Source organism: Rhizobium sp. GN54 (genome assembly GCF_021026345.1).
Lineage (GTDB): Bacteria > Pseudomonadota > Alphaproteobacteria > Rhizobiales > Rhizobiaceae > Mycoplana.
The window spans coordinates 1-55,163 of the sequence record NZ_JAJNCZ010000014.1 but is presented as its reverse complement, the minus strand read 5'-3'; the positions used below and the strand labels follow the sequence as shown (position 1 = coordinate 55,163).

Sequence of the window (55,163 nt, the reverse complement as noted above, 5' to 3'; positions counted from 1 at the left end):
GCATCCCTGTCTCCGTGCTCCGGCTCGCCGGCATCTACGGGCCCGGGCGCAACGCGCTTCGCAACGTCGCCGAAGGCACCGCGCGGCGGCTCGTCAAGAAGGACCAGGTGTTCAATCGCATCCGCGTCGAGGATATCGGCGCGGCCGCCCTCTTCCTGGCCGGAAAAGGGCATGGCGGGGTGTTCAACATCACCGATCACGAGCCGGGGCCGCCGCAGGACGTGGTCGCCGAGGCTGCCCGGCTGATGGGGGCCGAAATGCCGCCGGAGATCCCCTTCGAGACGGCCGAACTCTCTGCCATGGCGCGCTCCTTCTACGGCGAAAACAAGCGCGTCTCGAACGCCAGAATCCGCTCCCTCGGCTTTGCCTTTCGCTACCCCGACTACCGCATGTCGCTGGCACAAATGTGGGCGGACGACGACTGGCGGGGCTGACAGGGCCGGAGTGGTTAACGAGAGGTTACCCGAAGAGGCTGATACTCGCCAAAGTTTCGTCAATTTTCCGCGATCTATGCGCGAAATCACCTCGCGACAAATGGGCTTTGGCGTAGTCTTTTCGGTCTAGACGCAACTTTTTTTCAGCTTTTTCGCTGTCCGCGACCGAAAATTCCACGCCTGTCAAGTTTTCAAGACAAGCACTGATTCCAAAGGCGTTTTCCGGACGCGCCTGCGATTTCATCAATATAGACAGCATTCTATGTAAACTCATTCGAATACCTTTGCGAAATATTCGGGGCTGGACATGGCCCTTTTTCGCCATCTTTCGTCCCAATAGACAGACCTGTCGGAAGAAACTGGACATCAGCACTGAGGGGTCACCATGTCTATCAAGTCCTCTACTGCGGCTCTCGCCGCACTCATCATCGCTGCGCCCGTTGCCTTCGCATCCAGCGCCGAAGCTGCCGGCTGCGGCGGGGCATCGTGGTACGCGCTCACATCGAAAACCGCTTCGGGCGAGCGCATGAACCCGGCCAAGCTGACGGCCGCACACAAGACGTTGCGCTTCGGCACCAAGATCAAGGTCACCAACTCCCGCAACGGCAAGAGCGTCATCGTGCGCATCAATGATCGCGGCCCGTTCATCCGTGGCAGGGTGCTGGACCTATCCAAGGCGGCCGCCTCGGAGATCGGCATGATCCGTTCGGGCCACGCCAAGGTCTGTTACCAGATCCTCGCCAGCTGAAACCGCGCCAGCCTATTTGACGCCCGCCCGCTTGCTCTTGCCGCCCATCGCCGCTACCACGGCGGAAACTGGAGTTGAGCAATGCGATTGGGTGGACGGCTCGCGGGAGCCATCGAGGTTCTGGCTGACATAGAGACGCGCAAGCGCCCCGTCGCCGATGCGCTCAAGGACTGGGGCCTCGCCCACCGCTTTGCCGGATCCGGCGACCGCGCGGCGATCGGCAACATCGTCTACGACGCGCTGCGGATGAAGCTGTCGCATGCCTATCTGATGGACGACGACAGCCCGGCCTCGCTCGGGCTCGGCGTGATGCTGCGCCAATGGGGCTTTACGCCCGAGAGCCTGGAAAAGGAACTTGCGGACGACAAGTTCGCCCCGCCGCTGCCCACCGATCGGCTGAAAGCCTATTCCTCCCGCCGCCTCGAAGACGCGCCCCTGCACGTGCAGGGCGATATCCCCGAATGGGTGCAGGCTTCCTTCGAAGAAAATTTCTCCGACGACTGGCTGGCCGAGGCCAAGGCGCTGACCGGGCGGCCAACGCTGGACCTGCGCGCCAACACATTGAAGGCATCGCGCGCGAAAGTGCTGAAGGCGCTCGAGCGCGGCGGCGCCGAACCGGCGAAGATCGCCCGCAACGGCATCCGCATCCCCGCCGGCGAAGGCCCGTCGCGGCTGCCGAACGTCACAGCCGAGCTTTCCTTCCAGAAGGGCTGGTTCGAGGTGCAGGACGAGGGCTCCCAGATCGTCGCCGACCTCGTCTTCGCCCAGGAAGGCGAGCAGGTGCTCGACTTCTGCGCCGGCGGCGGCGGCAAGACGCTCGCCATGTCCGCCGCCATGAACAACAAGGGCCAGGTGCACGCCTACGACGCCGACCGCAAGCGGCTGGCGCCGATCATCGAGCGCCTGAAGCGCGCCGGCACCCGCAACGTGCAGGTTCATGACGACCTTTCCTCGCTTTCGCCGTTTGCCGGCCGGTTCGACCGGGTGCTGGTCGACGCGCCCTGCACCGGCACCGGCACCTGGCGGCGGCGGCCGGACACCAAGTGGCGGCTGACGGACAAGAACCTCGAGGAACGCCTGGCGCAGCAGGAAGAGGCGCTGGCGAGCGCTGCCACCTTCGTCCGTCCCGGCGGCTACCTCCTGTACGTCACCTGTTCAGTGCTGCCGGAGGAAAACGAGAACCAAGTCTACAGCTTCTGCGAGGACAATTCCGAATTCGAGATCCTGTCGGCGGCGGAAGCCTGGGAAGAGCTTTTCGGCACCGACAAGCCGCAGCCCTGGTCGGCCGACATGAAGACGGTGACGCTGACGCCGGCCTCGACCGGGACGGACGGCTTCTTCTTCTGCGCGATGGAGCGCAAGGCCTAAAGCCCGCGACGGATCTGACAGCCACGTCCGCCGCAGCGGCCGCAGTTGCAAGTATCGAACAGTTCTAAACTATACGCTTTGACACCAGTTTGTTTTTGCGCGAAGAGAATCCCGCCTGAATACTTCCATCGCCCGGCTTCGGGCGACGTCCCGGCCAATCATTCGCCCGACAGGAGAGGGGCACCGGGAAGGTTATGAACTCTAGTGGGACCCCAGGAGACAACATGAAGACCTCCTTCCTTCGCGCGGCCGTGCTGGCACTCTCGACCGCGACCTGCGCGCTCGCCGTCCAGCCGGCGCTCGCCGCCACCGACGAGGCAGCCGTCGTCAAGCACTATGTCGATGTCGCCCATGCCAAGTTTTCCGACTCGCTTGCGACCGCCAGGGAGCTTTCCGCCGCCGTCGACGCGCTGATCGCCAGCCCGACCGACGAGACGCTGGCGGCCGCCCGCGCCGCCTGGATTAAGGCCCGCGTGCCCTATCAGCAGACCGAGGTCTACCGCTTCGGCAACGCCGCCGTCGACGAGTGGGAAGGCAAGGTCAACGCCTGGCCGCTGGACGAGGGCCTGATCGACTATGTCGACGCCGGCTACGGCACCGAGAGCGACGAGAATTCGCTGTTCGTCGCCAATGTGATCGCCAACCCCGCGATCAAGATCGACGGCAAGGACATCGACGCGAGCAACATCACGCCGGACTTCCTGGCAGGCACCCTGCAGGAGGCCGGCGGCGTCGAGGCAAACGTGGCGACCGGCTACCACGCGATCGAATTCCTGCTGTGGGGCCAGGACCTGAACGGCACCGGCAAGGGCGCCGGCAACCGCCCGGCGACGGACTTCGACACCAAGAACTGCACGGGCGGCAATTGCGACCGCCGCGTCGCCTATCTGAAGGCCGCGACCGACCTGCTCGTGACCGACCTGGAGGAGATGGTCGCCGAGTGGGCGCCCGAGGGCGGCGCCGCCAAGACCGTCAGCGCCGACACGAAGGCCGGCATCTCGGCGATCCTGACCGGCATGGGCTCGCTCTCCTATGGCGAACTGGCCGGCGAGCGCATGAAGCTCGGCCTGCTGCTGCACGATCCGGAAGAGGAGCACGACTGCTTCTCCGACAACACCTACAATTCGCACTATTACGACGCGCTGGGCATCCAGAGCGCCTATACCGGCGAATATATCCGCCCCGACGGCACCAAGCTGACCGGCCCGTCGCTTTCCGAACTGGTCGCCGCCAAGGATGCGGCGCTGGACAGCGAAGTGAAGGGCAAGCTCGACACGACGATCGCCGCCATGCAGGCCATGGTGAAGCGTGGCGAGACGATCGAGGCCTACGACCAGATGATCGGCGAAGGCAATGCGGAGGGCAATGCCGTCGTGCAGGCGGCGATCGACGGGCTCGTGGCCCAGACCAAGTCCTTCGAGCGCGTGATCTCGGCACTGGAACTCGGCAAGATCGAGCTTGAAGGTTCCGACAGCCTGGATAATCCTAACGCGGTCTTCCAGTAAGAATGCAAAGGCGGGCCGCGCTCCCTCGAACGCGGCCCGGTCCCGACATGAAGAGAGCGCGTTCCAAAAGCCTGCTGCCCGCGCTCGGGGGCGTGCTGCTGTTGCTTGCCGCGGGCGCTGCCGGAAGCGAGCCCCTGCCGGGTAGCGAAGGCCGCGCCGACCTTTCCGACAAGGACAGGGCGCGGGTGGAAGCGGTGACCCGGCCCACGACGGAATTCTCCAGGGCGGAACAGTATGAGGCGATGTCCGGCGGTGCGGCGACCTCGACGGCCGCCGTCAACGCCGACAGCTTCTCGCATTTCTCCGAAAATCTGACCTTCCAGCAGGAAGAGGGCTTCAAGCTCGGCAACGCGCTGTTTCGCAAGGTATGGGTCTCCTCGCCCTCCTCCACCCAGGCTTCCGACGGGCTGGGGCCGCTGTTCAATTCGCGCGCCTGCCAGAACTGCCACCTGAAGGACGGGCGCGGGCATCCGCCGCAAGCCAGCGACGACACCAGCACCACCTTCCTGCGCCTCGCCCGCCCGCCGGCGAACGCGGCGGAACAGGGAAGGCTCGACGCGCTGGACGTGCCGAACTTCCCCGACCCCGTCTATGGCGGCCAGTTGCAGGACTTCGCCGTCCCCGGCCTTGCCGCCGAGGGCCGGATGCGGGTCGAGTGGTCGGAGGAGCCCGTGCGGCTTGCGGGTGGCGAGACGGTCTTCCTGCGCCGGCCGCGCTACAGCGTCGGCGAACTTGCCTATGGCGCAATGGACCCGGGAACGACGATCTCGCCGCGGATGACGCCGCCGATGATCGGTCTCGGGCTGGTCGAGGCGATCCACGAGGCCGATATCATGGCACTGGCCGACCCGGAGGATGCGGACGGCGACGGCATCAGCGGCAAGGCGGCGTTGGTGCGCGATCCCGAAACCGGCCAACTGGCGCTCGGCCGCTTCGGCTGGAAGGCGCAGAACGCCACCGTGCGCCGGCAGACGGCCGAGGCCTTTGCCAACGACATCGGCATTTCCAATCCGCTCGCCCCGGCAAGCCACGGCGACTGCACGGCGGCACAGACGGCCTGCCTCGCCATGCCGGACGGGGTGCAGAAACGTCTTGGCGACACCGAGGCACCCGATCCGGTGCTCGACCTCGTCACCTTCTACGCCGAGAACCTCGCCGTTCCCGCCAGGCGCAAGGCGAGCTTCGAGGAGACGCTGGCCGGCAAGAAGCTGTTCTACGAGGCCGGCTGCACCGCCTGCCACACGCCGAAGTTCGTCACCCGCCGCGATGCCCGCGACAAGGCACAATCCTTCCAGCTTATCTGGCCCTATTCCGATTTCCTGCTGCACGACATGGGCGAGGGGCTGGCCGACGGGCAGAAGGTGGGGCTCGCCGACGGACGGGAGTGGCGCACGCCGCCGCTCTGGGGTATCGGGCTGACCGAGACTGTCAGCGGCCACACCTTCTTCCTGCATGACGGGCGCGCGCGCAACCTGACCGAAGCCATCCTCTGGCACGGCGGCGAGGCGCAGGCCGCGCGGGACCGATTTGCCGACCTGGAAGCCGCTGACCGGGCCGCGCTTCTGACTTTCCTGGAGTCCCTATGATGCTTTCCCTGCTGCGTTCCAGACTTCGCTCCGCCCTTTTCGGCCTGACGCTTCTTCCCGCGGTGACGATCGGGGCCGTACCGGGATCGGCACAGGATGCCAATCCGCTGCCGCCCGTCGTGCTCACCGAAGAGGCGATCTCGGCGGTCATGACCCGCGCCGTCGACGAGGTGATCCGGCCGGGCTATCGCGACATGCACGCCTCGGCGACCCGGCTTGCGGATGCGGTCTCGGCCTATTGCGCCGCGCCCTCCCCCGATACGAAGGCCGCCGCCCATGCCGCCTTCGACGACACGGTGGCCAAATGGTCCTTCATCGAGATCGTGCGCGACGGGCCGGTGCTGCAGGAGAACCGCTTCGAACGCATCCTGTTCTATCCCGACCGCAAGAGCACCGGGCTGAAGCAGGTTCAGGCGCTGCTGGTCAAGAAGGACGAGAAGGACACCGAGGCGGCCGCACTGCCGGGCAAGAGCGTCGCCGTGCAGGGGCTGGGTGCGCTGGAATACGTGCTCTACGGGACCGACGCCGAAGCCCTCGATGCCCGGAAGGACAGTTTCCGCTGCCGCTACGGCGCGGCGGTGGCGAAGAACATCGCCGCGACCGCAGCATCGCTCAGCGCCGACTGGGAGAAGCCGGACGGCGTGCAGCGCGACTGGAAGCATCCGGGCCCCGACAATCCCGCCTTCCGCGACGGGAAAGAGGCGATCACGGCCCTGCTCGGGATCCTCGTCCACGGCGCCGAGGCGGTACGCGACCAGCGGATCGAGGCGTTCTACAAGGGCGAGGATGCCCCTGCCCGCCCGAAATCGGCGATCTACTGGCGATCCGGCAACACCTGGAACGCGATCAAGGGCAATCTCGACGGGCTGCGAACGTTGTTTGCCAAGTCCGGGATGGAGCAACTGCTGGACCCGGCGGAGGCCTCGATCGCCGGTTCGGTCGAATTCGTCATCGCCTCGCTGACGCGCGTGGTGGCGAAGATCGATCCGGACATCGAAAAGGCCGTGAGCGAACCGTCCGAGCGCCACAAGATGGACTTTCTCATCGTCAACGCGCGCGACCTCGTGCTGCGGTTCAGCGACCAGTATGGCGGGGCCATCGGGCTTGGCGCCGGGTTCTCGTTTGCCGACGGCGATTGAGCGGCACCATGGGGCAGGATCGAAAAAGAGCCCGGCGATGAAGACATCCCTTCTCGACCGCCGCAGCTTCATCAAGATGGCGGGCGCCGCCTGGGCCACGACGATTGCGCCCGCCTCGCTGCAGGCGCTGGGGAGGACGGACGCCGTCTTCGCCTCCGGTTTCATGGCCCGCGACGGCGGCTTCGGCCTCGCCACCGTTGCCGAAGACGGAACGGTCATCGAGAAGGTGGCGCTGCCGGCCAGAAGCCACGGCCTGGCGTACAGTCCGGCAAACGGTCGCGCCGTCACCTTCGCCCGCAGGCCCGGCACCTTCGCGCTGATCTTCGACACGAGACGTAGCCACGAACCCGTCGTCATCCATGCGGGCGAGGACCGGCACTTCTTCGGCCATGGCAGCTTCTCGCCGGACGGGCGGCTGCTCTACGCCAGCGAGAACGATTTCGAAGCCAACCGCGGCGTCATCGGCCTCTATGACGCGACGGACGGCTACCGAAGGATCGGCGAATTCGACACATACGGGATCGGCACGCACGACATGACCGTCTCCGACGACGGACGCCTGCTGATCGTCGCCAATGGCGGCATCGAGACGCATCCGGATTTCGGCCGCACCAAGCTGAACCTCGACCACATGGAACCGTCGCTGGCACTCGTCGACGCGGCCACCGGCGCGCTGATCGAACGGCATGCGCTGCCGCCTTCGCTGCGGCAGCTCTCCACCCGCCACGTCGACATCGATGCCAAGGGCCGGGTGTGGTTCGCCTGCCAATACGAGGGACCGCGCAACGACCTGCCGCCGCTGGCCGGCCACTTCGCGAAAGGCGAGGACATCCGTTTCCTGGATCTTCCCGACGCGACGACAATGCGGCTCGCCAACTATGTCGGCGCCATCGCCGTCAATCGCGCCCAGGGGCTCCTCGGGCTGACCTCGCCCAAGGGCGGCCTTGCGGTCACGATCGACGCTGCGAGCGGGCGCGTGCTCGGCGAGCGGCGGGTGGACGACGCGGCGGGGATCGCGCCTTCTCCGCACGGTTTTTCCGTCTCCTCCTATGACGGGCGGTTCGACGGCAGCACGGCCGATCTCGCCTGGGACCAGCACATCATCCGTCTCGGGAAGCTCTGAGAGCTCACACCGCGCCGGCGTCGCGGGCGATCAGCAGGTGGAGGTCGCGCCAGGCATAGGCCACCTGCTCGTAGCGATGCCCGCCGATGCCGACAAAGCCGGTCTCGACCGGTGCGGCGCCCAGGCGCTCGTAGAAGGCGCGGTTCGGATTGGTGGACAGCACCCAGGCCAGAAGCGTTACCGTTCCGCCTTCGACCATCCAGCGGGCAACCGCGCGCACCAGCGCCTCACCGATGCCGAGCCCCTGATAGGCGGGCAGGACGTAGAGCGCATAGATCTCGCCCACCGGCGTCGGCGTCGCGTAGCGCGCCGGTCCGAAATTGGCGAAGCCGACGAGTTCGCCCGTCCGGCGATCGATCGCGACGAAATGGCCGACGCCCAGCGAATTGCGCCGTTCCATGTGGCGGAGCGCCTGCTCGGCCGGCGACATGCGGTCGAGGAAGCCGTCATCGAGAAGCCCCCGGAAGGTGGCCCTCCAGGTTTCGACGAGCACCCGGCCGATGGCGAAGACGTCGGCTGTCCGGCCCTTTCTGATCTCGATGCCAGCATCCATGGAGAATATGTAGTGCGACGCCCCGCTCCTGCAATGCTCGCGCGGCCGGACAACGGGCCTGCAGCCTTGAGTGTCCCGGTCAATTGATGTCTTGCAGCATGGCCGCGCGCATGCGAGGGTTCCAGCCCTGTCGCAATGCACCATGCGAACCGAACGAGAGACATGACCGACCTTCCGCCAGCGGATTTCCGTGAACGCATCACCTCCAGCTTCCAGCGGCAGGCGGCCATGCGGCTGATCGGCGCCCAGCTGACGCGGACCGAGCACGGCACGGTGGAGATCGAGCTGCCTTTCGACGAGAAGCTGACGCAGCAGCACGGCTTCCTGCATGCGGGCGTCATCTCGGCGGCACTCGACACGGCCTGCACCTATGCCGCCTACACGATCATCGAGCCGGCGGCCTCGCTGCTGACGATCGAGTTCAAGGTCAACCTGATGTCGCCCGGGCGGGGCGAGTGGTTTCTCTTTCGCGGCGAGGTGACGAAGCCGGGCTCCAACATCATCGTCGCCGACGGCCGCGCCTATTCGGTCGGCGACGGCCCGGCAAAGCTGATCGCCTCGATGACGGGGACGATGATGGTGATGCGCGGCCGCGAGGACGTCGCCGGATGAGCCAGGAACCGATGCCCTATACGCTCAAGCAGATGGGCGGGAAGCGACTGCTCTACGTGATGGCGGTGGATGCCGAGTACGGCGAGCACCTGCGCGCCCGGATCACGCCGATGATGACCGGCATCGGCCCGGTCGAGGCGGCGGTGCAGGTGACGCGGGCACTGGCCCGTCTGGAGGCCCGCGACCGCCTGCCGGACCTCGTCGTCTCGCTCGGCTCGGCCGGATCCGCGCGCCTGGAGCAGACGGGCGTCTACCAGGCGTCCTCCGTCTCCTACCGCGACATGGACGCCTCGCCGCTGGGCTTCGAGAAGGGGGCCACACCGCTTCTCGACCTGCCCGTCGTCGTGCCGATGACGCTTGAGGTTCCGGGGATCGCGACGGCCCGCCTTTCGACCGGGGCGAACATCGTCTCGGGCGCCGCCTATGACGGCATCGATGCCGACATGGTGGAGATGGAGACCTTTGCCGTGCTGCGCGCCTGCCAGGCCTTCGGTGTTCCATTGATCGGCCTGCGTGGCATTTCCGACGGCAAGGCGGAACTGACGCATGTCTCCGACTGGACGGAATATCTGCATGTCATCGACCGGAAGCTGGCCGATGCGGTGGCACAGCTGGAACAGGCCGTGAGCGACGGCGCGCTCGCCCTCTGAAACCAACCTGCACTGATATTGACCGATTGCGCCGGACCCCGTTGCGCCCTGCGGCAAATTTCATTAAAGGCTCGCCATGACCCAGACAGCTCATCCCGACAGCATTCTCATCATCGATTTCGGCAGCCAGGTGACGCAGCTGATCGCGCGGCGCATCCGCGAATCCGGCGTCTACTGCGAAATCCATCCCTTCCAGAGCGCGGCTGCTGCTTTCGACAAGATGCAGCCGAAGGGCGTGATCTTCTCCGGCGGGCCGGCCTCGGTCACGACCGAAGGCAGCCCCCGCGCCCCGCAGGCGGTGTTCGATGCGGGCGTGCCGATCCTCGGCATCTGCTACGGCCAGCAGACGCTGGCAACGCAGCTCGGCGGCGTCGTCGAGGGCGGCCATGCGGCCGAGTTCGGCCGCGCCGACGTCGAGATCAGGAAAGCGAGCCCACTGTTCGACGGTTTCTGGACCGTCGGCGAACGCTATCCCGTCTGGATGAGCCATGGCGACCGCGTCACGCAGCTTCCCGAAGGCTTCGAGGTCGTCGCCACCTCCGAGAACGCGCCCTGTGCGATCGCCGTGCACGAGGGTCGCCGCTACTACACGACGATGTTCCATCCGGAAGTGATGCACACGCCGGACGGCGCCAAGCTGCTCGCCAATTTCGTGCACAAGATCGTCGGGCTGAAGTCCGACTGGACGATGGCCGCCTACCGGGCCGAGATGATCCGCAAGATCAGGGAACAGGTGGGCAGCGAACGCGTGATCTGCGGCCTGTCCGGCGGCGTCGACAGCTCCGTCGCAGCCGTGCTGATCCATGAGGCGATCGGCGACCAGCTGACCTGCATCTACGTCGACCACGGCCTGATGCGGATGGGCGAGAGCGAGCAGGTCGTCGGCATGTTCCGCGACCACTACAATATCCCGCTGGTGCACGTGGACGCCTCCGACCTGTTCCTCACCGAGCTTGCCGGCGTCAGCGACCCGGAAGTCAAGCGCAAGACAATCGGCCGCCTGTTCATCGAAGTGTTCGAGGCCGAGGCCGGCAAGATCGCAGCCGACGGCAAGGGCGTGCCGAAATTCCTGGCGCAGGGCACGCTCTATCCCGACGTCATCGAGAGCGTATCCTTCTCCGGCGGCCCGTCCGTGACGATCAAGAGCCACCACAATGTCGGCGGCCTGCCCGAGCGCATGAACATGAAGCTCGTCGAGCCCTTGCGCGAACTGTTCAAGGACGAAGTGCGCGCGCTCGGTCGCGAGCTCGGCCTGCCGGAGAGCTTCATCGGCCGCCATCCCTTCCCGGGCCCGGGCCTCGCCATCCGCTGCCCCGGCGCCGTCACCCGCGAGAAGCTCGACATCCTGCGCAAGGCGGATGCGATCTATCTGGACGAAATCCGCAAGGCGGGCCTCTACGATACGATCTGGCAGGCCTTTGCGGTGCTGCTCCCGGTCCAGACGGTCGGCGTCATGGGCGACTACCGCACCTACGACTTCGTCTGCGCGCTGCGCGCGGTCACGTCGGTCGACGGCATGACAGCGGATTTCTATCCCTACGACATGGCCTTCCTCGGCCGCACCGCCACCCGCATCATCAACGAAGTCCGCGGCATCAACCGCGTCGTCTACGACGTGACGAGCAAGCCGCCCGGCACCATCGAGTGGGAGTGAGCGGGAGCCGGCGGCGGTCGGCGGATCCGCCGTTGCGTTTTCGCTGGGGGCCCGGCAAGCACCCTTCCGACTTCAGCGGGTGGCACGTGCAAGGTCAGAAGGCGGTTCGCAAAACTCGACCAGCAACTCTGTGAGCACCCGCACCTTCCGTGCAGGATGCTGCCCCGGCGGGCGGACGACATAGACGCCTGCCAAAGGCGGCGGATGGCGCGTCATGACCGGCACAAGCGCGCCGGAGGCCCGATGTTCGCGGGTGAGCCAATCGGGAAGATAGGCGATGCCGAGGCCTGCCACCGCGGCTGCGACGAGAGCCGTGCCGTTGTCAGCCTTGAAGCGCCCCCGCGGATGAACCGTGACGACCTTGTCGCCATCGGTCAGCTGCCAGGATTCCGTTCCCTGCATGAGCGCCTGATGGGCGGCGAGTTCCTCCGGCGTCTCGGGTGAACCGTGCGCTTCGATATAGAGCGGGCTTGCGACGAGCCTTCCGTAGATCGGCCCGACGCGTCTTGCGATCAGGTTCGAGTCCTGGAGGTGGCCGAGCCGGATCGCACAATCGAAACCCTCCGTGACGAGGTCGACGAAACGGTCGCTGTAATCGGCATGGATGTGGAGCTGCGGGTGGCGTCGCGCCATTTCCGCGAGCATGGGCGCGAAGTGCGTCAGCCCGAAGGAAAGCGGCACGGCTACGCGCAAGCGGCCACGAAGCTCGCCGGCGGGCAGGATCATTTCCCGGGCCACATCGATCTCGGCGAAGGCCCTGGCCGCATGGTCGCGGAACAGGATCCCTGCCTCCGTCAGAGCGGCGCCGCGGGTGGTTCGCGCCAGAAGCTGGACGCCGAGTTCCGCTTCAAGCCGGGCAAGCCTCCGGCTGACGATCGACTTGGAGACGCCGAGCCGGCGCGCAGCGGGGGAAACGCCCCCGGCATCGGCAACCTCCACGAATGTCCGCAGCTCTTCGATATCCAAATCAGCGTTCCTCGTTTTGCGACACAGCGTAGCACCCAAGACCGGTACCGCATCTTTGGCGGGAATGACAATGTCGGCCCCGGCAGCGTCGCAGTCGGCGCATGTCTCCCCGCACGACCAACCTCACCCGAAACGGTAGCATAGGGATTTGACAATGACTTTTCGCAACGGTCTCGCTTCGCTTCTTCGTCCCGAAGACTCGGTCCTGGTCCTGATCGACCACCAGCCTTTCCAGCTCACGAACCTGAACAGCCACGACCCGCATATGGCGGTCAACAATGCGGCGGCTCTGGCGAAGGCCGCCAAGGCCTTTGACGTACCGACCATCCTGACCAGCGTGATCGCCGACCGGGGCGGCCTCATCTTCCCGCAGATCACCGATGTCTTCCCGGGCCAGGAAGTCATCGACCGGACCTTCATCAACACCTGGGAAGACCAGAAGGTCGTCGATGTCGTCAAGGCGACGGGCCGCAAGCAGCTGATCATCGCAGGCCTCTATACGGAGATCTGCGTCGCGATGCCGGCGATCCAGGCTGCCGGCGAAGGCTGGGACGTGACGGTGATCACGGATGCCTGCGGCGGCGTGTCGGTCGAAGCCCATCAGGTGGCGATCCAGCGCATGATCGCAGCCGGCTGCAACATGATGACGTGGCTGGCGCTGGCATCCGAATGGCAGCGCGACCATGCGCGGACCAAGACCGGCGCCGCATTCGTCGATATCCTCAAGGAGCATATGGCCGGCAGCGGCATCGCGTTCCTGTGGGAGCAGCAATTGCTCAACACGCCGGTGCCGACCAGCCAAGGCTGATCCGGGCTGGGATGACGAGACCCTGTCGAGTTTCGTCATCCCCTTTCCAGATGCGAGCCCGTTGAGTGCGGGGCCGGATGGCTATTCTTCCAGACAGCGACCTTTGCGCCGTCAGAACCCGAAGGACTGCTGGGCCGGCGGCGGAGCGAAGGAGATACCTTCCAGGGCCAGCATCCGCACCTTGGACGTCGCGCCGCCGGGGGCTGAAAAGCCGCCCACCTTGCCACCGGCCGCCAGCACCCGGTGACAGGGGATGATCAGGGCGACCGGGTTCTTCGCCATGGCCTGGCCGACATCGCGCGCCGCCTCCGGGCCTGCGCCGAGTTCGCGGGCGAGCGCGCCATAGGTGGTGGTCCGCCCCCAGGGGACCTTGCGCGCGGCGGCGTAGACCGCCTTGAAGAAATCGTCCTGTCCGGAAAGGTCGAGGGGCACGGTGGAAAAGTCCGCCGGCTCGCCGGCAAAATAGCGTTTGACGGCCTGCACCGCTGCGGCCACGAACTGCGACGGCTCACCGGGCACAGCGCCGGCTGCGCGTCGCAACAGCAGGCGACGGGTGGTTTCGGCATCCTCGCCGGGAAGCTGGAAGCGCGTGACACCCGCAGCGTTCCAGGCGATCCCGCAGGGGCCGCCCGCGGTCTCGAAGATCAGATAGCTGGACGAACCTGCCATGGCGCAGCCTCCCGTTGCCATTCGGGCACCCTCAGAATCGGGTTTCCCGGAGCGAATTTCAACCCGTTTTCCGCCGGCCCTGCCGCAATTGCGGGGTTGCACCGATCGTGCGCAATCCGCATAAACCGCCGTCAGTGGAGAAACGGCGAGGACACGAGATGGAGCAATCGGAGATCACCATTGCCGGGGATACGCCCGGCGTCGAATGGCGGCTGCCCGTGCTGCGCTTTCGCGGCGATACGGAGACGGCACCCAGGGTCTACCTGCAGGCGGCGCTGCATGCGAACGAGTTGCCGGGCACAGCCGTGCTGCATTTCCTCTGCGACAGGTTGCGGAAGGCGGAGGCCGAGGGGGCGCTCGCCGGCGACGTGACGATCGTTCCGCAGGCCAATCCGATCGGCGCCGCGCAGGCCCATTTCGGCGAGATGCAGGGCCGCTTCGATCTCGCCTCGCGCACGAACTTCAACCGCGACTTTCCACTGGTCACGCTGGCAGAGCGGAACGATCTTCTGGCCGGTCTCGACCGGGAAACGGCCGTGAAGCGACTGAAGCGGACGCTGCTGCACATGGCGCTCGGCGCCGAACTGGTGCTGGACCTGCATTGCGACGACGAATCCGTCCAGTATGCCTATATCGACGAGGCATTCTGGCCGGAAGCTGCCGATCTCGCCGCCGCCCTGTCGATGCAGGCGGTGTTCCTCTCGGACGGCGAGAGCACCGCCTTCGAGGAGGCGGTCGGCCATGCCTTCAAGCGCCAGGACGGCGGCCAGCCCGCCAAGGTGCCGGGCAGGCTTGCCGTCACCGTCGAATTGCGCGGGCGGCGGGACGTCCATCCGGAGACAGCCAGGGCGGATGCGGACGGTCTGTTCCGCTTTCTGGCGGCCCGCGGCGTGGTTCGCGGTGCCGGGGCGCAGGTGCCGGAATTCACCGGCCCCGCGGTTCCGCTCGACAACATCGACATGGTGCGGGCGCTGGAGCCGGGGACGGTGCTGTTTCACAGGGATATCGGCGACATGGTGGAAGCCGGCGAATTGCTGGCGACGATCATCACCCGGCCGGGACTTGCCGACGGGACTTACCAGATACGCACCGAACGGGCCGGGCTGATTGCCACCCGCACCTCGGACCGGTTCGTCCGCCGCGGCGACGATCTGATGAAGATCGTCTGCGAGGACCGGATCCGGACCGACCGCGCGCCCGGCACGCTGGAGGATTGACCGGGTCCGGCATCCCGCCCCGCAGGGCGGGATGCCGCCCGCGCCGACGCAGGCGGCCGGTGCTCCCTCCAGCACAAGTAAAGCCTTGAATCTGCGTGCAATCCGTCCGAATACCCATACTCGTTCTGCGGGATATGCGCTAAGGTGAACGGAATTCCCGTTCAACGATCAAGGGGTGCTCGACGGAAGCGGCATGCTGCAGACCTTTTCCGACTACTGGCCACATGTGCTTGTCGTGCTTTCGATCGTGCTCGGCACGCCGGCTGCCATCCATGCCGCGATGACCAAGGAGGAGGTGCGGGCGGCGATCGGCTGGGTCGGCGTCATCCTGCTGTCGCCGGTCATCGGGGCGGTGCTCTACTACGTCTTCGGCATCAACCGCATCCGCCGCAAGACGCTGACGCTGCGGCGCGCCGGCACGATCGCCAGGAAGGGGCGGCACCATCCCGAGCATCACGACGTCTCCGACGAGTTCGTGCATAGCCGCTACGGCGGCGCGCTTTCGGCGATGAAGCACCTGGGCGACACCGTCTCGCGGTTCTCGATGACGTCCGGCAACACGATCGTGATGCTGGAAACCGGCGATGCCGCCTATGCCGCCATGCTGGAGGCAATCCACGGGGCCCGGCGCAGCATCCTGCTCGAAACTTACATCTTCGATCGCGACGGCATGGGGCTGCGCCTTGCGGAGGCGCTTTCGGCCGCGGTTGCGCGTGGCGTCGAGGTGCATGTGCTCATCGACGCGGTCGGGGCGCGCTATTCGACGCCGAGCATCATGCAGACGCTGCGCCAGGGCGGCGTTTCCGCGCGCGTCTTCAACGGCAACATCGTCATGGGCCTGCGACTGCCCTATGCCAACCTGCGCACGCACCGCAAGATCCTCGTGGTCGACGGCAGCATCGCCTTTACCGGCGGGATGAATATCCGCGCCGCCTTCACGAGCGAGTTTTCCGACGGGAACGTCGCGCGGGACACGCATTTCCGCGTGACGGGGCCGGTCGTCGGCGACCTCTTTCACGTCGCCTACGAGGACTGGCGCTTCTCGGGCGGGGGCGTGCTCGACGGGGAGGCCTGGCAACTGGAGGCGCCGGCTGCCGCACCGAACACGGCGCTCCTGGCACGTGCCGTCGCCTCGGGGCCGGACCGGAGCCTGGAGGCCAACCAGCGCATGCTGATGGGGGCGATCTCGATCGCCAAGAACCATATCCGCATCATGTCGCCCTATTTCCTGCCCGAGCGCGACCTGATCAGCGCGCTTGCGACCGCGGCGCGGCGCGGCGTGCATATCGACATCGTCGTGCCCGGCGCCAACAACCTCAAGCTCGTCGATCTAGCCATGACCGCGCAGTTCGACCAGTTGCTGAAGTCGGGCTGCCGGATCTGGCGGGCGGGCGGAACGTTCAACCACTCCAAACTCACGGTCGTCGACGGCGTCTGGTCCTATATCGGCTCGTCGAACCTCGACCCGCGGTCGCTGCGGCTGAACTTCGAGATCGACATCGAGGTGTTCGACACCTTTTTCGCCGCGCAGCTCGAGGAAAAGATCGGCCGCGCGCTGAAGACGGCAGAGCCGGTGGAACTGCAGGCGCTTCGGGCCCGCCCGTTCTCGCGCAGGTTGATCGAGCGGATCACCTGGCTCGGATCGCCCTATCTATAGAAGGGCCGGCGACGTTCGCGCAGCGGGCCTTGCGCGGGAGCGGATCTGAAAGACCGCGACGTGCTTTAGGACGAGACCGCCTTGGTCCTTGCCGGATCGTATTGGCGATAGGAACGCTCCCAGATCGCCTGCAGGTCGATATGCGCCTTGATCGGCAGGTGGTCGGAGGCCACGCGGGCAAGCGGGCTGTCGTGCACCTCGACCGCGGCGACGAGATCGTGGGGATGGCCGAGGACCCGGTCGAGCGCCAGCACGGGGAAGCGGGAAGGAAAGCTCGGCACGGCGCCGGCGACCGGATCGAACACGGGCGAGAGCGGCGAGAGCGAGGACTTGCGGCCGACCCGCCATTCGTTGAGGTCGCCGATCAGCACCGTCGGCATCTCCTCCTCCTGCGCCACCGAGGCCAGCACCGCCTTGGCCTGCAACTCCCGCGAGCGCTTGAGAAGGCCGAAATGGGCGGCGACGACGCGCAGCTTGCCGGTGGGAAACTCGAAATTGACGACGAGCGCGCCGCGCGGCTCGACGCCCGGCAGCTTCAGCTGGCGGACGTTCTGCACGGTGCCCTTGCGGATCATCAGCATGTTGCCGTGCCAGCCGTGGCTGCCGGACGACAGCGTCGCGATCGGCACCGGCACGAGACCGCAGTCGCGCTCCAGCGAGACGAGGTCGAGCAGGCCAGACCGGTCGCCGAAGCGCTTGTCGGCCTCCTGAATCGCGATCACGTCGGCATCGATCTCGGAAATGACTTCCGCCACGCGATCGGGGTCGAATTTGCGGTCGACGCCGACACACTTGTGGACATTGTAGGAGGCGATGACGGTATCGCCGCCGTCGCGGTTGGCAGAGAACGGCCGGTGCCCGCGCCGGTTGCGGATCGCCGTCAAGGCGGCGGCACTTACCTTCTCGTTCAGCTTTCTCAAAGACCCTTCCCTCGCACGGCTGTGCGCGCCGAATGTAAGCGACACGCTCCGGCCCTGCAACCGTTTCACGGAAGGGTTGGTTCCAATCCTGGAGTATCCGTGTTGGTCAAGCCATGGATGCTTCCCATTTTCTGCCATCCCTGAGGAGTGCGTTTGCGATGACGACAATCTTTCGCATGATGGCGGTGATGGCGACCTTGGGTGCTTTGCCCGCGGCTTTGAGCTGGCGGTATTTCGCCTTCAATTCCGGATTGAAGCGTATCGCGACAAGCGCCGGCATGTAGATCGCCTGTCGGGCATTGGCCCGGCCACCGCGGATGAAGGCGCGGCCGATCCCGTTCCCGGATTGTCGTGGATGGGTGCCAACCCGGCAAGCGAGCCGACCGAATGCGACGTTTCCGACCATGCCCGGGCCGACAGTCGGCACCAGGGCTCGAAATCGCCCACGAATTCCCCTAAACCAGCGTCGACAACGATCCAGGAGGAGGCCGCCATGTTCGACAAGCTCACCCGACAGCCCGACGATCCCTTGCTCGCCCTGATCGGCCTCTACCGTGCGGACGCGCGGACCGGCAAGGTCGACCTCGGCGTCGGCGTCTACCGCGACGAACAGGGCGCGACGCCGATCTTCCGGGCGGTGAAGGCGGCGGAGCGGCGGCTTCTGGAGAACCAGGCGACCAAGTCCTATGTCGGCCCCGAGGGCGACGCCGTCTTCGTCGAACGCCTGTGGGAACTGGCTGCCGGCACTGCCGGGCGGGAACGCCCGACCGCCGGCGTCCAGACGCCGGGCGGTTCCGGTGCCGTCAGGCTCGCCGCCGACCTGCTGGTCCACATGGGCGTCAAGCGGATCTGGCTCGGCGTTCCGACCTGGCCGAACCACCCTGCCATCTTCAAGGCGGCCGGGCTTGCAATCGCAACGCACCCCTACTTCGACGTCCCCTCGCAGGCGATCCTGTTCGAGCAGATGACGGACGCGCTCGCGGGCGCCGAAGCCGGCGATGCGGTGCTCCTTCATGCGAGCTGCCACAATCCGAGCGGCGGGGTCCTGTCCGCCGAGCAATGGGCGGCGATCTCGGCCCTGATTGCCGAGCGTGGCCTGATCCCGCTGGTCGACAGCGCCTATCAGGGGTTCGGCAAGGGGCTGGACGCGGATTCGGCGGGACTGCGAACGTTGCTCGCCGCCGTGCCGGAAGCGCTCGTTGCCGTTTCCTGCTCCAAGAATTTCGGGCTCTACCGCGAACGCACGGGCGCGGTCTATGCGGTGGCGTCCTCGGCGGATGCGGCGCAAACCGCCCGCACCAATTTCGCGAGCATCGCCCGCGCCAACTATTCGATGCCGCCGGACCACGGTGCGGCGATCGTCTCCGAGATCCTCGGCGACGAGGCGCTGAAGGCAGACTGGATGGCCGAACTGGAGACAATGCGCCGCCGGGTCGCCTCGATCCGCACGAAGCTGGCCGCCGGCCTGTCGCGCCGCTGGCAGGTGCTGACGGCGATGGCGGAACAGGAAGGCATGTTCTCGCTGCTGCCCTTCGAGGAGGCCGACGTGCTGCGGCTTCGCCACGACCACGGGATCTACATGCCCGGCTCGGCCCGCATCAACATCGCCGGGTTGAAAAGCGCCGAGGTCGATGACGTGGTCGAGAAGTTCCTGAGCCTCTGAGCAGCACCGACGCGCCGGCAGGCCGGTCGAGACCCGCAATCGAAAGGACAAACGTCATGGCTGTGACGATCTACGGCATCAAGAACTGCGACACGATGAAGAAGGCACGGACCTGGCTGGACGGCCGCAGCATCTCCTACCGTTTCCACGACTACAAGGCCGAGGGCATCGACAAGGGCTCGCTCGATCGCTGGATCGGTGCGCTCGGCTGGGAGACGGTGCTGAACCGCGCGGGCACCACGTTCCGCGCCCTGCCCGAGGCCGACAAGACCGGCCTCGACGCGGAGAAGGCCGCAGCCCTCATGCTCGCCCAGCCCTCGATGATCAAGCGACCGATCCTCGACATCGACGGACGACTGCTGGCCGGCTTCAAGCCGGATATCTACGAGGCCGCGTTCGCGGCATGAGGCAGCCGCGGCCCGGATCGCGGAACGCGGCGCTGCGGCCGGTAGCCGGGCACGATCAGGCCGGCGGCTCCGTCAGATGATGAAGAAGTCGTCGGCGGTGATCTTCAGTTCGTCGGCGACGATGGCGAAGAGCTTGCGCTGGCCCGCGGCGCTGCCGTTGCAGTCGTAGTAGAGGTTGCCGGTGTCCTTCTCGTAGATGATGCGATCGGACTTGTCCTTGGCGGTGCCGCTGTCGTTTGCCACGAACTGGGCGGCCGAGAGCGTGCCGGTGCCGGACAGCTTGGTGAAGATCGCGTTTTCCAGCATGATCGTATCGGCGGCGACGTTGAAGTCCTCGATCTCGTCGATATTGTTCCTGGCGCTGAGCCTGGTGTTGAAGACGAACGAGTCCCGGCCGGCGTCGCCCCGGAGCTGGTCGTTGCCGAGGCCACCCGCGATCGTGTCGTCGCCGCTGTCGCCGCGCAGCCAGTTGTCTCCCGCGTCACCGGTCAGCTTGTCAGCATAGCCCGTCCCGCGCACGCCCTCGATGCTTTTCAGCGTATCCGTCTTGCCGAAGCCGTCGATGGCGGTGCCGGCCTTGAGGTCGACGGTGACGCCCCTGGCACCGCCGCCGTTGCTCTGGTCGCGGTGATAGCTGACCGTATCGAAGCCGCCGCGGCCGTCGATCGCGTCGCGACCGCCGACCCCCTGAAAGTCCTCGTCCCTTGCCGAGCCTTTCAGGATGTCCCGGAACTGGGTGCCGCGGAAGGTCTCGAAATTCTGGAACGTCTCGTTGTTGCCGTAGGGGTCCCTCACCGTGCCGTCGGCCGCGTCGAGGACGACGCCGCCAAAAGCATTCGGATTGTGGCGGGCATCCTGGAAGCTGAGGTTGTCCCAGCCCTTGCCGCCGTCGTAGCTGTCCCGGCCCTCGCCGCCGATGACGAAATCGTCGCCGCCCTTGGCGTTGATCGTGTCATGGCCGCCGAAGCCCTCCAGATCGTCGTTGCCGGAAGATCCGTCGAGCGTGTCGCTGCGGTTCAGGATCCAGGCCTGCAGGTTCCAGGGGTCGAAGACGTCGGCCGCATTCTCCAGGGCCTCGAGCGAGAGGTTCAGGCCGGTGAGCTTGGCGACGGGGGTCACGCCGTCGGATTGCAGCAGTTCCAGCCGGCTGACCGTCCCGGCCGTCGCGGCACCATCCTTGTCGAAGGCGAAGCCGGAGCCGACGAGGCGAACTTTCAGGCCGTTGTCCAACTGAAGGCTGTAGACGGTCGAAGAGCGGCTGATGACCGAGGCTTCGGTGAAATCGACGAGGTCGCCGAACATCGGATTATAGTCGAAGCCCGCGATCGCGGGGCTGTAGCTCTGGGGATATTTGCTGCCGGGAAAATACACCGTATAGGTTGCCATCGGCCATCCTCCAACAATAAGGGAAACCTAATATACGGGTGCCGGCCGGTGCTGTCGATGAAGGCAGCCTACCTCTAACGGGCGAGGTTGGGGCCGATACGATGCCGTCCGCGCGGCCTGGCGAACGCCGCCCCTAACGTACGCTGCCCAGGTCCTCGATCGACCGCAAGACGGCGCCTGCGAGCCGCGTGGCGCTGCCGGCGGCGACCGCCATCTGCGGCAGGAGCATCCATTCCAGCGTCCAGGCGCTGCCGGAACGTTCCTGTTCATGCACCAGCGACTGATGCAGGCCGGCAAGGGCCGTGGCGTTGAAGCGGGCCAGCGTCACCAGCGCCTCGGCCGAAACGGGGTTGTGCTTGTGCGCCATGGCCGATGAGGCGCCGCCACCGGACAGGACGATCTCACTGCCATCCTGAGCCATCAGCGCGATGTCCTGCCCAAGCTTGCCGAGGCTGCCGGCGATCAGGGACAGGAGGGCGCCGAACGTGGCGATCCGGTCGCGCTGGCTGTGCCACTGCGGCACGTCGGCGAGGCCGAGCGCGTCGGCAAGCAGCGTGCGAAGCGCCGGCCCGCGGTCATCGAACTTGTCGAGCGTGCCGGCGGCACCGCCGAACTGGACCGGAAACCGCTGCTCGATCGCAAGGCCGAGCTCTTCGATATGGCGTTCGAGCGGCTGCTTCCAGGCGGCGATGCGATCGGCCACGGCAATCTCGATCGCCGCCTGCATGCGGGTGCGTCCCATCAGCACCCGGCCGCCGTGGCGGGCGTCGAGTTCGTTTAATTCATCGACGATGGCGCCGAGACGATGGCTGAGGATGACGGCGACGCGGGTCAGGCGCAGCATCAGGGCGCTGTCGATCACATCCTGGCTGGTGGCGCCGAAATGAACGTGGTCGGCCGCCTCGCCGCCGACGGCCTGGCGCAACTGGCGAACGAATTCCGGGACGACGACGCCGTCGCGGGCTGTGGCCTGGCGCAGGATCGCGACGTCCGGCGAAAACTGGTGGGCCGCTTCGGCGATCGCTTCGGCCGCCGACACCGGAATGATGCCTTCGGCGGCCTCGGCACGGGCCAGCGCAACCTCGAAGGCGAGCATGGCCTCGAGCTCGGCGGCTGCGGAAAAGAGTTCCGCCATCTCCTCGTCGCCCAGGAGACCGGACAGGTAGGGGTGGTCGAACGGAGATACGGTCATCGCTGTCACCCTGGCAAAGTCGTTTCAGCCGTCGGCATGCGTCCCCGCCAATCGGGGATGCTGACGACAAAGATGGCGCAAACCGGCGGCCGATCAAGGCCGGCCGCGCCGCAGCGGGTTCCGCGCCGTCAGGCTAGATGTCGAAGAACACCGTTTCGCTCTCGCCCTGAAGGTGGATGTCGAAGCGGTAACTGGAACCGTCGACGGCCGCGATCAGGGTCTGGACGCGCAGGCGATGCTCGATGCGCATCAGCACCGGATCCTCGGCATTGGCCGCCGCCTCGTCGCCGAAATACATGCGCGTATTGAGGCCGAGATTGATGCCGCGGGCGACGATCCAGAAATTGACGTGCGGCGCCATCATCCGGCCGTCCTTGAAGGGGACGCGGCCGGGCTTGATGGTCTCGAAACGGAACGCGCCGGTGGCGCCGTCGCAGGCGCAGCGGCCCCAGCCGGTGAAATTCGGATCGGCGGTGCCACGCAATTCGGACGGGCTGTTGTAGAGGCCCTCGGCATCGGCCTGCCAGATCTCGACCAGCGCGTCCTTCAGCGGCGTTCCCGTCCCGTCCAGCACACAGCCGGTGACGGTGATGCGCCGGCCGAGCGTCCGGTCGTTGACCATCGCCGCGCCGAGGTCACCCGGATAGACCCCGTCGATGCCGCTATGGTTCGGGGTCAGGCCGATATGGACATAGGGGCCCGCGGTCTGCGAAGGCGTTTCCTTCAGATAGCCGAGCGGCTGCGTCATCTCAGTTGCCCTCCAGCCGGTTCTCGAACAGCGTGGAACGGCGGCCGCGCAGCACGATGTCGAACCTGTAGGCGCGCGCATCCATCGGGATCGTATTGGCCCAGTCGAGCGGCGCGATCAGTTGCTCGACCGCGGCGTGATCGGGGATGGTCATCACGATCGGACATTTCCAGATCATCGGATCGCCTTCGAAATACATCTGCGTGATCAGCCGCTGGGCGAAGCCGTGGCCGAACACGGAGAAATGGATGTGGGCGGGGCGCCAGTCGTTGACGCCGTTCGGCCAGGGATAGGGGCCCGGCTTGATCGTGCGGAAGGCATAGGCGCCGTCGTCGTCGGTGATCGCGCGCCCGCAGCCGCCGAAATTGGGATCGAGCGCGGCCAGGTAGCTCTCCTTCCTGTGGCGATAGCGCCCGCCGGCATTGGCCTGCCAGAACTCGAGCAGCGCGCCCGGCACCGGCCGCCCCCGCTCGTCGAGGACGCGGCCATGGACGATGATGCGCTCGCCGATGGCGCTCTCGCCAGGCTTTGCGAAATTGTGGATCAGATCGTTGTCGAGTTCGCCGAGCAGGGAATGGCCGAAGACCGGGCCGGTGATTTCCGAAAGGGTCCCGTCGAGCGACAGCAGCGCCTTCTGCGGCGAGCGCAGCACGGAGGTCTTGTATCCCGGCGTCAATGCCGGCGGATGCCGGTTGCGGTCGCGCGGAAAAAAGGCGCCCGTCTCGGGCTTGCGGTTCGGAATGCCGGTCATCGCTTGCCCCCGGCCTGGCTTTCGGCCGCGCTCCCGGCGTCCATTTCCTGAAAGACCTGCTTGGCGATCCTGATCGCATGGTTGGCGGCCGGCACGCCGGCATAGATCGCCACATGCAGGAGCGCTTCGCAGACGTCCTCGCGCGTCGCGCCGGTGTTGGCCGTCGCCCGCACGTGCATGGCCACCTCGTCGTCCTGTCCGAGCGCCGCGAGCAGCGCGATCGTCACCATCGAGCGCTCGCGCAGCGTCCAGCCCGGGCGCGACCAGACCGTTCCCCAGGCGGCCTCCGTGATCAGGTCCTGGAACGGCCGGTCGAAGGCGGTGGCCGCGGCCTGCGCGCGATCGACGTGGGCCTCGCCCAGCACCTTGCGGCGGGTGGCCATGCCCTGGCGGTAGCGGTCCGAGCCGAACTGCGCGTCTGCCATGCCGTTACTCTCCGTTCGTCAGCGGTTCGATGAAGGCGCGCAGGATCGCCGCCAGCGCCTCGGGCTGCTCGACGCAGGGAATGTGCCCCGCGTCGGGGATGACTTCGTAGCGCGCGCCGGGGATGAGCTTTGCGGTCGCAAGCACCAGGTCGGGCGGCGTCGAGCCGTCCTGGTCGCCGACCACCAGCAGCGTCGGCACGGCAATCCGTTTCGCCGCGGCGGTGAAGTCTGCATCGCGGATCGCGGCACAGGTCGCGGCGTAGCCGACCGCCGGCTGGCGGACCAGCATGTTCCAATAGCCGTGATAGGCGGTGTTTTCCGGTCGGCGGAACGCCGGAGTGAACCAGCGCTCCATGACGGTGTCGGCGATGCTCTCGATGCCGTCACGCTCGACGGCGGCGATGCGGGCGTCCCATGCCTCGGCAGTTCCGATCCTGTGGGCGGTGTCGCACAGGACGAGCGCCCTCACCAGATCCGGCCGGGCGGCATAGAGGCCCTGCGCGATCAGGCCGCCGACGGAAAGACCGACGATGACGGCCTGCCTGACCGCATAGACTTCGAGCAGGCCGGCAAGATCGCTGACATGGTCGTCGATCGAATAGGGCGCCTGGCCGACATCGGAGAGGCCGTGGCCGCGCTTGTCGTAGAGGATCATCGGGAAATCGCCGGCAAGGCGGACGATGACGTCGCGCCAGATGCGGTAGTCCGTCCCGAGCGAATTGGCGAAGACCAGCACCGGCCGGCCTTCCGGACCGCCGATGACCTGGTGATGGAGCGTGATGTCGTTGACGCGCGCGAACTGCAAGGCTGTCTCCTCCCGACGTCGCAGAATGGTCTCTTGATATGGTTAGGTAAAATGATATTTCATGGCAACCTGATAACCATATGGTTATTCATGATCGAGGCGCGCCATGATCGACAATCGCATCAAGTTCCGCCATCTCCAGACCTTTGTCGAGGTGGCCCGCCAGAAGAGCGTGATGAAGGCCGCGGGCGTGCTCCATGTCAGCCAGCCCGCCGTCACCAAGACAATCCGCGAACTGGAGCAGGTGCTGGGCGTGGCCGTGTTCGAGCGCGACGGCCGCGGCATCAGGATCACGCGCCATGGCGACGTCTTCCTCCGCCACGCCGGCGCGGCGCTGACGGCGCTCCGGCAGGGCTTCGATTCGGTGTCGCAGGCGCTCCACGGCGATGCGCCGCCGATCCGCATCGGCGCGCTGCCGACCGTCTCCAGCCGGATCATGCCGCATGCGGTTTCCCTGTTCTTGGCCGAGGACACCGGCGTGCGCGTCAAGATCGTCACCGGCGAGAATGCGGTGCTTCTGGAACAGCTGCGCATCGGCGACCTGGACCTCGTGGTCGGGCGGCTGGCGGCGCCCGAGCGGATGACGGGGTTCTCCTTCGAGCACCTCTATTCGGAGCAGGTGGTCTTCTGCGTCCGCGCCGGCCACCCCCTATCCGCCCCCCGCCGATCCGTCTTCGCCGGCCTCGCCGGCTTTCCCGTGCTGATGCCGACGCAGGGTTCCGTCATCCGCCCCTTCGTCGATCGGCTCCTGATCGCAAACGGCGTCGCAAAATTGCCGAACCAGATCGAAACCGTCTCGGACGCGTTCGGGCGCGCCTTCGTCCGGTCGAGCGATGCGGTCTGGATCATCTCTTCGGGCGTGGTGGCGAACGACATCGAGAGCGGGCAACTGGCCGCGCTCGCCGTCGATACCAGCGAGACGAAGGGGCCGGTGGGGCTGACGATGCGCACCGATGCCGTGCCCTCGCTGCCGCAATCGATCCTGATGCAGACGATCCGCGAGGCGGCTTCGGCGGTGGGGCGGAAGGAGCCTGCCAACCGGACAAGCCTACGCGCGCGGCCGGCGCAGGCAGGCGGTCAGTCGCCCGAGTAGCGCTCCTCGCTCCAGGGATCACCGCGCATGTGGTAGCCGTTGCGCTCCCAGAAGCCGGCGCGGTCGGCGGTGAGGAACTCGATGCGGTTCACCCATTTGGCGCTCTTCCAGAAATAGAGATGCGGCACGACGACGCGAACGGGACCGCCATGTTCGGCCGTCAGCGGCTCGCCCTCCCAGTGGGTGGCAAGCAACGCCTCCTCGACGGCGAAATCGGCGAGCGGCAGGTTCGTGGTGTAGCCATCATAGCCCGACAGCATCACATGGGTGGCGGACGGCTTCGGCATGGTCAGGTCGAGCAGGTCGCGGGTGGCCACGCCCTGCCAGCGGTTGTCATAGCGCGACCAGGTGGTCACGCAATGGATGTCGGAAAGCCTGTCGGACTGCGGCAGCGCCTGGAAGGCGCGCCAATCGAGCGACACCGGCCTTTCCGTTTCGCCGACGATGTCGAGCCGCCAGCTTTCCGGCCGGACCACCGGCTGCTGGCCGAGATCGAGCACCGGCCAGTTCCTGACGAGATGCTGTCCCGGCGGCAAGCGATCGGGCAAGTGACCGGACTGGGGCCGCGCGATACGGCCGGTGAGAAACTTGCCCTGCTCGGCCCAGCCGCGCTTGGTCCGCGTCAGCTTGCTTTCGGGCGTCTCGTGGCCGTCGTCCATCGTCTCTCTCCTTGCCGCAACGCAGCAAGCACCGCCCTTTGACGACTGTCAAGAACGCGACTATTGCAACAGCGGGCGGAGTGCGACCTGGACCTCGCGCATGGCGGGCAGGAAGCGCGACGTCATTTCCTCGACCGGCACGACCACCGCCGGCACGCCGATATTGAGCGCCGCCACCACGCGACCACGGGCATCTTCCAGCGGCACGGCGATGGAGCGAAGGCCGATTTCGAGCTCCTGGTCGATGACGGCGAAGCCTTGCGCGCGAACGCGCGCCAGTTCCGCCATCAGTTCATCGGGATCGGTCCTGGTGTATTCGGTGTTCGCCTTGCGGTCGCTGGCCATGATCCGGCCCAGCGCTTCCGCCTCGGGCAGGCTCGCAAGCAGCACGCGCCCCATCGAGGCGCAATAGGCCGGGAGACGGGAGCCGGGGCCGAGGGTGATCGACATGACCCGCTTCTGTGCCGCGCGGGCGACATAGACGATATCGGTGCCGTCGAGGACGGAGACCGAGGCGCTTTGCCCCACCGCCTCCGAGAGCCGGTCGAGGTGGGGCTGGACCAGCCGCGGCAGGGGGGTCGCCGACAGATAGGCATGGCCGAGCCTGAGGATGCGCGGCGTCAGCTCGAAGAACTTGCCGTCGAAATGCGCGTAGCCGAGCTCGGAAAGCGTGAGGAGGCAGCGGCGCGCGGTCGCCCGGTCCAGGCCGGTCTGCCGGGCGACCTCGGATATCGTCAGGCGCGGTTGCGCCTCGCCGAATGCCTCGATGACCTTCAGTCCCTTGGCGAAACCGCCGACAAAGTCCGTTTCCCGCATATGGCCCTCTCCCGTCTGGCATCTTGTTTTGTGCGATAATTGAACAAAAGTCAAATAACGCACAAAATGATTGCCGGTCTTCTTGCCGGGTTCTACTTCTGGCGCACGGGAAGCGCCAAGGCAGGTCCGGGCGGCGCAGCAGGCGGGAGAACCAGATGGACAAGACAATCGCAAGCCTGACGGAAGCCGTGGCCGGGATCGGCGATGGCGCAACCGTGATGATCGGCGGCTTCGGCGGTTCCGGTGCGCCGATCGAGCTGATCCATGCGCTGATCGACAAGGGTCCGAAGGATCTCACGGTGATCAACAACAATGCCGGCAACGGCCGGATCGGCATCGCCGCGATGATCGACGCCGGCATGGTGAGGAAGATGATCTGCTCCTTCCCGCGCTCGTCCGACCCGCGCGCCTTTACGGACAGATACCTTGCCGGCGAGATCGAGCTGGAACTGGTGCCGCAGGGGACACTTGCCGAGCGCATCCGCGCCGGCGGGGCGGGCATTCCGGCCTTCTACACGCCGACGAGCTTCGGCACGGAGCTTGCGAAGGGAAAGCCGGTCGCCGAATTCGATGGCCGCAAATACGTACAGGAGCGCTGGCTGAAGGCCGATTTCGCCATCATCAAGGCTCATGTCGGGGACGTGCACGGCAACCTCACCTACAATATGGCCGCCCGCAACTTCAATCCGCTGATGGCCATGGCGGCGGCACGGACGATCGCGCAGGTCTCCCGGATCGTGCCCCTCGGCAGCATCGATCCCGAACACGTCGTCACTCCCGGCATCTTCGTCGACAGCATCGTCGAGGTGGCCAATCCGCAGCAGGAAGAAGACCTCATCCGGGCAGGAGTGGCCTACGCATGACCGTCGATACACGCGAAGACATCAAGCTTTCCAACGCCCAGATCGCCTGGCGTGCCGCCCAGGACATCGAGGACGGCGCCTATGTGAACCTCGGCATCGGCTTTCCCGAGATGGTGGCACGCTACCAGCCGTCCGGCCGGCAGGCGATCTTCCACACCGAGAACGGGATCCTCGACTTCGGCGAAGCGCCGCCGAAGGGCGAGGAGGACTGGGACCTGATCAATGCCGGCAAGAAGGCCGTGACGCTCAAGCCGGGGGCCGCTTTCTTCCACCACGCCGACAGCTTCGCGATGGTGCGCGGCGGGCATCTCGACGTCGCCATCCTCGGCGCCTACCAGGTTGCACAGAACGGCGACCTTGCCAACTGGCGCGTGGGCAGCAAGGGCGTTCCGGCCGTCGGCGGGGCGATGGATCTCGTCCACGGCGCCAGACAGGTCTTCGTCATCACCGAGCATGTGACCAGGGACGGCGTCCCGAAACTGGTCGAGAGGTGCACCTTCCCGCTGACCGGTGTCGGCTGCATCACCCGCATCTATACGAGCCATGCCGTCATCGACGTCGCAAACGGCCGATTCGTGCTGCGCGAGAAACTGCCGGGCATGTCCCTGGCCGAACTGCAGGCCATGACCGGCGCAACGCTGCATCTCGACGGCGCCGTGGCCGATCTGGCCGTACCGGAGCTTTGAGGAGACAGGCATGACCGAAGCCTTCATCTGCGACTACATCCGCACGCCGATCGGCCGTTTCGGCGGCGCCCTTTCATCGGTCCGCGCCGACGACCTCGGCGCGATCCCGCTCAGGGCGCTGATGGCACGCAACGGATCGGTCGACTGGGACGCCGTCGACGACGTCATCTTCGGCTGCGCCAACCAGGCGGGCGAGGACAACCGCAACGTCGCGCGCATGTCGTCGCTGCTTGCCGGCCTCCCCGTCGGCGTGCCCGGCACGACGATCAACCGGCTCTGCGGTTCGGGCATGGATGCGGTCATCACGGCTGCCCGCGCCATCCGGGCCGGCGAGGCGGATCTGATCATCGCCGGCGGCGTCGAAAGCATGAGCCGGGCGCCGTTCGTGATGCCCAAGGCGGAAACGGCCTTTTCCCGCAACACCGAGATCCATGACACGACGATCGGCTGGCGCTTCGTCAATCCGCTGATGAAGAAGCAGTACGGCGTCGATTCCATGCCCGAAACCGGCGAAAACGTCGCAGAGGAATTCCGGATTTCCCGTGAGGATCAGGACGCCTTCGCTGTCCGTTCGCAGGCCAAGGCGGCCGAAGCGCAGGCGAACGGACGTCTGGCAAGGGAGATCACGCCCGTCACCATCCCGCAACGGAAGGGCGAGCCGATCGTGGTCGATCGGGACGAGCATCCGCGCGCAACGACGATGGAGTCTCTCGCCAGGCTCGGCACCCCCTTCAGGGCCGAGGGCGGCACGGTCACGGCCGGCAACGCGTCCGGCGTCAACGACGGGGCCGCGGCGCTGGTGATCGCATCGGAGGCGGCGGCCCGCGACCACGGGCTGACGCCGACCGCCCGCATCCTTGGCGGCGCAAGCGCCGGCGTGCCGCCGCGCATCATGGGCATCGGCCCGGCACCGGCCTCGCAGAAGCTCATGGCCCGCCTCGACCTGACGCAGGAGCGGTTCGACGTGATCGAGCTCAACGAGGCCTTTGCCAGCCAGGGACTGGCGACGCTGCGGCAGTTGGGGATCGCCGACGACGACGCCCGCGTGAACCGCAATGGCGGGGCGATCGCGCTCGGCCATCCGCTCGGCATGTCGGGCGCGCGGATCGCCGGCACGGCCGCGCTGGAACTCAACGCGACCGGCGGCCGGCTGGCCCTTGCCACCATGTGCATCGGCGTCGGTCAGGGGATCGCGATCGCGCTGGAACGGGTCTGAGCAGGGTCGCCCGATCACGGAGCCGCCTGATTTCGCGGCTCCGCTCGCCCGGGGCAGAGACCTAGTTTGCGCCCAGGCGGGCGTCGACCTCGGTCGCATAGGGGATCGCCGGCTGGGCGCCGCGCCTGGTACAGGCCAGCGAGCCGGCAACGGCGGCACGGCGCAGGCATTCGGCGAAGGGAAGACCGGCGTCCAGCGCGGCGGCGAGATAGCCACTGAAGCTGTCGCCGGCGCCGACGGTGTCGATCGGCTCGATCTTCAGCCCGGGCGCGCGGAAGATGCTGCCCTTGCGGATGGCGATGACGCCGTCTGCGCCGAGCGTGACGATGATCGTCTGGCCCGTCCGCTCGTGGATGGCGCGCATCTCCGCCTCGCGCTGGGCGTCGGAGAAGCCGGACTTTCCGGCAAAGAGCTCGAATTCGCTCTCGTTGGTCACCACGATGTCCGCCTTGGCGCCGAGCCGCGCGCTATCGGCGGTGAAGGGCGCGAGGTTGATCACCGAGGTCACGCGCCGCGCCCGGGCCGAATCCAGCGCCGCCTCCACCGCTTCCGGCGGAATTTCCATCTGCAGCATGAGAACGTCGCCGGCGGACATCTGCGACACCGCCGCCCGCGCATCGGCCGCGGTCACGTCGCCATTGGCACCGGGCACCACGACGATGACGTTCTCGCCGTCGTCGTCGGCGACGATGATATGCGCCGTGCCGGTCGGCTCGTCGGCGACCTTGACGAAATCGAGGTTCACCGCCGCCTGGGTCAAGAGCACCAGCGATTCCGCGGCGAAGCTGTCGCCGCCGACCGCGCCCGCCATGCGCACCATCGCGCCGGCGCGCCTGGCCGCGAGCGCCTGGTTCGCGCCCTTGCCGCCGGCTGCGGTCGTGAAGCTGTGCCCGGCCACGGTCTCGCCGGGCCTCGGCAGGCGTGCGGTCGTGGCGATGAGATCCATGTTGATGGATCCGAAGACGGTAATCATGGGCCAGCTGTCCTCCGGTATTGCTGGAGACGACACTGCCCGAGGCTGTCAGTCCTCGTCAACAACTCTCAGCTTCAATTGGCCGGTGCGGCTTTCGACCGCACGTTCGGTCGCAGGCGGCGACGGCGCTGCTGCCTCTGCGGCCGCGCCCTGCGAGGCGAGGACCTCGAACTCCATCTCGCCGATACGGGTGCCGCGGCGGGCAAGCTTCTCCGTCGATGTCAGGATCTGGTCGACGTCCTTCTGCGCCGAGGTGAAATGGCCGTGCAACTTGCGGACGCGGTCGTCGAGCCGGCCAAGATCTTCCATCAGCCGCACCACCTCGCCCTGGATGACATGCGCCTGCTCGCGCATGCGCTGATCCTTCAGGAGCGCCTGCAGGACCTGGATCGACAGGAGAAGCAGCGAGGGCGAGACGATGACGATGCGGGCGCGGTGGGCGCGCTGGACGATCGCCTCGAAGCTCTCGTGGATGGCCGCGAAGATCGATTCGGACGGGACGAAGAGAAAGGCCGTGTCCTGCGTCTCGCCGGGCTGAAGATATTTTTCGGCGATGTCGCGGATATGCACCTCCATATCCCGGCGGAACTGCTGGGCGGCGGCCCTGGAGGCCTCGGGCGTACCGGCGGCGCCCATGGCGTTCCAGGCCTCCAGCGGAAACTTCGCGTCGATCACCAGCGGCGGCTGCCCGTTCGGCATGCGGATCACGCAATCGGGACGCACGCCGTTTGCCAGTTGCGCCTGGAACTCGTAAGCGCCGATCGGCAGCCCGTCGGCGACGATCGCCTCCATCCGCGCCTGGCCGAAGGCGCCGCGGGTCTGCTTGTTGGCAAGGATCGCCTGCAGGCCGACGACGTCCTTGGCCAGCGACTGGATATTGGCCTGGGCGGTATCGATCACGGCCAGCCGCTCCTGCAGGCGGCGCAGGTTCTCATGGGTCGTGCGCGTCTGCTCGCTGATCGACTGGCCGAGGCGCTGGGTCAGGCCGTCCAGGCGCTGGTTGATCGACTGGTTCGTTTCCGCCTGCCGCGCGCCGAAGACCTCGGCCATGGCCGCGACGCGGCCCTGCATCTCGTTCTGCGCGCGCAAGAGCTCGGCCAGTCGCATTTCCGCGGCAGCGGCGGCTTCGCGCTGGCGTCCGGCGGCGCGCCGCGCGGCGACCGTCCAGCCGAGGATGACGAGGGCCGCGAGGATGCAGGCGAGTTGCAGCGACGGTTCGCGCAAGAGCGCATCCACCAGCCGAATCAGGGTGTTTTGGAGCGATGGTTCCGCATTCATGCGGCAAACATAGCAGCAAATGCCGGAGAAGCCAGATCATAACGTGAACAAACCGATTGCCGCGGACCGTCCGTCCCCTTATCGAGCAAGACAATTGAAAGGAGCCCGACAAACGGCTAATTGAGGCGGATGACGATCAAACCGCTGATTATCCTCCCCGATCCCATCCTGCGAGAGGTCTCCTCGCCGCTGGAAGCCATCAACGACGAGACGCGCCGGCTGGCCGACGACATGCTGGAGACGATGTACGACGCGCCCGGAATCGGGCTGGCGGCGATCCAGATCGGCGTGCCGCGCCGGATGCTGGTGCTCGATGTCTCCAAGGACGGCGACGAGAAGACCCCGCTGGTCTTCATCAATCCCGAGATCGTGGCCTCCTCCGACGCCCGCTCCGTCTACGAGGAGGGCTGCCTTTCGATCCCCGACTACTATGCCGAGGTGGAGCGCCCGGCCACAATCTCCGTGCGTTATCTCGACCGCGACGGCAAGGAGCAGACGATCGACGCCGATGGCCTGCTCGCGACCTGCCTGCAGCACGAAATCGACCACCTCGACGGCGTGCTCTTCATCGACCACATCTCCAAGCTGAAGCGCGACATGGTGATCCGCAAGTTCACCAAGGCCGCCAAGACCCGCGGTGCCAAGGCGATCTGAACGCGGATCATTGAAGGTTCGGCATGGGCGCACTATGATATCAGCGATATCAGAGTGGAGGGTTGGCCATGGGCGACCTGCTTTTGCGGAATATTCCGGATGCGATGAAGCGCGAACTGTCGGACGCAGCGGCACGCGCCGGCGTGAGCATGTCCGACAAGGCGAAGGATCTGCTGCGGCGCGGTCTCCAGGCGGAAGAGGCTCTCTCGAAGGATCAACCCAGGTCGGCCTGGCAAAGCCTTCGTGACATTCTGGCCGCGGGCGATCCGGACGAGGAATTCGCCGAAATCATGCGCGAGATCGAAGCAGACCGGAAGAAGGATTTCGGCCGGCCGATCGAGACACCGGAATGATCGTTGTCGATACGAATGTGATTTCGGAAGTCGCTCGGCCACGCCCCGATCCTGGCCTTACCCGCTGGATGCAGCAGGCGAAGGAGAACGAACTCTTCCTCTGCGACATTGTCGTGATGGAACTCTCCTATGGTGCCGAGCGATTTGCCCAGCGAACCGCCTCCGATCGGTATCGGCGAAGGCTCATGGACCTGCTCGTCGTGTTTCGCGATCGAACCCTCGGCCTCAGCACCGATGCGGCCGTTCTGACGGGAAAGCTTCGCGCGTTGCGGGAGGGCGCGGGCCGCCCCATCTCCATTTCTGACGCCATGATCGCCGCCATCTGCCTTCATCACGGCGCGACGCTGGCGACGCGCAACGTAAAAGACTTCGAGGGGCTTGATCTGAAGCTCGTAAACCCGTTTGAAGGGGCAAGCTAACAGTTGATCCGCGCATGCCCGTCGGCGGGCCGGCCCGACATCGGGTTCATGTGCCGGACGGGAGTCTCAGCGCATGGCGCTTCGCATCGTCTTCATGGGTACGCCGGAATTCTCCGTTCCGACGCTGAACGCGCTCTCGCAGGCCGGACACACCATTGTCGCCGCCTACTCGCAGCCGCCGCGGCCGGGCGGACGGCGCGGGCTGGAACTGCAGAAATCGCCGGTGCACCAGGCGGCCGAAAACCTTGGCATCCCCGTCTTCACCCCGCTGAACTTCAAGGCGGAGGCGGATCGCGCGGCCTTCCGGGCGCATGAGGCCGACGTCGCGGTCGTGGTGGCCTACGGGCTGCTCTTGCCCGAGGCGATCCTGACCGGCACCCGGCTCGGCTGCTACAACGGCCACGCCTCGCTGCTGCCGCGCTGGCGGGGTGCGGCGCCGATCCAGCGCGCGATCATGGCGGGCGACCGCGAGACCGGCATGATGGTGATGAAGATGGACAAGGGGCTGGACACCGGCCCGGTGGCGCTGACCCGGCGGGTGGCGATCGGGCAGGACATGACCGGCGGGGAGTTGCACGACGCGCTGATGCAGGCGGGTGGACCGCTGATGGCGGAAGCCATGGCGCGCCTCGAGGTCGACAATCTGCCCCTGACCCCGCAGGAAGAGGCCGGCGTCGTCTATGCGGCCAAGATCGACAAGGGCGAGACGCGCATCGATTTCAGCCGGCCCGCGGCGGAGGTGCACAACCATATCCGCGCGCTCGCGCCCTTTCCCGGGGCCTGGTTCGAATTGCCCGTCGCAGGCAGGCCGGAGCGCGTCAAGGTGCTCGGATCGAAGCTCGGCGATGCCGCCGGCGTCCCGGGAACGGTGCTCGGCGGCGAAGGGCTGGCCATTGCCTGCAAAGACGGATCGGTATCGCTGACACGGCTGCAGAAGGCCGGCGGCAAGCCCATGGATGTTTCCGACTTCCTCCGCGGCACGCCCGTTGCAGCTGGCACGGTGATCGCCTGATGCCGCGCTATCGCCTCGTCATCGAATATGACGGCACGCCCTATGTCGGCTGGCAGCGGCAGGAGAACGGGCCCTCCGTGCAGGGCGCGGTCGAAAAGGCGATCCTGTCGCTCACCGGCGAGACGGTGTCGATCCGTGGCGCCGGGCGGACCGATTCCGGCGTCCACGCCATGGGCCAGGTGGCCCATGCCGACCTGTCGCGGGACTGGCAGGAGCATACGCTCCGCAACGCGCTCAACGCCCACCTGGCGCAGGCCGGCGAGCGGATCGCGATCCTGGATGCCGCGCAGGTCGACGAAGGCTTCGACGCCCGGTTCTCGGCGCTGCGCCGCCACTATCTCTACCGCATCATTTCGCGCCGGGCACCGCTGGCACTGGAGGCAAGGCGGGCCTGGTTCGTGGCGAAGCCGCTGGATCACCAGGCGATGCATGCCGCCGCCCAGGTGCTGGTCGGCAAGCACGACTTCACCACCTTCCGCTCGGTTCACTGCCAGGCCAACAGCCCGGTGCGCACGATCGACCGGCTGGACGTGACGCGGACGGGCGAACTGATCGAGATCCGCGCCACGGCGCAGAGCTTCCTGCACAACCAGATCCGCTCCTTCGCGGGAACGCTGAAGCTCGCGGGCGAGGGAAAATGGAGCGTCGACGACGTGCGGACGGCGCTGGAAGCGCGCAACCGCAAGGCCTGCGGCCCGGTGGCGCCGCCGGACGGGCTCTATTTCATGCAGGTCGACTACTGACGTCCGGCCATTGCCGGATTCAGGACGGAAGGGTGCCGAACAGCACCTGCAGGCCCTGCCCGGCGAGCAGCGGCGGCAGCACGAACAGCGCCGTCAGCGTGGCCGCCAGCAGCGACTGCTTGCCGACGCACATCCACAGGAGCCTGTACTGCAAGGCGATGCTGGCGCCGAAGACGGCATAGAGCAGCAGCCCCGAGAAGGCGGACAGCGAGGGTATCACCAGCGAGATCGCAAAGGGGATCGCGGTGGCATAGGCGAAGGGCACGCCGATCCAGTTGCTGGCGATGATCATCGTCGCCACGTGCTGCGCGTAGCCGAGCGGACGGGCCAGAACGGCCACGAGCGCCAGTGGCAGCATCCAGCCGACGGCGTCGATCACGAACATCTTGAGGACGAAATCGATCCCCGCGCCGGTTCCCTCCGGCATGCGCGCCAGAAAATAGAGTCGCCACGACGCCCAGATCACCGCCAGCGCCGGCAGGCTCCAGACAAAGGCCCAGAAAGAGCGCACAAGGCCGCGCCAGCTGAGGTCGAGCCAGCCGAACCCCTCCTGCCGCTTCCGGACGAGATGCCAGATGCCGGTCAGGTAGTAGAGGACCTCGTCAAGTCCCGGCATTGGCAAACCAGCGCGCGAGGAAGGTCTCGTAGATGAGCGTGAGCGTTTCCAGGTCGGCGACGGCGACGCGCTCGTCGACCATGTGCATGGTCTGGCCGACGAGGCCAAACTCGACGACGGGGCAATAGTCCTTGATGAAGCGCGCATCCGACGTGCCGCCGGTGGTGGACAGCTTCGGCACCCGGCCGATCGCCGCCTCGATCGCCGAGGACAGCGAGGCGATCAGGCGGTCGTCACGGGTGAGGAAGACATGGCTCGGACGCTCGGCCCAGCGGAGCTCGTAGCGGATCGGCGCTCGGCCGGGCCGGAGGCGCTGGTCGGCGGCGGCGGCATCGAGGCGGCGGACGATCTCGGCCTTGACCGTATCCGCCGTCCAGCTGTCGTTGAAACGGATGTTGAAGCTCGCCTGCGCCCTGGCGGGAACCACGTTGACGGCCGGATTGCCGACGTCGATCGTGGTGACCTCCAGATTGGAGGGCTGGAAATCCTCGGTGCCGGCATCGAAGGGCGGATCCATAAGGGCATCGGCGAGCGCGATGACGGCGCGAACGGCATTGTCGGCGAGGTGCGGATAGGCGGCGTGCCCCTGGACGCCGAAGACGGTGAGGGCACCCGATACCGAGCCGCGCCGGCCGATCTTGATCATGTCGCCGAGCGTGTCGGGATTGGTCGGCTCTCCCACGAGGCAGGCATCCCAGCGCTCGCCGCGGGCGGCGGCCCATTCGAGCAGCTTGATCGTGCCGTTGACCGCAGGACCCTCCTCGTCGCCGGTGATGAGGAAGGAGACGGACCCCTGCGGCGGGCCGTGCTTTTCGATGTGGCGCGCCACGGCGGCGACGAAGCAGGCGATACCGCCCTTCATGTCGACGGCGCCACGGCCGTACATCTGCCCGTCCGCGATCTCGGCTGCGAAGGGATCATGCGTCCAGGCCGCGGCATCGCCGACGGGGACGACATCGGTATGGCCGGCGAACATCAGGTGCGGTCCCCCGGTGCCGATGCGGGCATAGAGGTTCTCGATGTCCGGCGTGCCCGGTGCGGACATCACCACCCGCTGCACGGCAAAGCCGAGCGGGGCGAGCATGGCCTCGAGCGCCGCCAGCGCGCCGCCTTCGGCGGGCGTCACGGACGGGCAGCGAATGAGGGTAGCAAGATTTTCGACGGGATTTGACGTGGTCATGATCTGGACTGCCTGCCGGCGGGTTGGCCGCGCGAAATGCGCCGCCGGCCTCGCCTCCCGATCTAGCTTATCGGGCCCGCGCTGTCATCACCCATCGGCCGCCGCCTACTCTCTCGGCCGGTTGGTGACCGCGCCATGGGCATTGGCGCCGGGCGTGCCGGGCCAGACGAGAAAGGCCACCAGTGCGAACAGCGAGACGGCCGGCACGAACAGGCACAGCACCAGCGGCGACGGCAGCCCCATGTCGTGCAGCCGCTTCACGCTGAGCATGACCGTGGAGATGGAGGAGACGATGCCGATGGTCAAAAACAACATGGTCCAGACGGCGAACATCGGCTCCTCGTGCGGCGTCATGACCAGTTGGGTCAGGAAGGCCGACACCAGCATGAACCAGAAGCCCCAGCCGAGCGCAAACGGCATGCGGGAGACGCGGCCGGACCAGCCGAAGAAGAACCAGCTGAGGCTTGGCGGCCGGTCCGCGTCATTCATGCGTCAGTCCCGGAGCAGTTCGTTGATACCGGTCTTGGAGCGGGTCTGCTCGTCCACGCGCTTGACGATCACGGCGCAGTAGAGGTTCGGCGCCGGCTGGCCGTTCGCCATCGTCTTGTCGGACGGCAGGGAGCCTGCGACGACGACCGAATAGGGCGGCACTTCCCCATAGGTGATCTCGCCGGTGGCGCGATCGACGATCTTCGTCGACTTGCCGATGAAGACGCCCATGCCGAGAACCGAACCCTCGCGGACGATGCAACCTTCCACGACCTCCGAGCGGGCGCCGATGAAGCAGTTGTCCTCGATGATGGTCGGGCCGGCCTGCATCGGCTCCAGCACGCCGCCGATGCCGACGCCGCCGGAGAGGTGCACATGCTTGCCGATCTGCGCGCAGGAGCCGACCGTGGCCCAGGTATCGACCATGGTGCCTTCGCCGACATAGGCGCCGAGATTGACGAAGGAGGGCATCAGGATCGCGTTCGGGGCGATATAGGCCGAGCGGCGGACGACACAGTTCGGCACGGCGCGGAAGCCGGCGCGCTCGAACTCGTTGACGCTCCAGCCATCGAACTTGGAGGGAACCTTGTCCCACCAGACGGAGGCGCCCGGGCCGCCGGGGACGATCTCCATCGGGTTGAGGCGGAAGGACAGGAGCACCGCCTTCTTGAGCCACTGGTTGACCGTCCAGTTGCCGTCCGCGCCCTTCTCCGCCACCCGCGCCTTGCCGCTGTCCAGAAGGTTCAGCGAGGTTTCGACGGCATCGCGAACCTCGCCGCGCGTCGCGGTGTTGACCTGCTCGCGCTCTTCGAAGGCGCGTTCGATCGTGGCTTCAAGGGCGGCGAGATTGGAGCTGTTCATCGGAATTCCTTAAACTTCGACCACTATTCTGGTCCATCGGGACGCCGGAGGGGCACATCTATTGTCGGCAGCAGTCCTAGAGCATGATCCCGGAAAGTTGAAGCCCTTTTCCGGCGGATGATGTCGCGACGGCGCCGGCAAGATGCTACAGCCCTGCTTCGCCCGAACGAGAGTGACGAACAGGTCCGCGCCCAGGGGTCGAACAAGGGTCGAAACCGGGCGCCGACCGTATGATGGAAGAGCGAAATGGCACGACTGAAGAAGAAGAACCTCCGGCGCAAGGACGGCGTGTGGGATCCCCTGGCAGACAGCGAATTCGACAAGCACAGGGCTTCCGTCGTTCCCCAGACGCCGCAATCGATGTCGTCCGCCTATCGGCTCGCCTATATCGACGACGAGTTCCTCTGCCGCGAGGAACTGCGGCCGGTTCGCCTGCAGCTCGAACTCCTGAAGGTCGAGATGATGCTGAGCGAGCGCGGCATTAACTCCACGGTCGTGATGTTCGGCGGCGCCCGCATCCCCGCGCCCGGCATGGAGGCATGGGCGGCCCGCAACGAAACCCAGCGCAAGAACCTGGAGGCGGCGTCGGTCTACTATGACGAGGCGCGCAAGTTCGCCAAGCTGTGCTCGGAACGCTCGGCGGAGACGGGCTTCAAGGAGTTCGTGGTCGTCACGGGCGGCGGGCCCGGCGTCATGGAAGCGGGCAACCGCGGTGCCGCCGACGTCGGCGCACCGTCCATCGGGCTCAACATCGTGCTGCCGCACGAGCAGGCACCGAATGCCTTCGTCACCCCCGAGCTCAGCTTCAATTTCCACTATTTCGCCGTGCGCAAGATGCATTTCCTGCTGCGGGCCAAGGCCGTGACCGTCTTTCCGGGCGGCTTCGGCACGCTCGACGAGCTGTTCGAGACGGTGACGCTGATGCAGACCGGGCGCATGGCGCTGGTGCCGCTCATCCTGTTCGGCAAGGAATTCTGGAATTCGATCATCAACCTGGAGGCGCTCGCCGAATTCGGCACGATCTCGCCCGGCGACGTCGAGCTGATGAACTTCGTCGATACCGCCGAGGAAGCCTGGGCGATCATCGAGAATTTCTACGAGAAGCTGGACACGGAAGCGGTCGCGGCCGCGAAGTAAGGGCAGCCCTGGCATCGCCCGGGCGCAGCCGCCCGGGGCCGAAAGGACTGCTCTACCGGCCCGGCCTCACCCCTTGATCAAGCGGGAAAGGAAGCCCGTGAGGTCGGACGTGGTGTAGTCGATGTGCACGTCCTCGTCGGTGCGCTTTTCCCAGGCGTCGGTGAACTCGTGGTGCTCGTCGCGCGGCATGAGGAGCACGGTCTTCATGCCGAGCGCCTTGGGGACAAGGAGATTGCGGGGCAAGTCCTCGAACATGACGGCATGGGTCGTATCGACCCGGTGCAGCGCCATGAACTTGTCATAGGTGCTGCCGGCGGGCTTCGGCACGTATTCGGCGGCGACGATGTCGAAGATGTCGTCGAAATGGTCGAGGATGCCGAGCGCGCGCGCGGTCATCTCGGCGTGCCTGACGCTGCCGTTGGTGAAGATGAACTTGCGCCCCGGCAGCGCCCTGATCGCCTCGCCGAGCTCGAGGTCGGGCGCCAGCACGCCGTAGTCGATCGCGTGCGCCTTCTCCAGGAAGTCGGCCGGATCGATGCCGTGATGGATCATCAGCCCCTTCAGCGTCGTGCCGTGCTCCTGGTAATAGCGCTTCTGGACGGCGCGGGCCTCGTCGCGCGACAGGCCCAGGAGTGCTGAGACATAGCCCGTCATGTTGACGTCGATCTGGGCGAAGAGGTCGACGTGATGCGGATAGAGCGTGTTGTCGAGGTCGAACACCCAGTCGGTGACATGGGCGAAATCGGCTTTGCTCGGCAGCGGATGGGTCGATCGGACTTGGGTCATGGGCGTCCTTATGACACGGCTGCAACAGGAAGCAAAAAGGAATCGGCCTTGCGCCCGCAACAGCAGATTTTGCCGTGGCCGGTCGCCCGCCCAACTGATAGAGGCTGAGCTGCCGGGGCGTCCGCCTCGCGCATCACGTCCGTTCCTTTCACGCATGTCCGTCGCGGGCCGAAGCCCCCTCGGGAACATGCCCTCAGCCGGCAGCCATGGAAGCCTGGGTCGTCATCACCATCTGCGCCGCGTTCCTGCAGAACCTGCGCTCGGCGCTGCAGAAACACCTGCGCTCGTCGCTCGGCACCACCGGGGCGAGCTTCGTGCGCTTCGGCTACGGCTTTCCCGTGGCGATCGCCTACCTGGCGGCCCTCCACCATTTCGCCGGCTACGCCCTGCCGGCGCTGAACGTTCCCTTCGCCTTCTGGTCGGTGGTCGGTGGGCTTGCACAGATCTTCGCCACCATCCTGCTCGTCTATCTGTTCTCGCTGCGCAATTTCGCCGTCGGCACCGCCTATTCGAAGACCGAGCCGGTGCAGGCGGCGATCTTCGGGCTGATCCTCCTGGGCGAAAGGCTGACGCCCGGAGCCGTGGGCGCGATCGTCGTCGGCGTGATCGGGGTGATGATGATCTCGGTGGCGCGCATGCCGCTGTCGTGGCGCAACCTGCTTGCCGCCATGACCGGCAGGACGGCGCTGATCGGCATCGCCTCCGGGGCGATCTTCGGCATATCGGCCGTCGCCTACCGCTCGGCCGCGCTCTCGCTCGACGGTCCCAACCCGGTCATGCAGGCTGCGGTGACGCTGGCCTGCGTGACCACGTTCCAGACCGCCTTCATGCTCGTCTGGATGATGGCCAAGGATCCCTCCGAGATCGGCCGCGTCGCGCGCTCGTGGAGATCCTCGTCGCTCGTGGGCCTTGCCGGCGTCACCGGTTCCGCCTGCTGGTTCACCGCGATGGCGCTGCAGCAGGTGGCCTATGTGCGCGCGCTCGGGCAGATCGAACTGCTCTTCACCTTCGCCGCCTCCGTCTTCGTCTTCCGCGAGAAGATCAACCGCATGGAACTGTCCGGCTGCCTGCTGATCGTCGCCGGCATCCTGTTGCTGCTGATGTGGAAGTGAGCGGCGAGGCACGCCGCTCCCCGGATTGATCGCCCCTGCGATGGCGGCTATGAAACGGGACGACAATCGGGATGCAGGAGGACGACGGATGAGCCAGAAACAGAAGGCCGAGGCATTCTTCGCGCTGCATCGCAAGGGCGATCCGGTCATTCTCTACAACGTCTGGGACGCCGGCACGGCCAAGATCGTCGCCGCCAGCGGCGCCCGCGCGATCGCCACCGGGAGCTGGTCGGTCGCCGCTGCCGGCGGTTATTCCGACGGCGAGGGCATCCCGCTGCCGGCGCTGACGGAGATTGCACGCTCGATCGTCGCCGCCACCGACCTGCCCGTGACCATCGACTTCGAGGGCGCCTATGCGGTCGATCCCGACGAGGCGGCGCTGAACGTGGCGCGGATCCTCGACACCGGCGCGATCGGCATCAATTTCGAGGACCAGGTCGTCGGCGGCACCGGCCTGCATCCGGTCGAGCTGCAGGCACGGCGCATCGGCGCCATCCGGCAGATGACGAAGAAGCGGGACATGCCGTTCTTCATCAACGCCCGCACCGATCTGTTCCTGAAAGAGCAGGATGCCGCAAAACACGGCGGGCTGGTGGAGGCTGCGATCGAGCGGGGCCTGGCCTTTGCGGGAGCCGGCGCGGACGGCTTCTTCGTGCCCTGGCTGGCGGATGCCGACCTGATCGGGCGCATCTGCGAAGCCGTGCCACTTCCCGTCAACGTGATGATGAAGCCGGGCGCCCCGGATGCGAAGACGCTCGCGGAAGCGGGTGTCGCGCGGATCAGCTACGGCCCCGGCCCCTATCGCGCCATGACCGACTGGCTGGGCAAGCAGGCCGCCGCCGTCTACGGCACGGCCTGAAAGCCAGCAGGGCAACACGAGCGGCGGGCCTCTCCGGGCCCGCCGGTCCCGTCAGGGAACGATCAGCGTGCCGGCGCCGCGCTCGGTGAAGATTTCGAGCAGCACCGAATGGGCCGTCTTGCCGTTGAGGATGACGACGCCCTGGACGCCGGCCTTGATGGCGTCGATGCAGGTCTCGACCTTCGGGATCATGCCGCCGGAGATCGTGCCGTCCTTGATCAGTGCGCGGGCTTCCGCGACCGAAAGCTCCTTGATCAGTTCGCCCTGCTTGTTGAGGACGCCAGGGACGTCGGTGAGGAACAAGAGGCGGGTGGCGTTCAGCGCGCCCGCGATCGCGCCGGCAAACGTATCGGCGTTGATGTTGTAGGTGTGGCCGTCGCGGCCGGGCGCGACCGGCGCGATGACCGGGATCATCTCCGACTTGGCCAGCAGGTCGATCAGCGTGCGGTCGACCTCGACCACCTCGCCGACGAAGCCGAGATCGAGGATGCGCTCGATGTTGCTGTCCGGATCGACCACGGTCTTCTTCGCCTTTTCGGCAAAGACCATGTTGCCGTCCTTGCCGCACAGCCCGATCGCCCATTCGCCGGTCTGGTTGATGAGAGCGACGATCTCCTTGTTGATCGAGCCGGCCAGCACCATCTCGACGATCTCGACCGTCTTCTGGTCGGTGACGCGCAGGCCGCCCTCGAACTTCGATTCGATGCCCATCTTGGCGAGCATCGCGCCGATCTGCGGACCGCCGCCATGGACGACGATCGGGTTGACGCCGGACTGCTTCAGAAGTGCGATATCGCTCGCGAACGCCCGGCCCAGTTCCGCATTGCCCATCGCATGGCCGCCGTATTTCACGACGATGGTCTTGTTCTCGTAGCGCTGCATGTAGGGCAGAGCCTGCGTCAGCAGCCGCGCCTGCATTTCGCTGTCGGTGAGGGAGTTGTCGGTCTGGGAGCCGTCGGGCTGGGACATGGGAGGCCTCGCAAATTTGTCGGCGCCTGTTTAACGCATGTCGCGTGACGATGGAATGACGAATGATGCGGGCGGGTCGCTCTCCCTCCCCAAGCCCGCGATCGCCTGCTATCGTCCCGGCGAATCTGCCGGCATTCCCTGCCCTGCCCGCCCGAAAGGCCGCCGCCCGTGCGTGACGACGAGATTTCCTACCTGATCGGCCGCATCTGCCTGAAGGATCGCCCGGCCTTCAAACGCCTCTACGATGCCACCAGCGCAAGGCTGTTTCCGATCTGCCTGCGCATCCTCGGCAAGCGCGAGGACGCGGAGGACGCGCTGCAGGAGATCTACGTCAAGATCTGGCAGAAGGCGGACCGTTTCTCGCCGGATGCGACGAGCCCGTCGGCCTGGCTCGCCGCGATCGCGCGCAATCACGCGATCGACCTGGTCCGGGCGCGAAGACCAGTGGCAAGCGACATCGAGGAAGCATATGATATCGCCGACGCGGCGCGCGACCCGGAGGAGGCGTCCATCCTGAAATCGGAAGGCCGACGCATCGATGGCTGCATGGGCCGGCTGGAGGCGGAGAAGGCCGCAGCGGTGCGGCTCGCCTATGTCGAGGGCCTGAGCTACGAGGAACTCGCCAGCCGCTACGGCGTGCCGCTCAACACGATGAAGACCTGGCTTCGCCGAAGCCTGCTGAAACTGAGAGAGTGCCTGGGACCATGACATCGCCCGACCAGAACAGCAGGGATCCACGCCGCGACGAAGTGATCGCAGGCGAATATGTTCTCGGCGTCCTGTCGGCCGAGGACCGCCGCAAGGTGGAGGCCCGCCTGCAGAGCGACCGGGCTTTCGCTGCCATGGTGAACCGGTGGGAAGAGAACCTTTCGGCGATCAACCATGAACTGGAGACGATGTCGCCGCCGCCGCGCGTGTTCACGGCGGTCGAGCAGCGCCTCTTCGATGCCCCGCTTGCGGACACCTCCGGCGCTCGGCGCAGCATCTGGGCGTCGGTGGCATTCTGGCGCTCGGCAGCACTTGCCGGCTTCGCCTTCTCCATGGCGCTATTGGCACTGGGGCCGGAAATCTTCGCGCCGCCGGAGCGCCCGCAGGAGATGATCGCCGAGCTTTCCGGCTCCGACAACCCGATCAGCCTCATGGCGCACTACGACGCCGCAAGGGGCGTGCTGACCATGACGCCGGCGGCGACGCGGCAGGACGGCGGGAAGTCTCTCGAACTGTGGCTGGTGGAGGACGGCAAGACGCCGGTTTCGCTCGGCGTCCTGTCGCAATCCGGAGACGGGACCCTGATGGTCCCCGAGGCCATGCGGCCGATGATGAACGCCGGCGCCGTCCTTGCCGTCAGTGTCGAACCGCTGGGCGGCTCGCCGACCGGCACGGCAACCGGCCCGATGGTCGCATCCGGCCGGGCGAGAAGCTTCTGAACGGCGCAGCATTGCGCAGACGGCCGGCCGGAAAGGCGAAAGGCCGCCGACAGGGTGCGGCGGCCTCGGACCGGGTATATCAGGCGGCGGGTGTCGCCGGAGCCGCAGCGCCGACCCCCGAGAGAGCCTCCTGAAGCCTCTTTTCCTGTTCCGGCGACAGCGATGTCTTGAGGACACGGCCGCGCAGGCCCTGGAACTCGGCCATCACCTTTTCGGGCTGGACCTTGCGCACGAGCACGAACAGGGCGGAGGAATTGTTCGGAATCGTATCGCCCAGCGACTTGATGAAATTGTCGTCGATGCCGTAGTCGCTCAGCGATCCGGACAGCGCGCCGGCACCGGCGCCGACGGCGCCGCCGATGGCGAAGCCGGCCAGCGGGTTCAGGAACAGCAGCCCGACGAGACCGCCCCACAGCGCGCCGGACAACAGGCCCGTGGAGGCGCCGATGGCGGTCAGGTTGAGGCTCTGCTTCAGATGGACCTTTCCGGCCTCGTCGCGCACGACGACGACGGCGTCCTCGAGATCGATCAGGTACTCCTTCTTCAGGCCCGCCAGCTTGACGAGAACCTTGTCGGCCTCGTCCGGCGTATCAAATCCCACTACGATCAGATCGGACATCAGTATCTCCCTCTTGAAATCGCATCGGCGGGCGCCGATCGCGGTGAACGCGCAATGCCCCTTGGACCCGGTCGGTCGGCGACGAAGGCCGCTTGCGCATGTGACGTGCATCATCCCTCACGCGTCGCGAAAGACGCGCGATGCAACAGGACATAGGGCACATTCGATGACGGGCCAGTGACGCAGGTCAAGAGTTTTGCGCGTTTGCCTCTTCAGCGCGCGATCGTCGCCTCGATCGCGCCGCGCAGCATGTCGAGGCCGCGGCCCTTTTCCGAGGAGGTCGAGAGCACCTCCGGATAGGCTGCCGGCCGCTTGCGGATCTTTTCGGTCGTCTCGGCGACGAGCCTCGGGACCCCCGCCTCCTTGATCTTGTCCGTCTTGGTCAGGACGAGCTGGTAGGAGACGGCCGCCTTGTCGAGAAGGTCGAAGACGTCCTCGTCGTTCTTCTTGATGCCGTGGCGGCTGTCGACCAGCACGTAGACGCGCTTCAGCGTAGAGCGGCCGCGCAAATAGTCGAAGACGAGCTTCGTCCAGGCGTCGACCTGTTCCTTCGGCGCCTGCGCGTAGCCGTAGCCGGGCATGTCGACCAGCGCCATCGGCGGCAGGTCGCCTTCGGCGCCGGAATAGCCATCGGGCACGAAATAGTTCAGTTCCTGGGTGCGGCCCGGTGTGTTGGACGTGCGTGCCAGGCCCTTGTGGCCGACGAGCGCATTGATCAGCGAGGACTTTCCGACGTTCGAACGGCCGGCGAAGGCGATCTCCGGCGGGCCTTCCGGCGGCAGGAACTTCATCGCTGGAACGCCGCGGATGAAGATCCACGGACGCCCGAAGAGCGGCTTGTCCTCGCCGGAATGTGTCGCTGTCATCGTCTGGCCTTCCCGAGCTGTTCGCCCGGCTTCACGGTTTTGCCCCGCAATGTCAAGCGGCAAGCGCAGCTCGTCGCTGGCGCCACATCTCCCGGCCGAGATAGCAAAGAAGCGCTGCGAGTACGATCGCGCCGCCCACGACGGTGCGCTCGCCCGGCACCTCGCCGTGGAAGAGGGCCACCCAGAGCGGCGCCAGCACCGTCTCGGCCGTGCCGAGCAGGGCGGCGAGCGCCGAGGGGATCAGCCTTGCGCCGGTGACGAACAGGGCCAGGCCGAGGCCGAAATTGAGCGCGCCGAAGATGACGAGGATGCCGAGCTCCGGCGCGGTGACGGCGAAGCCCGTGGCCTGCGAGGCGGCGACGACGCCGGCGATCGCCGTGCCGGTGAACACGGCCGGCGTCATCCGGACATGGGAGAAGCGCCGGGTGACGACGGTCGCGGTTGCGAAGGCGAACGCGATCAGGAGCGCCAGCGCGTCGCCGAGCGGCGAGACACGCCCGGTGATCGAGCCGGAGACCATGATGCCGACGCCGAGGATGACCGCCGCGATCGCGACCCAGGTGGCGGCTGCGATGCGCTCGCCGAACAGGACGCGACACATCAGGGCGGCGATCAGCGGAACACTCGCCTGGATGAGGACCACGTTGGCCACCGTGGTATAGGCCAGCGCCAGGATAAACGAGGTCGATGCGGTGGCAAAGCAGAGGCCGACGGCCAGGCCCGGCAGGCCCATGCCGGCAAAGAGCGCCCAGGTGCCGCGCACGCCGTCCCGCAGCAGCATGAAGACAAGGAGGAAGAGGGCGGCAAACAGCGATCGCCAGAAGATGACGGTCCAGCCGTCGTCGATGTCGAGAAGCCGCGCGAGCATGCCGCCGAAGCTCCAAACGATCGCGGCGGCGAGCACCAGCGTGGCGCCATAGCCCTGGTTGCGGGCATCGGTACTGGCGGAGGACGGCGAAACCTCGGACGTGGACATGATCGTGCTCGCAGGAGTGGACGTCAGGATACTGGCAGGCCGCCGGCCAAGAGGCGCACGCGGCAGCGACGCGGCGACGTCGCAACGGGCACAGGCCAGAACGAGGAAGCCCCGGCGAACCGGGGCTTCGAGACGTCTCTGGGGAGGCCGGCTACTTCGCCGGATCCGGTTTCTTGCCGAACAGCCCCTTCAGATTGCTGAACAGTTCCACCTTGACGCCATGGCGGCGCATGATGATCGCCTGCTGGATGATAGAGAGCGTGTTGTTCCAGGCCCAGTAGATCACGAGGCCGGCCGGGAAGCTCGCCAGCATGAAGGTGAAGACCACCGGCATCCAGGTGAAGATCATCGCCTGGGTCGGGTCCGGCGGTGTCGGGTTCATGCGCATCTGCAGGAACATGGTGACACCCATGATCAGCGGCCAGACGCCGATGAGCAGCATGTGCGGCACCTCGAACGGCAAGAGGCCGAACAGGTTGAAGATCGAGGTCGGATCGGGGGCCGACAGGTCCTGGATCCAGCCGAAGAACGGCGCGTGGCGCATCTCGATGGTGATGTAGATAACTTTGTAGAGCGCAAAGAAGACCGGGATCTGCAACAGGATCGGCCAGCAGCCCGCCAGAGGATTGATCTTTTCCTCCTTGTAGAGCGCCATCATCGCCTGCTGCAGGCCCATCTTGTCGTCGCCGAACTTGGCCTTCAGTTCCTCCATCTTCGGCTGGAGCCGCTTCATATTCGCCATGGAGGCGTACTGCTTGCTGGCGAGCGGGAAGAACACGCCCTTGACGACGATCGTGGTGATCAGGATGGCCACGCCGAAATTGCCGAAATAGCGGAAGAAGAAGTCCAGCATCTGGAACATCGGCTTGGTGAAGAACCAGAACCAGCCCCAGTCGATCATCAGGTCGAAGCGCGGGATGGACAGCGACGTCTTGTAGCCGTCGATAACAGGCACTTCCTTGGCGCCGCCGAACAGCATGTTCTTGACTTCACCGGTCTGCCCCGGCGCGATCGTGATCGCGTCCTGGCGGAAGTCGGCCTGGAAGCGCGGGCGCCCGTCGGTGAAATGCGAGAAGCGGGTTTCATAGGGGGTCGCCTGCGGCGGAATCAGGGCGGTCGCCCAGTACTTGTCGGTGATGCCGAGCCAGCCGCTCGTCGCCCTGCCGGGCGCAACGGTCGTCTCCTCCTCGGTATCGGAATAGCTGACCTCGTGCAGCCCAAGCTCGCCGAGATAGCCGATGAAGCCCTCGTGCAGGACATAGATGCTCGGCGTCGTCGGCTTGGTGAAGCGGGTGATGCGGCCGTAGCTGGAGAGCGACAGCGGCGCGCCGGTGGCATTCTCGATCTGGTCGGTGACCTGGAACATGTAATGCTCGTCCACGGAGATCGTGCGGACGAAGCGGATGTTCTTGTCGTTGGTGTAGCTGAGCGTGATCGGGGTGGTGGTGGTGAGCTTGCCGGTGCCTTCCTGCGTCCAGACCGTCTGCGGACCGGGAACCTGGCCGGTCGTCTCGTTGCCGACATAGGCGACCTCGGCGAAATAGCCGTGCTCGGTTTCGGCCGGGCTGAGAAGCGTGATGATCGGGCTCGAGCGATCGACGGTCTCGTGGTACTCGCGCAGCTTCAGGTCGTCGAAGCGTGCGCCGGTAAGGTTGATGGACCCGAGCAGCGAGCCCGTCTCGATCTGGACGCGCGCGCTCTGGACAGGCGCTGCCTGCGCGCTTTCCGTGGCGGCACCGGGAACGGCGCCGGCTGCGGGCGTCGATGCCGCGGTCGTTCCCTGCGGGGTGACCGGATTGTCCTTGTCCAGTTCCGCCTGCATCTCGGCGACCGAGCGGTCGCGCTCGATCTTCGGATTGACGTAGAGGAACTGCCAGGCGATCAGGATCAGCACCGACAGCGCAATCGCCACGAAATAATTGCGGTTGTTTTCCATCATTCTTTCCCGGGGCCGGAGGGAGCCGGCCTCTTGTGTTTCTGCCTGTTGCTGATGCGCTCGCGGAGGCGATCCTGGAGTTCGGCAAAGCCCGCATGGAGAATGTCGCGTCTGGCGACGATGACATAGTCGTGTCCGGGCGCCATTGCAAACCCGGCCGACAGACGCACCGCTTCCCTCAGGCGCCGGCGCATCCGGTTCCGTTCGACGGCATTGCCGTGTTTCTTGGTGACGGTGAAACCGACGCGCGGGGGAGCGTCCGGCTCGTGCCGGTCGCGCATCTCCAGAAGGAACAGCGGCCCTTTGCGCTTTTCTCCCTCCCGCACATAAAGAAACTGCGGGCGGCTTTTCAGCCGTCCGACAGTCAATTTTTCGTCATTCTTGGTCATTGCCCGGCTCTCGCTTCGGGCAAGCGCGGCGTTTAGGCCGAAAGACGCTTGCGACCGCGTGCACGGCGAGCGGAGAGAACCGCGCGACCGCCCTTGGTGGCCATACGGGCACGGAAGCCGTGACGACGCTTGCGAACAAGCTTGGAAGGCTGATAGGTACGCTTCGACATTTATTTTAACACCGCGGTGTGCGGCCCTTCTTGGGTTTGCGTTTAAGCAAGGAGCGTTACGTTTGCGGACGCATTCGCCGTCGCCGAAGTGACGGCCCGTCCGGACGTGCGCGGCTTATAAGGGGAAAGGCCGGGAAAAGTCAATTCCGGGCTGAAAATCCGGACCCCGTGCCGAAATGATTAACACAACGCGGCCATTTCTTGTCTTCCTGGTGGCGAAGACCCCCGCCCGCCTCACGTAACGTAAGGCGAAGCCGCTGTTTTTCCTGACGAATATCAATAGGCAAATGCGGCGGCAGGGCCCTAACATTAGCTTTCGTTAGAATTCTCATTAACTTTTAAAGGGTAAAACGGAGCACGTACACGGTGCGGCTGCCGCTGCATTCGTTCGACAGTGGCAACGGAGGAACCGTCCATGAAAATACGTGCGAAGATCTATCTTATCGTCGGGCTGATGGGGATGCTGTCCGTCCTCATCGGCGCAATGGGGCTTCTGGTCGTCCAGCAGTACGACCAGAAGCTGCGCGAATACGAGACGGCCGCCGACCGCGCCTTCCTCGGCGAGCACCTCAACCGGCAGGTTACCGCCGTGGTAATGGAAGCGCGCGGCATCTATGCCTCGCCGACGACCGAGCAGGCCCAGAAATTCGCCGACGGCATCCGCAAGGAACTGGACGGGATCGACCAGACCCTGACCAGCTGGCGCCCGAAGGTTCCCGCCGACCAGATCGCCCCCTTTGATGCCGTCGTCGCCCGCGCGGCCGAATTCCGGATGTTCCGCGCGGAGACGGCACGCCTCGGCACCGAGGTGTCGCCGCAGGCCGCCAACGAACAGGGCAACAACGAGGCCAACCGCGCCAACCGCAAGGCTTTCCAGCAGGAGATCGACGCCGTCGTCGAGATCGACCGCGAAGACCTGAACGCGATCAAGGCGGACATTTCCGATTTCAAGATGCTGATGCTGACGGCGGTGCTGGCCACCGTGGTGATCGGCCTTGCCGCCGGCGGCGGCGCCGCCTTCTACGTGGCGACCAACCAGATCAGCCGGCCGATCCAGAACGTCACGGCGACGATGAAGCAGCTCGCAGGCGGCGACCTTTCGACCGAAGTGCCCTATGCCGGACGCAAGGACGAGATCGGCGAGATGGCCGCAGCCGTTTCGGTGTTCCGCCAGAACGCCATCGAGGTGCACGACCTGAACGCACAGGAACAGGTGCTGCGCGAAAAGAGCGCCGACCTGCAGTCCTCGATCGCCACCGTCGTGCATGCCGCAGCCGCAGGCGACTTCAAGCAGCGCATCGACAAGGACTACGGCAACGACGACCTCAACCGTTTCGCCGCAGGCGTCAACGAACTCGTCAGCAGCGTCGACACCGGCATCAACGAGACGCGCCGCGTCATCGCAGCGCTGGCGGACGGCGACCTCACCGGCTCGATGAGTGGCTCCTTCCAGGGCGCGTTCGCCGAGCTGCAGACCAACGTCAACAATACGCTGGCGACGCTGCAGAAGGCGATGCGCGAGGTCAGGGCCTCCACCGATTCGATCAATGCCAACTCCGGCGAGTTGCGCACCGCGTCCGACGACCTCTCCAAGCGGACCGAACAGCAGGCCGCAGCGCTCGAGGAGACCTCCGCGGCCCTGGAAGAGATCACCGCGGCCGTCAAGAACTCGACCGACCGGGCACAGGAAGCCACCATCATGGTGGGCGAGGCGACCCAGAGCGCCAAGCAGTCCGGCGAGGTGGTGCGCAACGCGGTCGACGCCATGGGCCGTATCGAGCAGGCATCCAACGAGATCACGCAGATCATCAACGTGATCGACGAGATCGCCTTCCAGACCAACCTGCTGGCGCTGAACGCCGGCGTCGAGGCGGCGCGTGCGGGGGATGCGGGCAAGGGCTTTGCCGTGGTCGCCCAGGAAGTGCGCGAACTGGCGCAGCGCGCCGCAAGCGCTGCCAAGGACATCAAGGGGCTCATCAACAAGTCGAGCGAGGAAGTCGCGACCGGTGTCCGCTATGTCCAGGCCACCGGCACATCGCTCGCCGACATCGAGACCCGCGTGCTGAAGATCAACGACCACATCCACTCGATCGCGACCGCGGCCCGCGAGCAGGCCACCGGCCTGCAGGAGGTCTCGACCGCCGTCAACCAGATGGACCAGGTGACGCAGCACAATGCCGCCATGGTGGAGGAAAGCTCGGCTGCGACCCACAAGCTGAAGGCCGAGGCCGACAGCCTGGCGAGCCTGGTCTCCCGGTTCCGCACCGGCGAGGGACAGGTCGCCGTCGCCCAGGCCAGCCACCGCCCGGTCGAATCGCCGGCGCGGCGGATCATCGGCAACGTCGCCCGCGCCTTCACCAGCCGCGGCAACGCAGCCGTCGCCGCCAGCCCGGAAGGCTGGGAAGAATTCTGACCCCGGCCAGGGTCCGATTAAGAGACCTGAAGGTGGCGGATCTTCTTCCGCCACCTTTTTTGTTGCCTCCGCAAAGCGGAGACACCACACCCTCGAGCCTCCTCCATTGGACAGGCAGGCCATATCCGCTATGATTGCGACCATGCGATGCGCGGGCGACCTTTTCGGCAGGTGCCCGCCATCGGCAGGCGCGGCGACCAGGGAAGCCTGGACGTGGCGAGCCTCCTGAAGGGACTTGAAGAATTCCGTGTTGAAATGCCGCTGTGACCCGCGAGATGGCCGGGAGTTCGCGATGAAGGACAACGAAGCCGCCCCGATGCTGGGCAATGTGCCGATGCCGAGTGCCATGAAGGGACTGTCCGGGCGTCTGCTGCTTTTGACGGTCGCCTTCATCGTGCTCGCCGAAGTCCTGATCTTTGCCCCGTCGATCGCGAACATGCGAGTGCGCTGGCTGAGCGACCGGCTGAACGTCGCCGCGGCGGCGGCGATCGTCGCGGACGGCTTCCCGCAGCAGGACCTGACCCGGGCCCTGCAGGACGAGACGCTGATGGCGACCGGGACCAAGGCGATCGTGCTGCGCCGCCACGACGCCGCCCGCCTCGTCGCCGTCGCCGACATCCCGCCCAAGGTGGACGCGCAATACGATCTCTCGGCCGTCGAGCCGATCTCGGCCATCTGTGCCGCGCTGGATACCCTGTTCTTCGGCGGCGACCGCATCATCCGCGCCTACGGCCCGCTCGGCGACAGCGGCACGACGATCGAGGTGGTGCTGACGGACAAGGCGCTGCGCAAGGCGATGCTCTCCTTCGCCTGGACGGTCTTCCTGCTCACGACCGTGCTTTCGGCGATCACCGGCGGCCTGATCTTCCTGACCATCAACCGGATGCTGGTCCGGCCGATCCGCAGCATGACCGGCAACATGCGCGACTTCGCGGCCGACCCTTCCGATCCGACCCGCATCCTCAAGCCCTCCGGCGGACAGGACGAACTCGCCGTCGCCGCCGTCCACCTGGCGGAGATGCAGAGGGCGCTGCAGGGAACGCTGAAGGAGCAGAAGAACCTCGCCGACCTCGGCCTTGCGGTGTCCAAGATCAACCACGACATGCGCAACATTCTCTCTTCGGCCCAGCTGATGTCGGACAGGCTCGCCGATGTCGACGATCCCGTCGTCAAGCGCTTCGCGCCGAAGCTTCTGAGGACGATCGACCGGGCCGTGGGCTATACGACGGACGTGCTCTCCTACGGCCGGATGCAGGAGCCGGCGCCGCGCCGCCGCTTCGTGCCGCTGGCGCCGCTCGTCGCCGACGTCTCCGAGATGCTCTCGATCGATCCGGTCTCGGGCGTCGACTTCGTCATGGAGGTGGAGGCGGGGCTGGAGGTAGATGCGGACAGCGAACAGCTCTTCCGGGTGATCCATAATCTCTGCCGCAATGCCGTCGAGGCGCTGACGCAGCATCCGGGCCGCGGCCATGGCTATCTGACCGTGTCGGCGGTCCGCACGGGCAGCGTCGTCTCGATCACCGTCGACGACACCGGGCCCGGCATGCCGCCCAAGGCGCGCGAGAACCTGTTTGCCGCGTTTCGCGGATCGGCCCGCTCCGGGGGCACCGGGCTCGGTCTGGCGATTGCCCGCGAACTCGTGCTCGCCCATGGCGGCACGATCGCGCTGGTGGAGAAGGCGACGGAAGGCACCCAGTTCCGCATCGAACTGCCGGATCGCCCCGTTCCGCTGGCCGCCTTCCGCAACAGGGCATCCTGAACGCCTTTCGATCGTCCCGCTCTGCCGCGCCCATCTGATCGTCCGCGGCGTGCCTGTCGGCGCCGCAAGACCGACGGGAAACGTGCACGACATGCTGGAGGCCCGGCTGTCGCAGCGCCCCTTCGCGCGATCACCGGCTCAGGGGGATTTGAACCAGGGGATTTGAACTTTTTTCGCAGAAGGCGCTTGCATTAGCGCGACGGACCCAGTAGGAGATCGCTCGCAGCCGGGCAACACGCCCACCGCTGAAAACGCACCCGTAGCTCAGCTGGATAGAGCACCAGACTACGAATCTGGGGGTCAGGAGTTCGAATCTCTTCGGGTGCGCCATTTTTCCAATGACTTAGGCATACCTCCGGTCTCTCGTCAGAAGAGAAACAGGGAAGATGTAATGACCCTGTAATGAGCTTTTGCTCGTTGTAAGGGTAGCCTAAGCGTCACTTACCCTACTGCATCCCGTTGTAATGACACTGGTCATGGCACTAAGCGGATCTCTCTAGGCTTCCCTCTCCAATAGCGCTGAGACACATAGTCTTAGCTACGCTAACAGCACCTCATTGACTCATAGAGACTCGTACAAGGGCATCCTGTTGTGATGGCTAGCGATGTAGTCTGTCTATCGGATGGCTCTCAGTGGCCTTCTGTGAGTCAAGGAGAGTGGTTCTCTGTGTCACCTTCCCCTGAGGAAAGCGTAAGGGGGTAGGAGGGGGGACTAGGGGTGCCTTGTGTGTTTCGGCATGGAATAAGGACCCCGCACATGGGGTGATCGGCGTCCAAACGGGACCCCCATCTGCGATGGGGTTACAACAGCCTCCGGTTTCATCGGAGGCTTTTTATTTGGATGCTTG

Annotated in this window: 57 protein-coding genes, 1 tRNA gene and 1 pseudogene (1 of these 59 running past the window's edge); 32 read left to right on the top strand and 27 right to left on the bottom strand. The window is 66.2% G+C overall.

The annotated features are described in order from the left end of the window. The 7 genes from LQK81_RS24225 to LQK81_RS24195 form a co-directional block, all read left to right on the top strand. Positions 1–434: the 3' end of an SDR family oxidoreductase gene (locus LQK81_RS24225; RefSeq protein ID WP_230808984.1), read on the top strand. It extends 439 nt beyond the left edge of the window; the window shows 434 of its 873 coding nt (coding positions 440–873); its start codon lies beyond the left edge, outside the window; it ends in the stop codon at positions 432–434. A gap of 385 nt (positions 435–819) precedes the next feature. Then, a complete protein-coding gene (locus LQK81_RS24220; RefSeq protein ID WP_230808983.1) occupies positions 820–1,182 on the top strand; it encodes a septal ring lytic transglycosylase RlpA family protein in 363 nt (120 codons plus the stop codon). An 81-nt stretch (positions 1,183–1,263) separates the two neighbouring features. Continuing rightward, positions 1,264–2,550, top strand: coding sequence for an RsmB/NOP family class I SAM-dependent RNA methyltransferase (locus tag LQK81_RS24215; RefSeq protein ID WP_230808982.1), 1,287 nt, complete (start codon positions 1,264–1,266; stop codon positions 2,548–2,550). 224 nt (positions 2,551–2,774) lie between these two features. Further along, positions 2,775–4,055, top strand: coding sequence for an imelysin family protein (locus LQK81_RS24210; protein ID WP_230808981.1), 1,281 nt, complete (start codon positions 2,775–2,777; stop codon positions 4,053–4,055). 47 nt (positions 4,056–4,102) lie between these two features. Next, positions 4,103–5,641, top strand: a complete 1,539-nt coding sequence (locus LQK81_RS24205; RefSeq protein WP_230808980.1) for a di-heme oxidoreductase family protein — start codon at positions 4,103–4,105, stop codon at positions 5,639–5,641. Further along, on the top strand, positions 5,641–6,780 hold the full coding sequence (locus LQK81_RS24200; RefSeq protein WP_230808979.1) for an imelysin family protein: 1,140 nt from the start codon (positions 5,641–5,643) through the stop codon (positions 6,778–6,780). The genes LQK81_RS24205 and LQK81_RS24200 overlap by 1 nt, the downstream gene beginning before the upstream one ends. 37 nt (positions 6,781–6,817) lie before the next feature. Then, the gene (locus LQK81_RS24195) at positions 6,818–7,903 is read left to right on the top strand and encodes a DUF1513 domain-containing protein (protein WP_230808978.1); all 1,086 of its coding nucleotides are present in this window, start codon (positions 6,818–6,820) and stop codon (positions 7,901–7,903) included. A gap of 4 nt (positions 7,904–7,907) precedes the next feature. On the opposite strand, the gene LQK81_RS24190 is transcribed toward LQK81_RS24195, so the two are convergent. Continuing rightward, positions 7,908–8,456, bottom strand: a complete 549-nt coding sequence (locus tag LQK81_RS24190; protein ID WP_230808977.1) for a GNAT family N-acetyltransferase — start codon at positions 8,454–8,456, stop codon at positions 7,908–7,910. Between the two features lie 162 nt (positions 8,457–8,618). Here LQK81_RS24190 and LQK81_RS24185 point away from each other — a divergent pair, with 162 nt between their 5' ends. The 3 genes from LQK81_RS24185 (at position 8,619) to guaA (ending at position 11,372) form a co-directional block, all read left to right on the top strand. Beyond that, on the top strand, positions 8,619–9,068 hold the full coding sequence (locus LQK81_RS24185; RefSeq protein WP_230808976.1) for a PaaI family thioesterase: 450 nt from the start codon (positions 8,619–8,621) through the stop codon (positions 9,066–9,068). 11 nt (positions 9,069–9,079) lie between these two features. Continuing rightward, positions 9,080–9,718: a 5'-methylthioadenosine/S-adenosylhomocysteine nucleosidase gene (locus LQK81_RS24180; protein WP_230809027.1), complete on the top strand. Its 639-nt coding sequence runs from the start codon at positions 9,080–9,082 to the stop codon at positions 9,716–9,718. A 76-nt stretch (positions 9,719–9,794) separates the two neighbouring features. Next, entirely contained in the window at positions 9,795–11,372 is a 1,578-nt protein-coding gene (gene guaA, locus LQK81_RS24175) for a glutamine-hydrolyzing GMP synthase (RefSeq protein WP_230808975.1), read from the top strand. 72 nt (positions 11,373–11,444) lie between these two features. Here guaA and LQK81_RS24170 read toward each other — a convergent pair whose 3' ends face one another. Further along, positions 11,445–12,338: a LysR family transcriptional regulator gene (locus tag LQK81_RS24170; RefSeq protein ID WP_230808974.1), complete on the bottom strand. Its 894-nt coding sequence runs from the start codon at positions 12,336–12,338 to the stop codon at positions 11,445–11,447. Positions 12,339–12,492: 154 nt separating this feature from the next. On the opposite strand from LQK81_RS24170, the gene LQK81_RS24165 reads away from it, so the two are divergent. After that, positions 12,493–13,146 (top strand): isochorismatase family protein, encoded by a 654-nt coding sequence (locus LQK81_RS24165; protein ID WP_230808973.1) that lies wholly within the window; start codon positions 12,493–12,495, stop codon positions 13,144–13,146. 111 nt (positions 13,147–13,257) lie between these two features. On the opposite strand, the gene LQK81_RS24160 is transcribed toward LQK81_RS24165, so the two are convergent. Further along, complete coding sequence (locus tag LQK81_RS24160; RefSeq protein WP_230808972.1) at positions 13,258–13,815, bottom strand: methylated-DNA--[protein]-cysteine S-methyltransferase; 558 nt, start codon at positions 13,813–13,815, stop codon at positions 13,258–13,260. 158 nt (positions 13,816–13,973) lie between these two features. Here LQK81_RS24160 and LQK81_RS24155 point away from each other — a divergent pair, with 158 nt between their 5' ends. Then, on the top strand, positions 13,974–15,032 hold the full coding sequence (locus LQK81_RS24155; protein ID WP_230808971.1) for a succinylglutamate desuccinylase/aspartoacylase domain-containing protein: 1,059 nt from the start codon (positions 13,974–13,976) through the stop codon (positions 15,030–15,032). 193 nt (positions 15,033–15,225) lie between these two features. Beyond that, positions 15,226–16,689, top strand: coding sequence for a phospholipase D-like domain-containing protein (locus tag LQK81_RS24150; protein WP_230808970.1), 1,464 nt, complete (start codon positions 15,226–15,228; stop codon positions 16,687–16,689). Between the two features lie 65 nt (positions 16,690–16,754). On the opposite strand, the gene LQK81_RS24145 is transcribed toward LQK81_RS24150, so the two are convergent. Next, complete coding sequence (locus LQK81_RS24145) at positions 16,755–17,609, bottom strand: endonuclease/exonuclease/phosphatase family protein (RefSeq protein ID WP_230808969.1); 855 nt, start codon at positions 17,607–17,609, stop codon at positions 16,755–16,757. Positions 17,610–17,715: 106 nt separating this feature from the next. Then, positions 17,716–17,993 (bottom strand): annotated as a pseudogene (locus LQK81_RS24140) (transposase); the annotation flags it as partial. Positions 17,994–18,102: 109 nt separating this feature from the next. On the opposite strand from LQK81_RS24140, the gene LQK81_RS24135 reads away from it, so the two are divergent. After that, positions 18,103–19,272: an amino acid aminotransferase gene (locus LQK81_RS24135; protein WP_230808967.1), complete on the top strand. Its 1,170-nt coding sequence runs from the start codon at positions 18,103–18,105 to the stop codon at positions 19,270–19,272. Between the two features lie 56 nt (positions 19,273–19,328). Then, positions 19,329–19,679, top strand: coding sequence for an ArsC family reductase (locus LQK81_RS24130; RefSeq protein ID WP_230808966.1), 351 nt, complete (start codon positions 19,329–19,331; stop codon positions 19,677–19,679). A gap of 72 nt (positions 19,680–19,751) precedes the next feature. Here LQK81_RS24130 and LQK81_RS24125 read toward each other — a convergent pair whose 3' ends face one another. From LQK81_RS24125 to pcaD, 6 genes are all read right to left on the bottom strand, one after another. Continuing rightward, positions 19,752–21,065, bottom strand: a complete 1,314-nt coding sequence (locus LQK81_RS24125) for a calcium-binding protein (RefSeq protein WP_230808965.1) — start codon at positions 21,063–21,065, stop codon at positions 19,752–19,754. Positions 21,066–21,198: 133 nt separating this feature from the next. Beyond that, on the bottom strand, positions 21,199–22,257 hold the full coding sequence (locus tag LQK81_RS24120; protein ID WP_230808964.1) for a 3-carboxy-cis,cis-muconate cycloisomerase: 1,059 nt from the start codon (positions 22,255–22,257) through the stop codon (positions 21,199–21,201). Positions 22,258–22,390: 133 nt separating this feature from the next. Continuing rightward, positions 22,391–23,005, bottom strand: a complete 615-nt coding sequence (gene pcaG / locus LQK81_RS24115; protein WP_230808963.1) for a protocatechuate 3,4-dioxygenase subunit alpha — start codon at positions 23,003–23,005, stop codon at positions 22,391–22,393. Between the two features lies 1 nt (position 23,006). Next, positions 23,007–23,756 (bottom strand): protocatechuate 3,4-dioxygenase subunit beta, encoded by a 750-nt coding sequence (gene pcaH / locus LQK81_RS24110; protein WP_230808962.1) that lies wholly within the window; start codon positions 23,754–23,756, stop codon positions 23,007–23,009. Next, on the bottom strand, positions 23,753–24,181 hold the full coding sequence (gene pcaC / locus LQK81_RS24105) for a 4-carboxymuconolactone decarboxylase (RefSeq protein ID WP_230808961.1): 429 nt from the start codon (positions 24,179–24,181) through the stop codon (positions 23,753–23,755). Before pcaC ends, pcaH begins: the two co-directional genes overlap by 4 nt. A gap of 4 nt (positions 24,182–24,185) precedes the next feature. After that, positions 24,186–24,986, bottom strand: coding sequence for a 3-oxoadipate enol-lactonase (pcaD, locus tag LQK81_RS24100; RefSeq protein ID WP_230808960.1), 801 nt, complete (start codon positions 24,984–24,986; stop codon positions 24,186–24,188). Positions 24,987–25,092: 106 nt separating this feature from the next. Here pcaD and pcaQ point away from each other — a divergent pair, with 106 nt between their 5' ends. Then, positions 25,093–26,079, top strand: a complete 987-nt coding sequence (gene pcaQ / locus LQK81_RS24095) for a pca operon transcription factor PcaQ (RefSeq protein WP_230808959.1) — start codon at positions 25,093–25,095, stop codon at positions 26,077–26,079. Here the strand turns inward: pcaQ and LQK81_RS24090 are convergent. Both LQK81_RS24090 and LQK81_RS24085 read right to left on the bottom strand, forming a co-directional pair. Continuing rightward, positions 26,064–26,738 carry a sulfite oxidase-like oxidoreductase gene (locus LQK81_RS24090; protein ID WP_230808958.1) on the bottom strand — a complete coding sequence of 225 codons (675 nt, stop codon included), beginning with the start codon at positions 26,736–26,738 and terminating at the stop codon, positions 26,064–26,066. The two genes, pcaQ and LQK81_RS24090, sit on opposite strands and share 16 nt — an antisense overlap. A gap of 60 nt (positions 26,739–26,798) precedes the next feature. After that, the gene (locus tag LQK81_RS24085) at positions 26,799–27,554 is read right to left on the bottom strand and encodes an IclR family transcriptional regulator (RefSeq protein WP_230808957.1); all 756 of its coding nucleotides are present in this window, start codon (positions 27,552–27,554) and stop codon (positions 26,799–26,801) included. 155 nt (positions 27,555–27,709) lie between these two features. On the opposite strand from LQK81_RS24085, the gene LQK81_RS24080 reads away from it, so the two are divergent. The 3 genes from LQK81_RS24080 to pcaF are packed head-to-tail and all read left to right on the top strand — an operon-like array spanning position 27,710 to position 30,319. Beyond that, positions 27,710–28,417 carry a 3-oxoacid CoA-transferase subunit A gene (locus LQK81_RS24080; RefSeq protein WP_230808956.1) on the top strand — a complete coding sequence of 236 codons (708 nt, stop codon included), beginning with the start codon at positions 27,710–27,712 and terminating at the stop codon, positions 28,415–28,417. Then, positions 28,414–29,103 (top strand): CoA transferase subunit B, encoded by a 690-nt coding sequence (locus LQK81_RS24075; RefSeq protein ID WP_230808955.1) that lies wholly within the window; start codon positions 28,414–28,416, stop codon positions 29,101–29,103. The genes LQK81_RS24080 and LQK81_RS24075 overlap by 4 nt, the downstream gene beginning before the upstream one ends. A gap of 10 nt (positions 29,104–29,113) precedes the next feature. Further along, positions 29,114–30,319, top strand: coding sequence for a 3-oxoadipyl-CoA thiolase (gene pcaF, locus LQK81_RS24070; RefSeq protein ID WP_230808954.1), 1,206 nt, complete (start codon positions 29,114–29,116; stop codon positions 30,317–30,319). 61 nt (positions 30,320–30,380) lie between these two features. Here pcaF and LQK81_RS24065 read toward each other — a convergent pair whose 3' ends face one another. Further along, positions 30,381–31,292: a ribokinase gene (locus tag LQK81_RS24065; protein ID WP_230808953.1), complete on the bottom strand. Its 912-nt coding sequence runs from the start codon at positions 31,290–31,292 to the stop codon at positions 30,381–30,383. 48 nt (positions 31,293–31,340) lie between these two features. Further along, a complete protein-coding gene (locus tag LQK81_RS24060; RefSeq protein WP_330166577.1) occupies positions 31,341–32,540 on the bottom strand; it encodes a DNA recombination protein RmuC in 1,200 nt (399 codons plus the stop codon). Between the two features lie 159 nt (positions 32,541–32,699). On the opposite strand from LQK81_RS24060, the gene def reads away from it, so the two are divergent. The 5 genes from def (at position 32,700) to truA (ending at position 35,751) form a co-directional block, all read left to right on the top strand. Beyond that, positions 32,700–33,224, top strand: coding sequence for a peptide deformylase (gene def / locus LQK81_RS24055; protein ID WP_230808951.1), 525 nt, complete (start codon positions 32,700–32,702; stop codon positions 33,222–33,224). Positions 33,225–33,292: 68 nt separating this feature from the next. Beyond that, on the top strand, positions 33,293–33,577 hold the full coding sequence (locus tag LQK81_RS24050; RefSeq protein WP_230808950.1) for a FitA-like ribbon-helix-helix domain-containing protein: 285 nt from the start codon (positions 33,293–33,295) through the stop codon (positions 33,575–33,577). Continuing rightward, the gene (locus tag LQK81_RS24045) at positions 33,574–33,996 is read left to right on the top strand and encodes a type II toxin-antitoxin system VapC family toxin (protein ID WP_230808949.1); all 423 of its coding nucleotides are present in this window, start codon (positions 33,574–33,576) and stop codon (positions 33,994–33,996) included. Before LQK81_RS24050 ends, LQK81_RS24045 begins: the two co-directional genes overlap by 4 nt. A gap of 73 nt (positions 33,997–34,069) precedes the next feature. Next, entirely contained in the window at positions 34,070–35,008 is a 939-nt protein-coding gene (fmt, locus tag LQK81_RS24040; RefSeq protein ID WP_230808948.1) for a methionyl-tRNA formyltransferase, read from the top strand. Further along, the gene (gene truA, locus LQK81_RS24035) at positions 35,008–35,751 is read left to right on the top strand and encodes a tRNA pseudouridine(38-40) synthase TruA (RefSeq protein ID WP_230808947.1); all 744 of its coding nucleotides are present in this window, start codon (positions 35,008–35,010) and stop codon (positions 35,749–35,751) included. The genes fmt and truA overlap by 1 nt, the downstream gene beginning before the upstream one ends. Positions 35,752–35,770: 19 nt before the next feature. On the opposite strand, the gene LQK81_RS24030 is transcribed toward truA, so the two are convergent. From LQK81_RS24030 to dapD, 4 genes are all read right to left on the bottom strand, one after another. Beyond that, entirely contained in the window at positions 35,771–36,367 is a 597-nt protein-coding gene (locus tag LQK81_RS24030; protein ID WP_230808946.1) for a hypothetical protein, read from the bottom strand. Then, entirely contained in the window at positions 36,354–37,547 is a 1,194-nt protein-coding gene (gene dapE, locus LQK81_RS24025) for a succinyl-diaminopimelate desuccinylase (RefSeq protein WP_230808945.1), read from the bottom strand. Before dapE ends, LQK81_RS24030 begins: the two co-directional genes overlap by 14 nt. 105 nt (positions 37,548–37,652) lie before the next feature. Further along, positions 37,653–38,036 (bottom strand): DUF805 domain-containing protein, encoded by a 384-nt coding sequence (locus tag LQK81_RS24020; RefSeq protein ID WP_230808944.1) that lies wholly within the window; start codon positions 38,034–38,036, stop codon positions 37,653–37,655. Between the two features lie 3 nt (positions 38,037–38,039). Further along, positions 38,040–38,897: a 2,3,4,5-tetrahydropyridine-2,6-dicarboxylate N-succinyltransferase gene (gene dapD / locus LQK81_RS24015; RefSeq protein WP_230808943.1), complete on the bottom strand. Its 858-nt coding sequence runs from the start codon at positions 38,895–38,897 to the stop codon at positions 38,040–38,042. Positions 38,898–39,143: 246 nt separating this feature from the next. Between dapD and LQK81_RS24010 the strand changes: the two genes are divergently transcribed. Further along, positions 39,144–40,034: an LOG family protein gene (locus tag LQK81_RS24010; RefSeq protein ID WP_230808942.1), complete on the top strand. Its 891-nt coding sequence runs from the start codon at positions 39,144–39,146 to the stop codon at positions 40,032–40,034. 66 nt (positions 40,035–40,100) lie between these two features. Here LQK81_RS24010 and LQK81_RS24005 read toward each other — a convergent pair whose 3' ends face one another. Beyond that, the gene (locus LQK81_RS24005) at positions 40,101–40,820 is read right to left on the bottom strand and encodes a pyrimidine 5'-nucleotidase (RefSeq protein WP_230808941.1); all 720 of its coding nucleotides are present in this window, start codon (positions 40,818–40,820) and stop codon (positions 40,101–40,103) included. Positions 40,821–41,026: 206 nt separating this feature from the next. Here LQK81_RS24005 and LQK81_RS24000 point away from each other — a divergent pair, with 206 nt between their 5' ends. Further along, positions 41,027–41,932 (top strand): EamA family transporter, encoded by a 906-nt coding sequence (locus tag LQK81_RS24000; protein ID WP_230808940.1) that lies wholly within the window; start codon positions 41,027–41,029, stop codon positions 41,930–41,932. Positions 41,933–42,020: 88 nt separating this feature from the next. Beyond that, on the top strand, positions 42,021–42,791 hold the full coding sequence (locus LQK81_RS23995) for an isocitrate lyase/PEP mutase family protein (RefSeq protein WP_230808939.1): 771 nt from the start codon (positions 42,021–42,023) through the stop codon (positions 42,789–42,791). Positions 42,792–42,842: 51 nt separating this feature from the next. Here the strand turns inward: LQK81_RS23995 and argB are convergent, their stop codons facing one another. After that, the gene (gene argB / locus LQK81_RS23990; protein ID WP_230808938.1) at positions 42,843–43,760 is read right to left on the bottom strand and encodes an acetylglutamate kinase; all 918 of its coding nucleotides are present in this window, start codon (positions 43,758–43,760) and stop codon (positions 42,843–42,845) included. 168 nt (positions 43,761–43,928) lie between these two features. Here argB and LQK81_RS23985 point away from each other — a divergent pair, with 168 nt between their 5' ends. Together LQK81_RS23985 and LQK81_RS23980 are read left to right on the top strand one after the other, a co-directional pair. Continuing rightward, entirely contained in the window at positions 43,929–44,468 is a 540-nt protein-coding gene (locus tag LQK81_RS23985) for a sigma-70 family RNA polymerase sigma factor (RefSeq protein WP_230808937.1), read from the top strand. Further along, the gene (locus LQK81_RS23980; RefSeq protein ID WP_230808936.1) at positions 44,465–45,187 is read left to right on the top strand and encodes an anti-sigma factor; all 723 of its coding nucleotides are present in this window, start codon (positions 44,465–44,467) and stop codon (positions 45,185–45,187) included. The genes LQK81_RS23985 and LQK81_RS23980 overlap by 4 nt, the downstream gene beginning before the upstream one ends. Positions 45,188–45,266: 79 nt before the next feature. Here the strand turns inward: LQK81_RS23980 and LQK81_RS23975 are convergent, their stop codons facing one another. From LQK81_RS23975 to rpmH, 6 genes are all read right to left on the bottom strand, one after another. Beyond that, positions 45,267–45,806: a DUF1269 domain-containing protein gene (locus LQK81_RS23975; protein ID WP_230808935.1), complete on the bottom strand. Its 540-nt coding sequence runs from the start codon at positions 45,804–45,806 to the stop codon at positions 45,267–45,269. Between the two features lie 212 nt (positions 45,807–46,018). Continuing rightward, entirely contained in the window at positions 46,019–46,672 is a 654-nt protein-coding gene (gene yihA / locus LQK81_RS23970; RefSeq protein ID WP_230808934.1) for a ribosome biogenesis GTP-binding protein YihA/YsxC, read from the bottom strand. Positions 46,673–46,724: 52 nt separating this feature from the next. Next, entirely contained in the window at positions 46,725–47,648 is a 924-nt protein-coding gene (locus LQK81_RS23965; protein ID WP_230808933.1) for a DMT family transporter, read from the bottom strand. Positions 47,649–47,799: 151 nt separating this feature from the next. Next, complete coding sequence (gene yidC / locus LQK81_RS23960) at positions 47,800–49,584, bottom strand: membrane protein insertase YidC (RefSeq protein WP_230808932.1); 1,785 nt, start codon at positions 49,582–49,584, stop codon at positions 47,800–47,802. After that, positions 49,584–49,973, bottom strand: a complete 390-nt coding sequence (gene rnpA / locus LQK81_RS23955) for a ribonuclease P protein component (RefSeq protein WP_230808931.1) — start codon at positions 49,971–49,973, stop codon at positions 49,584–49,586. The genes yidC and rnpA overlap by 1 nt, the downstream gene beginning before the upstream one ends. A 32-nt stretch (positions 49,974–50,005) precedes the next feature. Continuing rightward, positions 50,006–50,143 carry a 50S ribosomal protein L34 gene (gene rpmH / locus LQK81_RS23950; protein WP_108001706.1) on the bottom strand — a complete coding sequence of 46 codons (138 nt, stop codon included), beginning with the start codon at positions 50,141–50,143 and terminating at the stop codon, positions 50,006–50,008. Between the two features lie 415 nt (positions 50,144–50,558). Here rpmH and LQK81_RS23945 point away from each other — a divergent pair, with 415 nt between their 5' ends. From LQK81_RS23945 to LQK81_RS23935, 3 genes are all read left to right on the top strand, one after another. Next, a complete protein-coding gene (locus LQK81_RS23945; protein WP_230808930.1) occupies positions 50,559–52,556 on the top strand; it encodes a methyl-accepting chemotaxis protein in 1,998 nt (665 codons plus the stop codon). A 292-nt stretch (positions 52,557–52,848) separates the two neighbouring features. Further along, positions 52,849–54,315 carry a sensor histidine kinase gene (locus LQK81_RS23940; RefSeq protein ID WP_230808929.1) on the top strand — a complete coding sequence of 489 codons (1,467 nt, stop codon included), beginning with the start codon at positions 52,849–52,851 and terminating at the stop codon, positions 54,313–54,315. A gap of 253 nt (positions 54,316–54,568) precedes the next feature. After that, positions 54,569–54,645: transfer RNA gene (locus LQK81_RS23935), tRNA-Arg, on the top strand. Positions 54,646–55,163 lie beyond the last annotated feature (518 nt).

Coding starts and splice junctions, on each gene's coding strand:
- LQK81_RS24220 (WP_230808983.1), top strand. CDS start 820: ATGTCTATCAAGTCCTCTACTGCGGCTCTCGCCGCACTCATCATCGCT.
- LQK81_RS24215 (WP_230808982.1), top strand. CDS start 1,264: ATGCGATTGGGTGGACGGCTCGCGGGAGCCATCGAGGTTCTGGCTGAC.
- LQK81_RS24210 (WP_230808981.1), top strand. CDS start 2,775: ATGAAGACCTCCTTCCTTCGCGCGGCCGTGCTGGCACTCTCGACCGCG.
- LQK81_RS24205 (WP_230808980.1), top strand. CDS start 4,103: ATGAAGAGAGCGCGTTCCAAAAGCCTGCTGCCCGCGCTCGGGGGCGTG.
- LQK81_RS24200 (WP_230808979.1), top strand. CDS start 5,641: ATGCTTTCCCTGCTGCGTTCCAGACTTCGCTCCGCCCTTTTCGGCCTG.
- LQK81_RS24195 (WP_230808978.1), top strand. CDS start 6,818: ATGAAGACATCCCTTCTCGACCGCCGCAGCTTCATCAAGATGGCGGGC.
- LQK81_RS24190 (WP_230808977.1), bottom strand. CDS start 8,456: ATGGATGCTGGCATCGAGATCAGAAAGGGCCGGACAGCCGACGTCTTC.
- LQK81_RS24185 (WP_230808976.1), top strand. CDS start 8,619: ATGACCGACCTTCCGCCAGCGGATTTCCGTGAACGCATCACCTCCAGC.
- LQK81_RS24180 (WP_230809027.1), top strand. CDS start 9,080: ATGCCCTATACGCTCAAGCAGATGGGCGGGAAGCGACTGCTCTACGTG.
- guaA (WP_230808975.1), top strand. CDS start 9,795: ATGACCCAGACAGCTCATCCCGACAGCATTCTCATCATCGATTTCGGC.
- LQK81_RS24165 (WP_230808973.1), top strand. CDS start 12,493: ATGACTTTTCGCAACGGTCTCGCTTCGCTTCTTCGTCCCGAAGACTCG.
- LQK81_RS24160 (WP_230808972.1), bottom strand. CDS start 13,815: ATGGCAGGTTCGTCCAGCTATCTGATCTTCGAGACCGCGGGCGGCCCC.
- LQK81_RS24155 (WP_230808971.1), top strand. CDS start 13,974: ATGGAGCAATCGGAGATCACCATTGCCGGGGATACGCCCGGCGTCGAA.
- LQK81_RS24150 (WP_230808970.1), top strand. CDS start 15,226: ATGCTGCAGACCTTTTCCGACTACTGGCCACATGTGCTTGTCGTGCTT.
- LQK81_RS24135 (WP_230808967.1), top strand. CDS start 18,103: ATGTTCGACAAGCTCACCCGACAGCCCGACGATCCCTTGCTCGCCCTG.
- LQK81_RS24130 (WP_230808966.1), top strand. CDS start 19,329: ATGGCTGTGACGATCTACGGCATCAAGAACTGCGACACGATGAAGAAG.
- LQK81_RS24125 (WP_230808965.1), bottom strand. CDS start 21,065: ATGGCAACCTATACGGTGTATTTTCCCGGCAGCAAATATCCCCAGAGC.
- LQK81_RS24120 (WP_230808964.1), bottom strand. CDS start 22,257: ATGACCGTATCTCCGTTCGACCACCCCTACCTGTCCGGTCTCCTGGGC.
- pcaG (WP_230808963.1), bottom strand. CDS start 23,005: ATGACGCAGCCGCTCGGCTATCTGAAGGAAACGCCTTCGCAGACCGCG.
- pcaH (WP_230808962.1), bottom strand. CDS start 23,756: ATGACCGGCATTCCGAACCGCAAGCCCGAGACGGGCGCCTTTTTTCCG.
- pcaC (WP_230808961.1), bottom strand. CDS start 24,181: ATGGCAGACGCGCAGTTCGGCTCGGACCGCTACCGCCAGGGCATGGCC.
- pcaQ (WP_230808959.1), top strand. CDS start 25,093: ATGATCGACAATCGCATCAAGTTCCGCCATCTCCAGACCTTTGTCGAG.
- LQK81_RS24090 (WP_230808958.1), bottom strand. CDS start 26,738: ATGGACGACGGCCACGAGACGCCCGAAAGCAAGCTGACGCGGACCAAG.
- LQK81_RS24085 (WP_230808957.1), bottom strand. CDS start 27,554: ATGCGGGAAACGGACTTTGTCGGCGGTTTCGCCAAGGGACTGAAGGTC.
- LQK81_RS24080 (WP_230808956.1), top strand. CDS start 27,710: ATGGACAAGACAATCGCAAGCCTGACGGAAGCCGTGGCCGGGATCGGC.
- LQK81_RS24075 (WP_230808955.1), top strand. CDS start 28,414: ATGACCGTCGATACACGCGAAGACATCAAGCTTTCCAACGCCCAGATC.
- pcaF (WP_230808954.1), top strand. CDS start 29,114: ATGACCGAAGCCTTCATCTGCGACTACATCCGCACGCCGATCGGCCGT.
- LQK81_RS24065 (WP_230808953.1), bottom strand. CDS start 31,292: ATGATTACCGTCTTCGGATCCATCAACATGGATCTCATCGCCACGACC.
- def (WP_230808951.1), top strand. CDS start 32,700: ATGACGATCAAACCGCTGATTATCCTCCCCGATCCCATCCTGCGAGAG.
- LQK81_RS24050 (WP_230808950.1), top strand. CDS start 33,293: ATGGGCGACCTGCTTTTGCGGAATATTCCGGATGCGATGAAGCGCGAA.
- LQK81_RS24045 (WP_230808949.1), top strand. CDS start 33,574: ATGATCGTTGTCGATACGAATGTGATTTCGGAAGTCGCTCGGCCACGC.
- fmt (WP_230808948.1), top strand. CDS start 34,070: ATGGCGCTTCGCATCGTCTTCATGGGTACGCCGGAATTCTCCGTTCCG.
- truA (WP_230808947.1), top strand. CDS start 35,008: ATGCCGCGCTATCGCCTCGTCATCGAATATGACGGCACGCCCTATGTC.
- LQK81_RS24030 (WP_230808946.1), bottom strand. CDS start 36,367: ATGCCGGGACTTGACGAGGTCCTCTACTACCTGACCGGCATCTGGCAT.
- dapE (WP_230808945.1), bottom strand. CDS start 37,547: ATGACCACGTCAAATCCCGTCGAAAATCTTGCTACCCTCATTCGCTGC.
- LQK81_RS24020 (WP_230808944.1), bottom strand. CDS start 38,036: ATGAATGACGCGGACCGGCCGCCAAGCCTCAGCTGGTTCTTCTTCGGC.
- dapD (WP_230808943.1), bottom strand. CDS start 38,897: ATGAACAGCTCCAATCTCGCCGCCCTTGAAGCCACGATCGAACGCGCC.
- LQK81_RS24010 (WP_230808942.1), top strand. CDS start 39,144: ATGGCACGACTGAAGAAGAAGAACCTCCGGCGCAAGGACGGCGTGTGG.
- LQK81_RS24005 (WP_230808941.1), bottom strand. CDS start 40,820: ATGACCCAAGTCCGATCGACCCATCCGCTGCCGAGCAAAGCCGATTTC.
- LQK81_RS24000 (WP_230808940.1), top strand. CDS start 41,027: ATGGAAGCCTGGGTCGTCATCACCATCTGCGCCGCGTTCCTGCAGAAC.
- LQK81_RS23995 (WP_230808939.1), top strand. CDS start 42,021: ATGAGCCAGAAACAGAAGGCCGAGGCATTCTTCGCGCTGCATCGCAAG.
- argB (WP_230808938.1), bottom strand. CDS start 43,760: ATGTCCCAGCCCGACGGCTCCCAGACCGACAACTCCCTCACCGACAGC.
- LQK81_RS23980 (WP_230808936.1), top strand. CDS start 44,465: ATGACATCGCCCGACCAGAACAGCAGGGATCCACGCCGCGACGAAGTG.
- LQK81_RS23975 (WP_230808935.1), bottom strand. CDS start 45,806: ATGTCCGATCTGATCGTAGTGGGATTTGATACGCCGGACGAGGCCGAC.
- yihA (WP_230808934.1), bottom strand. CDS start 46,672: ATGACAGCGACACATTCCGGCGAGGACAAGCCGCTCTTCGGGCGTCCG.
- LQK81_RS23965 (WP_230808933.1), bottom strand. CDS start 47,648: ATGTCCACGTCCGAGGTTTCGCCGTCCTCCGCCAGTACCGATGCCCGC.
- yidC (WP_230808932.1), bottom strand. CDS start 49,584: ATGGAAAACAACCGCAATTATTTCGTGGCGATTGCGCTGTCGGTGCTG.
- rnpA (WP_230808931.1), bottom strand. CDS start 49,973: ATGACCAAGAATGACGAAAAATTGACTGTCGGACGGCTGAAAAGCCGC.
- rpmH (WP_108001706.1), bottom strand. CDS start 50,143: ATGTCGAAGCGTACCTATCAGCCTTCCAAGCTTGTTCGCAAGCGTCGT.
- LQK81_RS23945 (WP_230808930.1), top strand. CDS start 50,559: ATGAAAATACGTGCGAAGATCTATCTTATCGTCGGGCTGATGGGGATG.
- LQK81_RS23940 (WP_230808929.1), top strand. CDS start 52,849: ATGAAGGACAACGAAGCCGCCCCGATGCTGGGCAATGTGCCGATGCCG.